The 57,671-nt window shown below is 51.1% G+C and carries 46 protein-coding genes and 2 riboswitches (1 of these 48 cut by a window edge); of the genes, 22 read left to right on the top strand and 24 right to left on the bottom strand.

Going from position 1 to position 57,671, the window contains the following annotated elements; all coding sequences use genetic code 11:
* The 3 genes from ACO0LN_RS18180 to ACO0LN_RS18170 form a co-directional block, all read right to left on the bottom strand.
* Nucleotides 1-2,928, bottom strand: partial view of a DUF4347 domain-containing protein gene (locus ACO0LN_RS18180; protein WP_422976171.1) — the beginning only. It extends 3,438 nt beyond the left edge of the window; only the first 2,928 of its 6,366 coding nucleotides appear in the window; its start codon is at nt 2,926-2,928; the stop codon falls past the left edge of the window.
* Nucleotides 2,929-3,323: 395 nt separating this feature from the next.
* Nucleotides 3,324-3,884 carry a porin family protein gene (locus ACO0LN_RS18175; protein WP_162042003.1) on the bottom strand — a complete coding sequence of 187 codons (561 nt, stop codon included), beginning with the start codon at nt 3,882-3,884 and terminating at the stop codon, nt 3,324-3,326.
* 196 nt (nt 3,885-4,080) lie between these two features.
* Nucleotides 4,081-5,205: an ABC transporter substrate-binding protein gene (locus ACO0LN_RS18170; protein WP_422976169.1), complete on the bottom strand. Its 1,125-nt coding sequence runs from the start codon at nt 5,203-5,205 to the stop codon at nt 4,081-4,083.
* Nucleotides 5,206-5,339: 134 nt separating this feature from the next.
* On the opposite strand from ACO0LN_RS18170, the gene mobB reads away from it, so the two are divergent.
* The 3 genes from mobB to ACO0LN_RS18155 all read left to right on the top strand — a co-directional run bounded on the left by mobB (nt 5,340) and on the right by ACO0LN_RS18155 (nt 6,814).
* Nucleotides 5,340-5,906, top strand: a complete 567-nt coding sequence (mobB, locus tag ACO0LN_RS18165; protein ID WP_422976167.1) for a molybdopterin-guanine dinucleotide biosynthesis protein B — start codon at nt 5,340-5,342, stop codon at nt 5,904-5,906.
* Nucleotides 5,907-5,969: 63 nt separating this feature from the next.
* Entirely contained in the window at nt 5,970-6,170 is a 201-nt protein-coding gene (locus ACO0LN_RS18160) for a YjfB family protein (protein WP_162059510.1), read from the top strand.
* A 197-nt stretch (nt 6,171-6,367) separates the two neighbouring features.
* Nucleotides 6,368-6,814, top strand: a complete 447-nt coding sequence (locus tag ACO0LN_RS18155) for a hemerythrin domain-containing protein (RefSeq protein ID WP_422976165.1) — start codon at nt 6,368-6,370, stop codon at nt 6,812-6,814.
* On the opposite strand, the gene ACO0LN_RS18150 is transcribed toward ACO0LN_RS18155, so the two are convergent.
* Together ACO0LN_RS18150 and ACO0LN_RS18145 are read right to left on the bottom strand one after the other, a co-directional pair.
* Nucleotides 6,802-7,020 carry an RNA-binding S4 domain-containing protein gene (locus ACO0LN_RS18150; RefSeq protein WP_422950582.1) on the bottom strand — a complete coding sequence of 73 codons (219 nt, stop codon included), beginning with the start codon at nt 7,018-7,020 and terminating at the stop codon, nt 6,802-6,804. The two genes, ACO0LN_RS18155 and ACO0LN_RS18150, sit on opposite strands and share 13 nt — an antisense overlap.
* Before the next feature lie 36 nt (nt 7,021-7,056).
* Entirely contained in the window at nt 7,057-7,338 is a 282-nt protein-coding gene (locus tag ACO0LN_RS18145; RefSeq protein WP_422976163.1) for a hypothetical protein, read from the bottom strand.
* A 234-nt stretch (nt 7,339-7,572) separates the two neighbouring features.
* Between ACO0LN_RS18145 and ACO0LN_RS18140 the strand changes: the two genes are divergently transcribed.
* The 8 genes from ACO0LN_RS18140 (at nt 7,573) to ACO0LN_RS18105 (ending at nt 17,196) form a co-directional block, all read left to right on the top strand.
* A complete protein-coding gene (locus tag ACO0LN_RS18140; protein ID WP_422950580.1) occupies nt 7,573-7,827 on the top strand; it encodes a DUF2282 domain-containing protein in 255 nt (84 codons plus the stop codon).
* A gap of 56 nt (nt 7,828-7,883) precedes the next feature.
* Nucleotides 7,884-8,813, top strand: a complete 930-nt coding sequence (locus ACO0LN_RS18135) for a DUF692 domain-containing protein (protein ID WP_422976161.1) — start codon at nt 7,884-7,886, stop codon at nt 8,811-8,813.
* Complete coding sequence (locus tag ACO0LN_RS18130; RefSeq protein ID WP_422976159.1) at nt 8,813-9,634, top strand: putative DNA-binding domain-containing protein; 822 nt, start codon at nt 8,813-8,815, stop codon at nt 9,632-9,634. Before ACO0LN_RS18135 ends, ACO0LN_RS18130 begins: the two co-directional genes overlap by 1 nt.
* Before the next feature lie 52 nt (nt 9,635-9,686).
* Nucleotides 9,687-10,166, top strand: a complete 480-nt coding sequence (locus tag ACO0LN_RS18125; protein ID WP_422976157.1) for a DoxX family protein — start codon at nt 9,687-9,689, stop codon at nt 10,164-10,166.
* 187 nt (nt 10,167-10,353) lie between these two features.
* Nucleotides 10,354-11,535 (top strand): efflux RND transporter periplasmic adaptor subunit, encoded by a 1,182-nt coding sequence (locus tag ACO0LN_RS18120; protein WP_422976155.1) that lies wholly within the window; start codon nt 10,354-10,356, stop codon nt 11,533-11,535.
* Between the two features lie 3 nt (nt 11,536-11,538).
* On the top strand, nt 11,539-14,667 hold the full coding sequence (locus ACO0LN_RS18115) for an efflux RND transporter permease subunit (RefSeq protein ID WP_422976153.1): 3,129 nt from the start codon (nt 11,539-11,541) through the stop codon (nt 14,665-14,667).
* Nucleotides 14,668-14,980: 313 nt separating this feature from the next.
* A complete protein-coding gene (locus tag ACO0LN_RS18110; protein WP_422976151.1) occupies nt 14,981-16,507 on the top strand; it encodes an alpha/beta hydrolase in 1,527 nt (508 codons plus the stop codon).
* Nucleotides 16,508-16,521: 14 nt separating this feature from the next.
* Nucleotides 16,522-17,196: an OmpW/AlkL family protein gene (locus ACO0LN_RS18105; protein WP_162059500.1), complete on the top strand. Its 675-nt coding sequence runs from the start codon at nt 16,522-16,524 to the stop codon at nt 17,194-17,196.
* A gap of 170 nt (nt 17,197-17,366) precedes the next feature.
* On the opposite strand, the gene ACO0LN_RS18100 is transcribed toward ACO0LN_RS18105, so the two are convergent.
* Nucleotides 17,367-18,923: a transglycosylase SLT domain-containing protein gene (locus tag ACO0LN_RS18100; protein ID WP_422976148.1), complete on the bottom strand. Its 1,557-nt coding sequence runs from the start codon at nt 18,921-18,923 to the stop codon at nt 17,367-17,369.
* A gap of 367 nt (nt 18,924-19,290) precedes the next feature.
* Between ACO0LN_RS18100 and ACO0LN_RS18095 the strand changes: the two genes are divergently transcribed.
* The gene (locus ACO0LN_RS18095; RefSeq protein WP_422976146.1) at nt 19,291-20,955 is read left to right on the top strand and encodes an amidohydrolase; all 1,665 of its coding nucleotides are present in this window, start codon (nt 19,291-19,293) and stop codon (nt 20,953-20,955) included.
* Nucleotides 20,956-20,984: 29 nt separating this feature from the next.
* On the opposite strand, the gene ACO0LN_RS18090 is transcribed toward ACO0LN_RS18095, so the two are convergent.
* Complete coding sequence (locus ACO0LN_RS18090; RefSeq protein ID WP_422976144.1) at nt 20,985-22,205, bottom strand: MFS transporter; 1,221 nt, start codon at nt 22,203-22,205, stop codon at nt 20,985-20,987.
* A gap of 112 nt (nt 22,206-22,317) precedes the next feature.
* On the opposite strand from ACO0LN_RS18090, the gene ACO0LN_RS18085 reads away from it, so the two are divergent.
* Nucleotides 22,318-22,893: a TetR/AcrR family transcriptional regulator gene (locus ACO0LN_RS18085; protein WP_422976142.1), complete on the top strand. Its 576-nt coding sequence runs from the start codon at nt 22,318-22,320 to the stop codon at nt 22,891-22,893.
* A gap of 58 nt (nt 22,894-22,951) precedes the next feature.
* On the opposite strand, the gene ACO0LN_RS18080 is transcribed toward ACO0LN_RS18085, so the two are convergent.
* Nucleotides 22,952-24,775, bottom strand: a complete 1,824-nt coding sequence (locus tag ACO0LN_RS18080) for an ABC transporter transmembrane domain-containing protein (protein ID WP_422976140.1) — start codon at nt 24,773-24,775, stop codon at nt 22,952-22,954.
* Nucleotides 24,776-24,976: 201 nt separating this feature from the next.
* Here ACO0LN_RS18080 and ACO0LN_RS18075 point away from each other — a divergent pair, with 201 nt between their 5' ends.
* Together ACO0LN_RS18075 and ACO0LN_RS18070 are read left to right on the top strand one after the other, a co-directional pair.
* Complete coding sequence (locus ACO0LN_RS18075; RefSeq protein WP_422976138.1) at nt 24,977-27,382, top strand: penicillin acylase family protein; 2,406 nt, start codon at nt 24,977-24,979, stop codon at nt 27,380-27,382.
* Nucleotides 27,383-27,445: 63 nt separating this feature from the next.
* Nucleotides 27,446-27,718 carry a hypothetical protein gene (locus ACO0LN_RS18070; RefSeq protein WP_422976136.1) on the top strand — a complete coding sequence of 91 codons (273 nt, stop codon included), beginning with the start codon at nt 27,446-27,448 and terminating at the stop codon, nt 27,716-27,718.
* Nucleotides 27,719-28,070: 352 nt separating this feature from the next.
* Here ACO0LN_RS18070 and ACO0LN_RS18065 read toward each other — a convergent pair whose 3' ends face one another.
* On the bottom strand, nt 28,071-29,441 hold the full coding sequence (locus tag ACO0LN_RS18065; RefSeq protein ID WP_422976133.1) for a pectate lyase family protein: 1,371 nt from the start codon (nt 29,439-29,441) through the stop codon (nt 28,071-28,073).
* A 447-nt stretch (nt 29,442-29,888) separates the two neighbouring features.
* Nucleotides 29,889-29,977: riboswitch (glycine riboswitch) on the top strand.
* Nucleotides 29,978-29,988: 11 nt separating this feature from the next.
* Nucleotides 29,989-30,111, top strand: a riboswitch (glycine riboswitch).
* 80 nt (nt 30,112-30,191) lie between these two features.
* On the opposite strand from ACO0LN_RS18065, the gene gcvT reads away from it, so the two are divergent.
* The 3 genes from gcvT (at nt 30,192) to gcvP (ending at nt 34,778) form a co-directional block, all read left to right on the top strand.
* Entirely contained in the window at nt 30,192-31,322 is a 1,131-nt protein-coding gene (gene gcvT, locus ACO0LN_RS18060; RefSeq protein WP_422976186.1) for a glycine cleavage system aminomethyltransferase GcvT, read from the top strand.
* A 69-nt stretch (nt 31,323-31,391) separates the two neighbouring features.
* The gene (gcvH, locus tag ACO0LN_RS18055) at nt 31,392-31,769 is read left to right on the top strand and encodes a glycine cleavage system protein GcvH (protein ID WP_162059492.1); all 378 of its coding nucleotides are present in this window, start codon (nt 31,392-31,394) and stop codon (nt 31,767-31,769) included.
* Between the two features lie 120 nt (nt 31,770-31,889).
* Entirely contained in the window at nt 31,890-34,778 is a 2,889-nt protein-coding gene (gene gcvP, locus ACO0LN_RS18050) for an aminomethyl-transferring glycine dehydrogenase (RefSeq protein ID WP_422976131.1), read from the top strand.
* Between the two features lie 68 nt (nt 34,779-34,846).
* Here gcvP and ACO0LN_RS18045 read toward each other — a convergent pair whose 3' ends face one another.
* The 3 genes from ACO0LN_RS18045 to ACO0LN_RS18035 all read right to left on the bottom strand — a co-directional run bounded on the left by ACO0LN_RS18045 (nt 34,847) and on the right by ACO0LN_RS18035 (nt 38,002).
* Nucleotides 34,847-35,092, bottom strand: coding sequence for an Imm32 family immunity protein (locus tag ACO0LN_RS18045; protein ID WP_422976129.1), 246 nt, complete (start codon nt 35,090-35,092; stop codon nt 34,847-34,849).
* 62 nt (nt 35,093-35,154) lie between these two features.
* Nucleotides 35,155-37,278, bottom strand: a complete 2,124-nt coding sequence (locus tag ACO0LN_RS18040; RefSeq protein ID WP_422976127.1) for an EAL domain-containing protein — start codon at nt 37,276-37,278, stop codon at nt 35,155-35,157.
* A gap of 379 nt (nt 37,279-37,657) precedes the next feature.
* The gene (locus ACO0LN_RS18035; RefSeq protein WP_422976125.1) at nt 37,658-38,002 is read right to left on the bottom strand and encodes a cache domain-containing protein; all 345 of its coding nucleotides are present in this window, start codon (nt 38,000-38,002) and stop codon (nt 37,658-37,660) included.
* Between the two features lie 310 nt (nt 38,003-38,312).
* Here ACO0LN_RS18035 and ACO0LN_RS18030 point away from each other — a divergent pair, with 310 nt between their 5' ends.
* Both ACO0LN_RS18030 and ACO0LN_RS18025 read left to right on the top strand, forming a co-directional pair.
* Nucleotides 38,313-38,648, top strand: coding sequence for an energy transducer TonB (locus ACO0LN_RS18030; protein ID WP_162041974.1), 336 nt, complete (start codon nt 38,313-38,315; stop codon nt 38,646-38,648).
* Nucleotides 38,649-38,831: 183 nt separating this feature from the next.
* Nucleotides 38,832-40,418: a hypothetical protein gene (locus ACO0LN_RS18025; protein WP_422976122.1), complete on the top strand. Its 1,587-nt coding sequence runs from the start codon at nt 38,832-38,834 to the stop codon at nt 40,416-40,418.
* An 11-nt stretch (nt 40,419-40,429) separates the two neighbouring features.
* Here ACO0LN_RS18025 and ACO0LN_RS18020 read toward each other — a convergent pair whose 3' ends face one another.
* The 4 genes from ACO0LN_RS18020 to ACO0LN_RS18005 all read right to left on the bottom strand — a co-directional run bounded on the left by ACO0LN_RS18020 (nt 40,430) and on the right by ACO0LN_RS18005 (nt 47,499).
* Complete coding sequence (locus ACO0LN_RS18020) at nt 40,430-42,037, bottom strand: methyl-accepting chemotaxis protein (RefSeq protein ID WP_422976120.1); 1,608 nt, start codon at nt 42,035-42,037, stop codon at nt 40,430-40,432.
* Between the two features lie 313 nt (nt 42,038-42,350).
* Entirely contained in the window at nt 42,351-43,520 is a 1,170-nt protein-coding gene (locus ACO0LN_RS18015) for a cyanophycinase (protein WP_422976118.1), read from the bottom strand.
* 218 nt (nt 43,521-43,738) lie between these two features.
* Nucleotides 43,739-46,453 (bottom strand): TonB-dependent receptor, encoded by a 2,715-nt coding sequence (locus ACO0LN_RS18010; protein ID WP_422976116.1) that lies wholly within the window; start codon nt 46,451-46,453, stop codon nt 43,739-43,741.
* A 92-nt stretch (nt 46,454-46,545) separates the two neighbouring features.
* Nucleotides 46,546-47,499 (bottom strand): MurR/RpiR family transcriptional regulator, encoded by a 954-nt coding sequence (locus tag ACO0LN_RS18005; protein WP_422976114.1) that lies wholly within the window; start codon nt 47,497-47,499, stop codon nt 46,546-46,548.
* Between the two features lie 302 nt (nt 47,500-47,801).
* Here ACO0LN_RS18005 and ACO0LN_RS18000 point away from each other — a divergent pair, with 302 nt between their 5' ends.
* Both ACO0LN_RS18000 and ACO0LN_RS17995 read left to right on the top strand, forming a co-directional pair.
* Nucleotides 47,802-48,920 (top strand): succinylglutamate desuccinylase/aspartoacylase family protein, encoded by a 1,119-nt coding sequence (locus ACO0LN_RS18000; protein WP_422976112.1) that lies wholly within the window; start codon nt 47,802-47,804, stop codon nt 48,918-48,920.
* Nucleotides 48,921-48,933: 13 nt separating this feature from the next.
* Nucleotides 48,934-50,325, top strand: coding sequence for a YfcC family protein (locus ACO0LN_RS17995; protein WP_422976110.1), 1,392 nt, complete (start codon nt 48,934-48,936; stop codon nt 50,323-50,325).
* A gap of 15 nt (nt 50,326-50,340) precedes the next feature.
* Here ACO0LN_RS17995 and phnE read toward each other — a convergent pair whose 3' ends face one another.
* From phnE to prpR, 8 genes are all read right to left on the bottom strand, one after another.
* Nucleotides 50,341-51,144, bottom strand: a complete 804-nt coding sequence (phnE, locus tag ACO0LN_RS17990) for a phosphonate ABC transporter, permease protein PhnE (RefSeq protein ID WP_422976108.1) — start codon at nt 51,142-51,144, stop codon at nt 50,341-50,343.
* Nucleotides 51,141-51,980, bottom strand: a complete 840-nt coding sequence (locus ACO0LN_RS17985) for a PhnE/PtxC family ABC transporter permease (RefSeq protein ID WP_422976106.1) — start codon at nt 51,978-51,980, stop codon at nt 51,141-51,143. The genes phnE and ACO0LN_RS17985 overlap by 4 nt, the downstream gene beginning before the upstream one ends.
* A gap of 5 nt (nt 51,981-51,985) precedes the next feature.
* Nucleotides 51,986-52,852: a phosphonate ABC transporter ATP-binding protein gene (locus ACO0LN_RS17980; protein WP_422976104.1), complete on the bottom strand. Its 867-nt coding sequence runs from the start codon at nt 52,850-52,852 to the stop codon at nt 51,986-51,988.
* Nucleotides 52,852-53,685, bottom strand: coding sequence for a putative selenate ABC transporter substrate-binding protein (locus ACO0LN_RS17975; protein WP_422976184.1), 834 nt, complete (start codon nt 53,683-53,685; stop codon nt 52,852-52,854). The genes ACO0LN_RS17980 and ACO0LN_RS17975 overlap by 1 nt, the downstream gene beginning before the upstream one ends.
* A 122-nt stretch (nt 53,686-53,807) precedes the next feature.
* Nucleotides 53,808-54,830 (bottom strand): diguanylate cyclase, encoded by a 1,023-nt coding sequence (locus ACO0LN_RS17970; RefSeq protein ID WP_422976102.1) that lies wholly within the window; start codon nt 54,828-54,830, stop codon nt 53,808-53,810.
* A complete protein-coding gene (locus tag ACO0LN_RS17965) occupies nt 54,831-55,442 on the bottom strand; it encodes a chemotaxis protein CheC (protein WP_162059479.1) in 612 nt (203 codons plus the stop codon). It lies immediately after the preceding gene.
* Entirely contained in the window at nt 55,439-55,804 is a 366-nt protein-coding gene (locus ACO0LN_RS17960; protein ID WP_422976100.1) for a response regulator transcription factor, read from the bottom strand. Before ACO0LN_RS17960 ends, ACO0LN_RS17965 begins: the two co-directional genes overlap by 4 nt.
* Nucleotides 55,805-55,920: 116 nt before the next feature.
* Nucleotides 55,921-57,546, bottom strand: a complete 1,626-nt coding sequence (prpR, locus tag ACO0LN_RS17955; RefSeq protein ID WP_422976098.1) for a propionate catabolism operon regulatory protein PrpR — start codon at nt 57,544-57,546, stop codon at nt 55,921-55,923.
* Between the last annotated feature and the right edge of the window lie 125 nt (nt 57,547-57,671).

Raw genomic sequence — 57,671 nt, 5'->3', positions numbered from 1 at the left:
AATACTGCTACCCGGACTGATGCCATTGGTATCAAGGTTGCCGCTGGCAACCGTATAACGGAATACAAGTGCGGAAGTGCCACTTCCACTCACATAAGTAGCCGCTACAGTACCACCGGTATCGAGCGTTACTGGAATAGTTGGTGTTCCTGTAACGTTGACGACTTCATTAAAATTAACCGTAAAATTCAGGCCTTGTCCTGGCACATAAGTGGCGTTGGCGGGAACCGTGACAGTACTGACCGCAGGGGCAATGCCATCAACATTGACTGCGGCTGTGCTGGCTACTCCGTTCAAGTTAAGAGCGGCATTATTGCCTGCACCATCTTTGATGGTACCGCCATTGAGGGTGACGCTGCTGCCGACAGAAATACCGTTGCTGTCCTGATTCCCATCAACGATGGTATAGCCAAATAGAAGTGAGCTGCTGCCGCTGCCACTGATATAAGTAGCTGCAACGTTGCCACCAGTGTCCAACGTGACTGGAAGGCTGGGCGTGCCAGTCACTATCACTGCTTCATTAAAGTTGACGGTGAAGTTCAGATTTTGTGCTGTCGCATAGGTGGCATTTGCCGGGACACTGACCGTGCTGACAGCAGGTATTCCCGTGTCAAAAGTCAGGGCAGGGCTGTTGCCAGCACCACCGCTGTTGCCTGCCGCGTCAGTGTAGCTGCCAGACGCAACGGTGATACTGGCTGAGCCGGCGTTGGTTGCCGGATCTGGTGTGAATGTCGCAGTACGTGTCGTACCTGAACCATTAAGACTACCTAAGCTACCGCCTGCAACCGAAATGTCAACCGCAGTAAAACCAGTTGGAACTTCGCTGAAGGCGAAGCTAATCGTCGCCGTTTCGCCGGCTTTGAGTGTGCTGACGTTGCTGCTGATGATAAGCGTTGGCGCCTTGGTGTCGACAACGAAGTTGCTGCTGCTGGTAATACCTACACCCGGTGTATGAGTCGAATTATAGGTACCAGGCAAATTAACTGAAATGACATTGCTGGCGCTTTCAAAATTGGTATTCGGTGTAAAAGTTGCTGTGAAAGTGATGTTGTCGGCGGTTTGCAAGCCTGACAGTATGCCGTTGGCAATATAGATATCGGCGGTTCCAAAGTCAGATACGGCTTCGGAGAATGTAAATGTCACATCTTGCGTATCACCAGCCTTCAAGGTGGGTTTGGACAAAGCTATATTCACAGTCGCGGGGGTACTATAGGCGGTAATCGTGCCCAAACTGGCATCAATGCTGTTGCCGTTGGTGCCTGCAATATTGCCAGTTCCAGAAGCGGTGCCGCCAAAGCCACCAGCACCTTTGTTTCCAGTACTTAAACTGGCGACTGATGCTGTATCCATCAATAGGGTGCCGGTTGACCAGATACCACCTATGCCGTTTCCGCCAGCACCACCGTTGCCGTGATTTGTATAGTTGGAAGCTGCGCCGCCACCGCCACCACCTCCGGCAGCAAGGTTATTGGTGATGACGCTACTTGTTATCCTTAATGTCCCGCTGTTAAAGATACCGCCAACCGCATTGCCGCCGGTACCTCCAACATAAATGCCGCCACTTCCGCCACCGCCACCACCAATAGAGATCGCGCCGTTGCTGGCCGACGCTCCCGCACCTCCCAATGTATAGGATGAACCGAGAAACTGCACGTGCGCGCCTCCGCCCGCACCGCCCGTGGTACTGCCGCCGTACCCTCCACGTTGCCCGCCAGATGTGCCAGAACCGTTACCACCATGACCAGCACTTGGTGCTGTGGGTGCTTCGCCAATCCGGTCCATTCCGCCAATGCCACCCAAGCCAGCGCCGTAGCCACCTCCGCCACCGCCGCCGCCACCTTTGGGGTAACCGCCACCTGTGCCACCACCGCCTGACGCTTTGTTGGCAGTGATCGTACTGTTGCTGATGGTTAAAGTACCAGCATTGCGTATCCCGCCGCCAGCACCATCAAGACCAGCTCTGCCAGGCCCCTCCAGATTACCTGTGTTGTCCCCACCATTTCCAGCAGCCAGTCCATTGGTAATGACCAGGTTTTCCAGGCTTGCTGTCGCTCCGGCTACCACATCAATGACGCGAGTTAAATTTCCGCCGCTGATGGTGACCACGCCACCTGCATTGTTTTTGCTTCCTATGATGGTCAGCGTATGGCCGGAATCAGCCGCGATGCTGATGGTGTTGTTGCTGGCATTGAAAAGAATGTCACCCGTCAATGTCAGGGTATCGTCTCTGCCATTGGAATTTGCCGTTGCCATGGCTGCTTGCAGGCTGGCCAGGTCAGAAGCTGAAAGCGTAGCTGCGAGATGGTTCCAGTCCGTCAATTGCTGGATGTCAAGTGCACCCTTGGTTTCGATTTTGCCAGTCGAAATTTCCAGCTGCCAGTCACCGCTTTGTGTTGCAGTACCTGTGTCATTAGTAGATGCCGCGACATCTGCTCCTGTCATGCTTGCGAGGTCGTTGATAAATCTTGATCCTGCCGGGCCAGCTCCTATGTTGCAGCCATATAACATCAGATCGCCACCGGGCTTCAGGGATGCACCTATGGCTTGCAATTGTCCTTGATAGGCTGCCAAATCACCATCATGCAAGACTGCGCTACCCAGAAGCATCACGCCATTATCACCATGGGAGATGATGGAAATGGAATCCAGGTTGCTGCAATTTTTGAGTGCATCGGCAACCTGCTGCACGCCATCCTGGTCCTTATCCAGCACCACCACTGTGATGCCAGGTTTTACTGCGTCCACGATCTGCTGGAAATCGGGCAGGCGGCTGTCAATGAATACCATGGCCTTTTGCTCTGGTATCTGTGCAGAGAGCTGGTGCAGATTCAGTGCTGATGCAGTGGTGGGGGAGGTCAGAAGTTCACTGTTGACAGATTTTGCTTCTTGTTTTGCTTCTTGTGAAGCAGCAGAGCCATACAGAGTCATAACAAACAATTTTCAGGATTGAGGGCGCATGCAGGCTCAGCAGTGATGCAGTGACAATGAAGGTCTTCATGCACGTCATGAAGCGACCAGGGAGACTGACAATCCTGACAATCGGGCAAGCAAATAGCTGATTGTAAATACTGACCGTAAGGACTTCGTAAGAGACGTAAGCAAACTTGCTCGGCAGGATTTGAAAACTGTGAGGATAAGGTGGCGGAGGGGGGGGGCTGCTAGAGGCGAAAGTCTGGGGCTTGGGGGGGGGGACTTGCTTTGTCAGCAGCAAACGATGAATTTGCTGCTGACAATATGGCGCAAAATTAACTGAGTTCTTGTTTCACTAAATCAATACTGCGCCTTGACAACTTTTGTCAGATATTGCGGTATCAAGCGCTATATCAGAACGATGCCTGAACACCAATGTTGAAGTTGGTGATGTTGCCGTCGCCGCCAACAAAATCAACTTTACGGCTGGCGATTTCAGCGCGTGCAGCGATGTTAGGTGTGAATGCATATGTTGCACCAATGCCTACCATCACTTGTGTGGAATTTTTGCTGGTAGAGCCACGCAGGTTATTGAATGCAGCAGTTGCTTCGCCTTTGGAATAAGCCAGACCCAGTTTTGTGAACAGGCCCCAGTTATTGCCAACTTGCGCGCGGTATGTACCTGCCAGGTCGATGCCAGTTGCTTTCATTTCTGCAGCAACACCATAGACATTCGCTTTAACTGTGCCCAGATTGTAATAGCTGCCTTCTACACCCCAGTTAGGAGTGATGTTGTAGCCACCCAGGATATTGAAGGATGTGTCATTGGTTTTGCAGCTGGATGTGCCAGCGCAATCCATGTTCCAGCGAGCCTGGCCAACAGTGGCGCCAGCATAAAACTGCGCATTGGCAGTTGTACCGATAAACAAACCGGAAATTGCCAGAGCGGCAGCGATAATTTTTTTATTAAACATGATGTACCTGATTGATTTTTTTGAATAGCGCAAACTTGATTCATGCATTTACCGGATAAGTAAATTTAAAATTCTCATGTTGCGGTGCAGCACTCTATTCTAAAATCACAAGAATGTCAAAAAACGTTATTTGTTTTTGTTCATGCATGTCGTTTTTTGTATGAATGCACTATTGGCAATGTAAGGTGTTTGCTACTTAAAACAGCAGCCCCCCGCCTTTCCTGAAGAGTGCCATATCAACATAGTTGGACATGCGGTGTGTACTCTCTGATGGGGTCAGGGTGACGCCACCGAGATCGATGACGTTTTTTTGTGTTGCCAGCGCCTGCAGGCCATCACGCCCGCCTTTTCCTGCCTGTATTGCTTTAACCAGGGTCTTGGCGACCATGAAGCCTTCAAATGTCAGGGCAGACAGATCTTCATCCCTGAATTTTTTCATCATATTGCTATGATCTATCTGTATCAGCGACTTTTTGCTCAAGGGATTGGGTACCACCTGGGAAAATACTGTCCATTCCAGCGCCTTGGGGCCTGCCACTTCTGCCAGGGTATCAAGATTGATGAGTGACATGCCGGCAACAAAGGTGCGGGGAGCCTGTTTTCTGAATTCTTTCAGGAAGATGCCCGTGCCAAGGGTATCGGCAATAGCAATCACGATGCCAGGATTGCTGCGTGCCAGTACGGCAGATTCTCTTTCCATGTCCGCGGCAGACGCACCTATGCGTACCAGGCCGCTCATCAGCATATTGCGTTTGCGCAACTCGGTAACAACATATTGGTACATGTCCTGGTTCAGGGCGTTTTCCTGATAAGCGATACCTACACTTTTGATGCCCAGTTTATCGAAGTAAGAGAAGATATATTGCATCTCTTGCTCAGGGCTGGGCCGCCAGAACAGGACGCGGGAGTTGTAAGTCTTGACTGATGCCACCAGCGGAGCAAACAGGGTCTGGCCACTTTGTGAAAATCTGGCGTTTGCCAGCACTGCATCGGTGACGGCAGCGCCTATGCCACCCAGCAGATAATCTGCCTTGTCTTTTTCCAGCAAATCGCTGACTGCCTGTGCCGACACTGCAGGGTTGCCCTGATCGTCACGTACCAGGTACTTGATGCGTTTGCCACCTATGCCACCACTGACATTGATACTGTCAAAGTAAGTCGTGATACCTGCCACATAGTCGCGGCCAATGCTACCATTCGGTCCGGACAAGTCTATTGCCTGACCAACGACGATGACATTGCCTTGCGCCTGTACATTCATGGCGAACAGCAAGCATAGCAGGGTGAAGCAAAAGGACCATAGTCTGAAGGGAAGACGCATACTGATAACCTGTAAAATATTGCAATGTAACAATTGTTACATTCAAATATGACTATGGAATGACGAGGCGGGTATAGAGCTCATACTCCTAAGTTATTTGCATATAATGAATTTGAAAAAAGTCTGGAGGCAGTGTGGCTGGTGGTGAAAAGAATGATGTGGCTGGTGTGGCTGAAACAGGGCAAATACTGGGTGTAATAGGGTGGTCAGGCAGCGGTAAAACAAGTTTGCTGGAACATCTGGTCAGTGAGTTGACGGCGGCAGGGCATAAGATCAATGTCGTGAAGCATAGTCATCATGATGTCACGATAGAGCCGCCACAAAAGGATAGCTCGCGCTTGCGCATGGCGGGCGCGCAGGATGTCTTGCTGGCTTCCCCGTACCGCTATGTGATTGCCCATGAGCTGAGGCAAGAAGCTGAGCCATCGCTGGATGAGTTGTTGAGCCGTTTGTCGCCAGCGGACTTGACGCTGGTCGAGGGTTATAAATGGGAGACCATGCCCAAGATTGAGGTTTACCGCCCATCCCTGGGCAAGCCGGCTATTTATCCCGAGGACGTACATGTAGCCCTGGTAGCATCCGATGTTGCCGCACCGGCAGATTTGCGGCCTGGCTTGCAATGGCTGGATTTAAACCAGCAGCAACTGGTGCTGGACTGGGTGCTTGCTGCGATGCAAAACAATAATTTAAAAAAAACCTGAAGTACCCCTAAAGACTTTGCTCAAGCCGCCGTTATCAATTGTAGATGGATAAGGAGAACTGTCATGGACGTAACCGGTATTGCCAGAGTGGCAACGACACTGGCGGATGTAGGTACTAGCCAGGCAGTAAGTATTGCTGTTTTGAAAAAGGCACAGGATATTACTGCTGAAAGCGCGACTGCGCTTATAGAGGCTATTCCAGATAATAAATCTGTCGCCAATCTGCCACCTAATCTGGGCAGGAATATCAATACGACAGCTTGATTGCTGTTTTTGTTAATAGATATTCAAACAGATGTCCAAAAAGCGCGCTGATAGCGCGCTTTTTGTTTGTGACTCCTGAAATGTTTCCTGGTGATTGTCTTGGTGACCACCCCTGGCCACCTGTGGCCTGATCTGACGCAAGCACATTATTTGCTGATCAGCGATAATCTCGCCATCTCTTTCTATCTGGATCTGGTATGGAACAAAATTCTTGGGGCTGGTCTGACCGCCTCAGCCTCAGTTATGAACCTATGGATGATACCCATAAGGAGTTCGTCGAACTATGTGCGGCTTTGTCTGAAGATAATCCGGCCACTTTCGTCGCCAGGCTGGATGCCCTGATCGTGCATTCCGTTGCGCATTTTGAGCAAGAGAACCAGTGGATGGCCGAAACGGCATTCCCGCCTGCAGGTTGTCACAGGCAAGAACATGATGCAGTACTTGAAGTGATGCAAGAGGTGCGGCGCAGGGTAGAGCTGGGCGAGACCGATCTGGCTACGCGACTGGCAGAAGAATTGCCTTTATGGTTCGAGCATCATGTCGATACCATGGACAATATGCTGGCGCGTTTCATGGCAAGCAATCCTGAAAAGATTGCCGATACTGCTATCGATACAGCTGCTGCCCAGGTTCAACCTGCCTGAACCCGTATTTCTATATCACCAAGACTGACAAGCTGGCCCGCACGGATTTTGGCGGTCTTGCGCAATTCCTGCTCACCATCAACACTAACATCTCCGCTGGCAACGATAGCCTTGCCAGCGCCACCGCTTTCGCACAGACCAACCAGTTTCAATAACTGGTTCAGTTCTACATATTCGCCTTCCAGGCTAAAACTCAGGCTTTGCATATAAATTCCTCTATCCTGCAATAAAAGGGACGCAGCTTACACTATTTTGCCAGACGCAAGGCGTGCATCTGCTTTCTCCAGCCACATTCTCAGTTGGGCAATCAGGTCTGTCTGACTGAAAGAACAGCTTTCTTCTGTAAACAGGCTGCCAGACTCCAGCCTGCTCAACAGGTTTTCCATGACTTCGGCAAATTGTGGTGGCAGGGCGACTAATAAATCAGTCTGGCTACGCCAGATTTTGCAAAAACCACTGATATTGATCTCATTACGAGATAAATTTTCGATACTTTGTCGCAATTCTTGGATGAAGTTAGGCATATAGAAACTTTTAGCTTGAAAAAAAGTCATAAGCTAGTAGGATAATCTCATCGCCGCCTGAATCCAAATGAAAATGTGCTGCGTAGAAGATAGTGCAGATAGCGTGACTGAAAATATTTTACGAAATTGTGTAAGTTTGCTTTATCTGCGCCGACTATAGGCTGTAGTTTTAAATTTTCCCATGTGGGATGTTGTGCTTAATTAAGTTCTTGAATCAATTTACAGGAGATGAACATGAGTAATAAAACAATGGTTGCAGTCGCACTGGCAGGTTTGTTGGGTTCCAGCATGGCAATGGCAGCAGAGCCAGCCAAAACAGAAAAATGCTTTGGCATTGCCAAGGCTGGTCAAAATGATTGCGCTACCAAGTCGGGTTCTCATTCTTGCGCTGGTCAATCCAAAAAAGACAATGACGCATCTGAATGGAAAAAAGTGCCAGCAGGTTCTTGCGAAAAAATGGGCGGCAAGCTGGAAGCTCCTAAGTCTTAAGTCTCAAGTTTTAAATTTGTTATTTTGATGGGCCGTTTTATCGTGGCTGATTTCTTTTGACTGATACGGCTCGCATAAACAATGAACCCACGCCCGCCCTGCAAGGGGTAGGTGTGGGTTTGCGCACTCAGCACTACCGTGATTTTCTGAATACACCTGCAACGGCATTGGTACCTGCACCCGCCCCCGCTGACTGGCTGGAGGTGCATTCAGAAAATTATTTTGGTGATGGTGGCTATGATTTGCATGTACTGCAAACTTTGCGCCAGGATTACCCCTTAAGCCTGCACGGTGTTGGCATGGGGCTGGGGTCAGCCCAGGGTTATTCTGATGTGCATATCTCACGCTTGCAGCGTTTGATAGAACGCACGGAACCTGCACTGGTTTCTGAGCACCTTTGCTGGGGAGCCATCGCTGGCAGGCATTTGAATGATCTTTTGCCTTTGCCACTGATGCACAGCGCCCTCGACCTGGTATGCCAGCGAGTTGATGACTTGCAGTCGCGTTTGCAAAGACAGGTCTTGATAGAAAATGTCTCGACGTATTTGCGCTTTGCCCAGGATGATATGTCAGAAGCAGAGTTCCTGGCTGCGCTGGTCAGCCGTACCGGCTGTGGCATTTTGCTCGACATTAATAATCTGTATGTGAACCAACACAATCATGGTGAAGATGCGTTGCATGCCTTGCGCATCATGGCAGGTTTGCCAGTTGGTGCGATAGGTGAAATCCATCTGGCAGGGCACTTGCAAACCGATATCTGCCTGGTCGATGATCATGGCAGCCAGGTTGCTGATCCGGTGTGGTTATTGTTTAAGCAGGCAACGCAGATGCTGCCTGCAGGCATACCCGTATTAATAGAGTGGGATACAGCAATCCCTGATCTGCCTGTGCTTTTGGGCGAGGCGCATAAAGCCAGGCAAATTCTGGCAACAACGCCAAGGCCAACGTCAACGCCGGCGCCATCGCAAGAGATAGCGGCAGCCTGATGCGTACGCAGATTGATGCCGCTATGGACGCGCTTTCGCTTACCGAGATTCAGTCGCAATTTGCCCAGGCATTATTGCAACCATCCTTTGCAACGCAGACCGCTGCCTTATTTAATGCTCACCCCCATCAGGATGACAGGCTGGCCTTGTACCGCGGCAACCTGACTGCCATCTGGACGGCGGCATTGAAAAACGCTTTTCCCGTCCTGTATCAATTGGTGGGTGATGATTACTTTGAACAGCTGGTGCGTGCGTTTGGCCGTGCCTTTCCTTCAGAATCGGGTGACCTGAATCAGTTTGGCGCAAAGCTTGCTGCATTCCTGCAAACCACACCTGATGCCGCAGATTACCCTTATTTTTCTGATGTCGCCGCGCTGGAGTGGCAGATACATGCTGCATATTATGCTGCTGATGCAGAAGCTCTCAGCCTGACAAACCTGTTACAGGCAGTGGCTGCATCGGGGCAAGATGTGCAGGCTGTGTGGCTGTTGTTTCATCCTGCTGTCAGTCTATATACTGCTGAACTGGATAGTGTGACTATCTGGTTTGCTCATCAGGTACATGCCGACGCGGGGTTCCCGGAAAATATCAGGCAGGCTTGTTATGGACTTGTCAGCAGACCCCATTGGTCGGTTGAATTGCAGGGAATCAGCAAGGCCAGCTTTTTAGCGTTGACTGCTTTGCAGCAGGGCAGCAACCTCGGCACTGCGTTGGAAATTGCACTTGATACAGACGGTGAATTTGATATCAATGCCCAATTACAATCCTGGTTTGCCAATGGATTATTTGCCAATTTCAAATTCCCTGAAAATCAGCTGTAAGGAATTCATCAGCAGACAGACTAAGTTGCAGGAGACTAATTGGAGAATTTCTATGTATAACACCCTGCAATACTTTCATCGCCTGAGCACTCGTTTTGATGACAAGCTCAATGTATGGGGCGGCTCAGTCCTCTGTCTGGCACTCCGGCTATATGTGGGCTGGCAATTTTTTAAAGCAGGTCAGTTGAAAATAACTGACTGGCAATCTACCCTGTCCTTGTTCCGTGAAGAATACATGGTGCCCATCATACCGCCCGAACTGGCTGCCTGGATGGGGGCGGGTGGGGAGTTGGTTCTGCCTGTCTTGCTGCTACTAGGTATTTTTTCCCGTCCGGCAGCACTGGCTTTGTTTGCCGTTAATCTAATGGCAGTGATTTCCTACCCGCAGTTATTTGAACTGGAATGTCCAGCGGCAATCAACTCGCACTTTTATTGGGGAATCTTATTACTGGTACTGGTCAGCTTTGGGCCCGGCAAGTTGTCTTTGGATGCCTGGCTGGATAAAGGCAAGACCGCGAATACTGCAAGTTAAGTTTGTAAATCACGCCACGAAATCAGAGCCCACTAAGCCGGGCTCTTTTTTTGGGTCAATTTTGCACTATTTTTTGTACTATTATTGGATGAACTTATCCTCTATGTATTAGTCAAATCGCTAAACAAAGTCTGGCCTGCCTGGCGGCAGAGCGGATATAGCGCAAATACACTGGAATATCTTCATCATGCAAAACAAATTTCGCTTTCGTAATGCCCAGGGTCAGATTCAATGGCGCACTCCCGTCGTGACCGTTGTTGCACTGGCAATTTGCAGTGGTCTCTGGATGTTTTATTCCAGCAAAATGACTGCGCAAGCCAGTACCAATGAAAAAAAACAGGCCGACAAGGAAGTCGTCTATGAACTGGCTGCTGCAGATATCGCCAGTGCAGAACTCAAGGAATTGTCAGCACAACTGCCCATCTCGGGTTCGCTGGTGCCTGATAGCCAGGTCACCGTGCGTGCCAAGGTTATTGCTGAAGTTGCCGATGCTTCCCTGCAAGAGGGCATGGCAGTACAAAAAGGCCAGATCATTGCCCGCTTTACCGCTGCCGACTTGCATGCGCGCCTGACCACGCAAGAAGCTGCAGTTGATGAAGCCCAGGCCAGATTGGCGCTAGCGCAAAAAAACCGCCTGTCCAACGAGACTTTGTTGAAACAAAACTATATTTCACAAAATGCCTACGACACCACCCACAATGGGCTGGAGCTGGCACAGGCCAGCCTGAAGTCGGCATTGTCGCAAAAACAGGTGGCGCAACTGGCACTGGCAGACACGCAAGTACGTTCGCCGCTGGATGGTTACATCAGCAAGCGCCACGTGCAGGCAGGTGAAAAAGTATCGCCAGATACTGCCCTGTACAGCATCGTCAATCTCCGCCACATGACGCTGGAAGCGCAAGTACCCGCAAGTGAAATCCCGCGGGTCAGGACAGGGCAAAAAGTCGCGTTCCAGGTCGATGGTTTTGGCAAGCGCGAATTCGTCGGCAAAGTAGCGCGCATCAACCCATCGACAGAAACAGGCTCACGTTCCATGATGGTATACATCGCCGTCGATAATGCAGATGCAGCATTGCGGGGCGGCATGTTCGCCAAGGGTAGCCTGGTGCTGGAAAAATCAGCAACGGCCACGACCGTGCCGCTGACTGCCGTGCGCCAGGTGAATGGTGCTGATGTCGTCTATCAGATCATTAATGATCAGGTGAAAATGCAAACTGTCAAACTGGGTTTGCGCAGTGAAGACGAAGGCAAGGTACAAATTGTGCAGGGGCTCGATGCCGGTGCAGTGCTGATTTCTTCCCGTCTTGATGGCGTCAAATCCGGTAGCAAGGTGAAGATGCCCAAGCCTACTCCAGCATCAAAGGTCTGAGCCATGTGGATGACCAAAGTCAGTATACAAAACCCGGTGTTTGCCACCATGGTCATGATAGGCCTGATGGTGCTCGGTATTTTTTCATACCGGGGCCTGGGCCTGGAAAACATGCCCAATGTTGAGTCACCCGGTGTCTGGATGGAAGTGCTTTACCCGGGCGCTTCGCCAGAGATCGTTGAAAATGACATCACCAAACCGGTAGAAAATGTCGTCAATACCATCAGCGGCGTCAAGCGCATCATGGCTAGTTCCTATGAGGGCAGGGCTGGCATCTGGATAGAGTTCCAGTTGTCCGTCAATGGCGACAAGGTCTTGCAGGAAGTGCGCGACAAAGTGGCGCAGATACGCCCTGGCTTCCCGCGTGATGTGAAAGACCCTTTCATCGTCAAGGGCGGTGATGGTAATGGCCGCCCGGTTGTGCAAATGGCGATCAGTTCTGGTGAGCGCAGCTTGCGTGATCTGTCGAATATGACAGACCAGATCATCGTCAAGAAATTGCAAAGCGTGCCAGGTGTGGGCAGGGTCGATGTGCGTGGTGCTGTGGTGCGCCAGGTGCAGGTCAAGCTTTTGCCTGACCGCATGGCAGCTAACCATATCGGCGTCAATGAAGTATTGGCTGCGATACAGAGCACCAATCAAAACATGCCGGCAGGTTTGATTACCCGTGGTTCGCAAGATCAACTGGTCAGGCTGGAAGCCAAGATTGCGGACACCCGCGGCTTCAATAAAGTCATCGTTGCCCGCCGTGCCGGTGCGCCTGTCTATCTGGAACAGATTGCAGAAGTGCAGGATGGTGAAAAGGAAGAATATTCCATCTCACGTGTGAATGGACAAAGATCAGTTGCGGTCGCGATCAGCCGCATACAGGATGCCAATATTGTTGAGGTAGGCGACGGCATCATGGAAGCGATTGCTGATCTTAAAACGCGCCTGCCCAAAGACGTGCAAATGACCATCAGTGAAAACAATGCTGACTTTGTCAGGCACTCCCTCGACGGCGTCAAAGAAACCATACTCGAAGGTGCAGGCCTGACAGTGCTGATCGTTTTCCTGTTTCTGCATTCCTGGCGCAGTACCATCATCACCGGCCTGACTTTACCTATTTCGGTGATTGCGACTTTCATTGCACTCAAGGCTTTTGGTTTTACCCTGAATTTTTTGACCATGATGGCACTGTCACTCTGCATAGGTTTGCTGATTGATGATGCCATCGTTGTGCGGGAAAATATAGTCCGGCACCTGGGCATGGGCAAGGGACACAAGCAGGCAGCAGAAGATGGCACCAATGAAATTGGCCTGGCGGTCATGGCGACTACCTTTGCCATCGTCGCCGTGTTCGTGCCCGTGGCTTTCATGCAGGGCATGATAGGCAAATTCTTTTTCCAGTTCGGCATTACCGTGACCGTGGCCGTGCTGGTATCGCTGTTCGTCAGTTTTACGCTAGACCCCATGTTGTCATCGGTATGGCGCGATCCTGAGCAAGACCGCTTCAAACGTCTGCCCTGGCTGGCCAAATTCATGAATGCCATAGAGCATGGCATAGAAAAGCTGCACGTCATTTATGGCAAGTTACTGCAACTGGTTTTGCGCAAACGTAAAACCACCTTGTTGCTGGCGACTTCTTTATTTGCTGGCAGTTTTTTCCTGGTGCCCATGATAGGTACTGAATTCGTACCTGAAGCAGATGAAGGCCAGATCACCATCAACCTGAAAACTCCGGTAGGTTCCAGCCTGCAATATACCGACGATAAAACTCACCAGGTTGAGGCTGTTCTGAAGGAGATGAAAGACATCCAGACCATCAACACCTCGGTCGGTATTGAGAATGAAAGAAATACTGCACAAATCAATATGAAGCTCAGTGAAAAGCGCATCAGCCATCGCAAATCACAAAAGCAGATGGAGATGCAAATACGTGAGCGCTTGAAAAGCATACCGGGTATAGAAATGGCAGTAGGTTTCGACAAGCCTATCTATGTTGCGATACTCGGCCCCGATGCAGACAAGTTGCAGGACGTTATTGATAGTGTCATGAAAAAAATGGCGGGTATCAAAGGTATCGCCGATCTGGAGAGCAGCCTGACAGGCGCTAACCCTACTGTTCTGGTCAAGGTCAATAATGAGCTGGCAAACGACCTGGGCTTGTCAGTACAGCAGATAGGCGCTGCGCTGCGCCCCTTTGTCGCGGGCGATACCCTGGGTCAATGGCTGGCACCGGATGGTCAAAATTATGAAATCAATGTGCAATTGCCGAAATCAGGCAGGCAAAAAATTTCTGACCTTGGCGACCTGTCACTTGCGAGTAGCAAGATTGATGCGAACGGCAAACCTATGATGGTGCCTTTGCGCCAGGTCGTGCAATTTATTCCCAGCACCAGCCCGCGCGTTATCAAGCGTCAGGACTTGCAGCGCCGTGCAGCGATCTATGCCAACGTCGAAGGCCGCCCAGCCGGTGACGTAGGGGCTGAAGTGCAAAAACTGGTGAAGACCATAGAACTGCCACCAGGCTACCGCTTTGATATTGGTGGGCAGACCAGGGAAATGCAGGAATCCTTCCAGGCTGCCGTGGCAGCACTCGGTATAGCAGTGATCTTTATTTACCTGATTCTGGCTTCGCAATTCGGCAGCTTCCTGCAACCATTGGCGATCATGACTGCCTTGCCGTTTTCATTGATCGGTGTACTGCTGGCTTTGCTGATTACTGGCAGTACCCTGAATATTTTCTCCATCATCGGCTTCATCATGCTCATGGGCCTGGTGACCAAGAATGCGATCCTGCTGGTTGATTTTATCAATCAGGCGCAAAAGCAGGGCATGAGCCAGTTTGATGCAGTGCTGGCTGCCGGACAGGTGCGCTTGCGTCCCATCATGATGACAACGCTGGCGATGATATTTGGTATGCTGCCCATGGCCATGGGGATTAGCGATGGTGCAGAAACCCAGGCACCAATGGGCCGGGCAGTGATAGGCGGCATCATTACATCGACGCTGCTGACTTTGCTTGTCGTGCCTATCGCCTATACTTATCTGGATAATCTGGGCAAAAAGGCGAAAGCTTATTTTGCTCATCGTGAACCAGCGCGTGAACCATCACCAGTAACCGCAGCTGTGCCCGTGGTGCAGGATTAAAGCGAAAAAATTCTATCTTGAAGCAGGTATTTGCGTATCGAAAAAGGTATACTTGCCGCCCGTAAAAAGAGAAGCCTGCGAGGTCTCTTTTTCATTGATTTTTTAAGAGTGTTGTATTTGCCCCTTATGGAAAATCTTTGGGGCAAGTTCAGGCTAAATTTTTAAGAGTGTTTACTCTAGATGTGAAATTTTCGCTATTCACCAAATTGCGTAAATGACATACTGTTTGCTAAGTTTTAGAACGCTCGTTCCATTTTATGTGGTACTGGTTAAATCTACTGACTTGCAAAAAAATACTTAACAGGAGACAACAATGCGTCAAACTCACATTGCACTGGGTCTGCTTTCTGCTGCCGTTTTAACGGCTTGCGGTGGCGGCGGTAGTGCTGGTCCAGTCATCGATAACACACCTGCCCGCGGCACTCTGGTCGCCAATCCACCTGTACTGGTGCCTATTCCTCAGGCAAGTGGTCCGGCATTGACCAAGCTTGATCCGGTCGTTTTCAAAGCTTCCCTGGATGCTGCCAAACCAGGTTTGACACAGATCACAGGCGCTCCCAAGTGCGAAATCAGCACTTACTACATGAAATACACCACAGTCGGCGGCGCTAATGAAGCGACTGACGCAACTGGCGCCATCATGGTTCCATCTGGCAGCGATCCGGCATGTACCGGCCCACGTCCGGTCATCCTGTATGCCCATGGCACGACAGTGGAAAAATCCTTCAACATGGCCAACCTGCGTGACAACTCGGAAGCCATCCTGATGGCCGCCATGTATGCAGCGCAAGGCTTCATCGTGGTTGCACCTAACTATGCAGGCTACGATACTTCTGCACTGACTTATCATCCTTACCTGAATGCTGAACAGCAAGCCAATGACATGGTCGATTCCCTGCGTGCTGCACGCAAGGCTTTCGCGACTATCGGCGCGCAGGATTCTGGCAAGCTGGTCATCAGTGGTTATTCACAAGGCGGTCACGTTGCCATGGCAACGCAACGCGCGATGCAAACAACCTATGCTTCCGAATTCAAGGTAAGCGCATTGGCTGGTATGTCCGGTCCTTATGCGATGTCCTTGCTGGGTGATGCCACTTTTGCTGGCAGCCCGAACGCAGGTGGCACGGTATTCATCCCGCTGATCACAACCAGCTGGCAAAAATCCTACGGTGGTTTGTATTCCAGCCCGAACGAAGTCTATGAAGACAAATATGCAACAGGCATAGAAACACTGTTGCCAGGCGCATTGACCTTCAATGATCTGTTCACGACTGCTAAATTGCCAGCGTATGCGATGTTTGCCAAAGACTCTTTGCCAGGTCCATCATCTCCAGCATTTGCAGCCTTCTTTGGTGACGGTAACCTGGTGAAAACCAGCTATCGCAATACCTATCTGGCTGATGCACAGAAAAATCCTTGCAACGTCAATCCTGCAGATCCTTTGAACTGTACTCCTGCCAATTCTTTCCGTAAGGCTGGCGTGAAAAACGACTTGCGTAACTATGTACCTAACGTACCAGTCATGCTGTGCGGTGGTAACGGCGATCCTACCGTGTTCTTCGCAAGTACACAGGCAACAGCAGGCTTCTTCCAGGCTAAAGGCTTGCCAGCAGCAGCGTTGACAGTATTGGACGTCGATTCTTCCCCAACCAGCGCAGCTGATCCATTTGCTGCAGCTAAAGTTGGTTTTGCCCAAAGCAAGCAGGCAGCAATCAATGCTGCGATTGCTGCCAAGGTAGATCCAACGACAGCGGTTGCCAGCCAGTACCACGGTACTCTGGTGCCACCGTTCTGTAACGCTGCATCACGCGCGTTCTTCCAACAAGTTTTGGCTAAATAAGAAAGGACGACTCCATGAAAAAAATTCATTTCGCCGTCAGTGCACTGTTTGGTCTGGCTTGCGTTTCTTCTGCTCATGCTTATGAAAATTCTGTGCGAGCAGGTGTTCTCAATGTTCAGGTTCATTCTGAATCGCCGGACTTTACCAGCAATGGCCCGGCATTCTTAACACCACAGCCAGCAGGCCTGGTCGTTCAGAATGCAACTACGGTCGTATTTGGTTACACCCGCCGTATCAATGATCATCTGGATTTTGATTTCGTTGCCGGTATCCCGCCTGAGCATGAAGTGACAGGACGTGGTACGTTGGCACCTTATGGTGTGATTTCCAAGGTCAAACAACGCGCACCTACTTTTTTTCTCAATTACAATTTTGGCGCACCGACTGATGCATTCCGTCCGTTCGTTGGTCTTGGTTTGAATTACACACAGTTCTTTGATGCTAAATCAACTGCTGTAGGTAATATCGCTACTGGCGGGCCAACAAAAATTGATTTGAAAGATTCCGTTGGTTTGGCGGGGCAGGTAGGTGTCAATTACCATTTCAACGACCGCTGGTTTGTCAGTGCTTCTATTGCAGCTGCCAAAGTCAAATCCGACATGACAGCAACGACAGGTAGTATCGAGCGCAAAACAACAATCGATTTCCGCCCAGTTGTATTCGGTGTAGCTCTGGGTTATAGCTTCTAAGCGAAACGTCAAAAACTAGAAAAGGGTTCCAATGTAAATTGGAACCCTTTTTTATTTACTGCGTCGGCTTAAACATCATCGCTTAAAGCCTGAGCGATTTAGTTGCGCAAACCTGGCCTGCAAGATACTGTCTGCGCGACCTGGTCACGGTGACCCAGCTTGCACACCTATCAGCTATGTTTTTTCTTGCTCAGCTTCAGATTGGCAAGCAAAGTCTTGCCATGACGTGCAGGTGCTGCTGTGTGGTGGGTGACTTTAGGTGTTGGTGCAGCGCGGCGGCTGCCTGCGGCTGCCAGCATATTGGTCTGGTTGACCTGGGTGACAATAGGGGTCTGTATATGCAGGGTCTGGCCGTGGGCCACATTTTCACGTTTCAGGTGATTCCAGGTCTTCAGTTCTGCGACGCTGACGCGGAAGCGTTTGGCGATTGCAGCCAGGTTATCGTGCTTGCTGACCTTGTAACTGACCTGGCGGGTAGAAGTTTTTTCTATGACCAGTTGCGCTTTTTCAGCAATTTCCAGGGAGATATCATTGTCTGGCGCCTTGGCCGACTTTGGTACCAGCAAGGTCGAGCCCGCCTTGACCATCATTTTTGCAGGAATGAAATTCACTTCGCGCACTACCTCAGGCTTGAGCCCGAGTTTGCTTGCCAGCGCTTCTACTCGCTCGGTTTTTTGTACAGTGTGGGCAGACCAGCTGGACAAAGGACCTTGCCACTTGTTCAGATTTTCTTTGAACAGGGCAGCATTATCCGTAGGCAGCAAAATTTTTGTGCCTGTGCCGCCGGTAATAACAGGGCGGCTGAATTGTGGGTTCAATGCGGTAAATTCATCGAGTGGCAGCTCTGCCAGTTGGGCAGCTACGCGCACGTCGATATCGCGGGTTTTTTCAACCGAGACAAAGTAGGGCTGATTATCCAGTTTGGGCAGCGCCAGATTGAATTGCTCAGGATGGCCAATGATGTTTTTAACTGCCTGCAGTTTTGGCAGGTAATTTTTAGTCTCATTTGGCATATGCACCGACAGACTCTGGAAGTCTATCGGCAAGCCTTGCGCCTGTTGTTTCTTGATGGCGCGTTGCACCGAGCCTTCGCCCCAGTTATAGGCCGCCAGCGCCAGTTGCCAGTCGCCGAACATGCCATACAGTTTTTCCAGGTAATTCAGGGCGGCATCGGTAGAGTCGATGACACCGCGCCTGTCATCCTTGAACATGGTCTGCTTCAGGTTGAAGTCGCGGCCTGTCGCTGCCATAAACTGCCACATGCCGGTTGCTTTGGCAGTGGAAATGGCTTGAGGATTAAACGCGGATTCTATGAAGGGCAGCAGGGCCAGTTCAGTGGGCATGCCACGTTTTTCCAGCTCTTCGACCACATGATACAGATAGCGTGAACCACGCTGAACAGTACGCAAGATATATTCAGTACGAGTGCCATACCAGGCTAGTTGATTGGTGACCAACTGGTTTTCAAGATCAGGGATGGCGTAACCGGCGCGTACCCGTTCCCATAAATCTGCGGCCTTGTCATCTATGGGAATGACGGCTGCATCAGGAGGCAATTCCTGCGGAATGACTGGATTGGTGGCGGCTTGTACTGCGTTGGTAGTTTCTGGTGCTGATACCAGCGAGAAAACCGGAGGGATTGCGTCTGCAAGACATATTTGTGGTGCCAGGCCAGCTAGTAGAGCGGCGGTCAATATGCTTGGAGAGTGTAGTCGGAATCGTTTCATAGGCAATGAATTGTCTAATCGACCATAGTCGACGTGGATTGCAGAATCGTGTGAGTGTACGCAAGTGCAGTTTGCAGCGTCAAGAAAAATGTCAGTTGAATGACAAGTTTTACATCTGTTACATGGGGTCGCCTTCAGATTTTACTTTTTCCTCAGTGGAAAATCTGTAAATACCATCTAATGTCGCTTTACATGAAGTTATATATCTCCAATTCCGTCTTTTATCGTAATTTTACTGGCGCTGATTTCCTGTTTTAATTTATTTGACAAGGAAATATAGGGAGGGCATTAAGACACTTGTTGCCAAAGAATATTGAAATACAATACACATCCTCATCGATGTATCTATTTAGTCTGGACGTGGCCCATGCAAAGCACATTGAAACCCTTGATATTGGCAATCGCCACCATGAGCGCAGGTCTGGCAACTGCCGACACGATTATCGATAACGTCCGGGGCTACACTCTGAATCAAGAGGGAAAGCTGCAGCACTTTGAGTCGCTGGCTTTTGATTATGCAGGCAAAGTAATTGGAATTGGTAGGACTAAAGAGCTGGTCACCAGATTGCCCAAGGCCAGACATGTCGATGGTGGAGGTAAAACCTTGTTGCCTGGCATGATAGATGCACATGGTCATGTATTGAGTCTGGGGGCAAGTCAGATGCAACTCAGTTTGCGCGCTACTGCCAATCTGGCAGAAGCGCAAAAGGCTATTGCTGATTATGCAAGTCGCTTTCCTTTGAACCAGTGGATCATGGGTGGCGAGTGGAATCAGGCAAACTGGAAGCTGGGCCGTTTTCCCACTGCGCAAGAGATAGATGCAGTCGTCAAAGACCGCCCGGTCTGGTTGTCGCGGGTAGATGGTCATGCTGGTTGGGCCAATAGCAAAGCCTTGCAACTGGCCGGTATTACAGAAAATACCCCTGACCCTGCCGGAGGCAAGATAGAAAAAGATGCCCAGGGCAAGCCTACCGGCATACTCGTCGATGCGGCCATGCGCCTGGTTGATAAGGTGGTACCGCCTGCGTCGAATGCCGAGCAAAGAGCTGCCCTGGACCTGGCCTTGCAGGAACTGGCCAAGGTCGGCGTCACCAGTGTGCATGATGCTGGTGTTTCAGAATCTGCCGACAAATTATTCCGAGAATATGCAGATCAGGGCAAATTGACGACGCGTATCTATGGCATGGTGCGTGGCACCGATAGTTTTTTCGACAAAGTGTCGCAACAAGGTCCTTTGCTGACATATGGGCGTGACTTTTACTCTCTGCGTGCGGTAAAGCTGTTTGCTGATGGCGCACTCGGCAGCCGTGGCGCGGCCTTGATGGCACCATATTCAGATGCGCCACATACACATGGACTGCTGTTCAAGACTTCCGATGAGATGTACGCCATGATAGAAAAAGCCGCAAACAAGGGCTATCAGGTGAATGTGCATGCGATAGGCGATGCCAGCAACCGCCAGATACTGGATGGCTTTGCCCGCTTGCCAGCATCAGCATCCAGCAACTTACGCCACCGCATAGAGCATGCGCAAGTCGTGGCTCTGGATGATATTCCACGCTTCAAACAACTTGGTATCTTGCCCTCCATGCAGCCTACTCATGCGACATCAGACATGAATATGGCCGAGGACAGAGTAGGGGCTGAGCGCATCAAGGGTGCTTATGCGTGGCGCAGTTTCTTGCAGCAGGGTTCACGCATAGCCTGTGGTTCGGACTTCCCGATAGAGTCCCCCAATCCATTCTGGGGTGTGCATGCAGCCGTCACCCGTCAGGATATGACGGGCAAGCCTGCGCAAGGCTGGTATGCCAAGCAAGCCATGACGGTGCAGGAAGCCTTGCGCTGCTTCACTATTGATGCCGCCTATGCAGCACATCAGGAAAATACGCTTGGCACACTGGAAGCAGGCAAGTGGGCAGACTTCATCCTCATAGACCAGGATATGCTGAATATGCCCGCCACCGATATTTACAAGATCAAGGTCTTGCAAACCTGGGTGGCTGGCAAGCAGGTTTATTCAGCCATTCAATAAAGCCTGCTTTCATGATGATGCAGTGCGGTTCAGGCCGCCTGCAGTTGCAATTGTTTTTCCTGTATGGGCAAGTGCACCAGGGCAGCAGCGATTGCCAGGGCGATATCGATATACCAGAGCAAATTGAAGTTGCCATTTGCCTCCAGTACCTTGCCACCCAGCCAGACACCCAGGAATCCACCGATCTGATGTGTCAGCATGACGATGCCAAACAGGCTGGCCATATTTGCCGGGCCAAACAACTTCGCTACCAGGCCGGCAGTCGGTGGTACCGTCGATAAGAACGTCAGCCCCATAACAGCGGCAAATATCAATACGACAGTACCGTTTTTAGGTGCTAGCAAAAACAGGATGATCGCAATGGCACGTGTCGCATACAGCAAGGACAGCAGCGATTTCATACGCCACTTGCCAACTGCCCAGCCCATGGAAATGCTGCCTATGATATTGAACAGGCCCAGCATGGCCAGCGCCCAGCCGCCAAACTCTGCAGGCAAACCACACAGGCTGATTACGCCCGGCAAATGGGTGGCAAGAAAAGCCACGTGGAAGCCGCAGACAAAAAAGCCTGCTGCCAGCATCAGGTAGCTGGGATTTTTCAGGGCGATGGAGATTGCTTTGGACGTGCTGACAGGTGCTTGTCCGGTACTGGCAGCTTGTACTGGTTTGCCGCGCAACAGATAGGCAGCGGGCAAGGCCAGCAAGACTATCAAGCCCATGATCTGCATGGCATTATTCCAGCCATACAAACCCATCAGCGTGATGGCGATTGGTGCCATCAAAAACTGACCAAAAGAGCCGCCAGCATTCACGATGCCAGTAGCAATGCCACGCCTTTCTGCCGGGATCATGCGTGTGGCAGTCGCCATCAGCACCGCTGGCCCGGCCATGCCAGCACCACCAGCCGCCAGCATGCCTATGGCAAAGATCAGGCCTGCCGTTGTCGTCATCAGCGGCGTGATGAAAGTGCCCACGGCCACCAGAATGATACCTGCGCACAAGACGCGGCCAGCACCCATTTTGTCGGCAAAGGCCCCCGCAAATGGCTGTGTCAGGCCCCACCACAATTGCCCAAAGGCGAAAGCCAGGCTGATATTGCCTGCGCCCAGGCCAGTGGCAGTATTCATGGGACTTAAAAACAGCCCCATGCTTTGCCGCGCCCCCATGGTCAGGGCAAAAGTGCCAGCGGTACCCAATAGCACTAGCCAGATAGCTGGATATTTGTGCAATAGATTGTTCCTGATATCCATATCGTTTTCCGTGAATGAAAGGCCTTGCTTAATTTAAATGATGATCATCATGATTGTATATATTACGTTTATAATCTATGATGTCAAGAGAAATTATTAATGGAGTAGTGCCATGAAAGTCAGCAGAGAGCAGGCAAATGAAAATCGCCAACGCATTTTGGATGTGGCTTCACAGCTATTCCGCGAGCGTGGCTATGACGGTGTCAGCGTGGTCGATCTGATGAAGGGTGCAGGTTTGACCCATGGTGGCTTTTATGGAAACTTTTCTTCCAAAGAAGACTTGATTGCACAAACCTGCGCACTGAGTCTGGGGCGTTCGGCAGAACGCTGGAAGAAGTGGCAGACAGAATCCCCGGATACTGCCCTGTCACGCATCGCCAATGATTATCTGTCTCCTGCGCACAGGGACAAGCCAGGAGGGGGTTGTGCCCTCGCGGCTCTCGGGTCAGATATGGCCAGGCAAAACGACACTGTACGCAAAGTTGCCGACAAAGGCGCGCAGGACTTGATGGCGGTGCTGACGGATTTGCTGCCTGGCGGAACGAAAGAGAAAAGAGAGGCCAAGGCAATGCAGGCTTTGGCCAGTATGGTGGGCGCGGTAGTGTTGGCGCGTGTCGCAGAAGATGAGGGATTTTCTCAGCGTATTTTGCAGGCAGTTGCTGCTGGCCTGGAACAAACATCTGCCTAACCAATATAATCTACAGGGGAGGGCTGTTGCAAAGCCATGCAACAGCCTGCGAGGGGTTTTAGTCTTCGTTTCTGTGCAGATCAAACTGCAATGCTGCCAGTTTTGCATAAACCCCACCTTGCTCCACTAGCGAAGAATGAGTGCCGGTTTCCACAATGCGGCCATGCTCCATGACGATAATACGGTTGGCACGCTGTACTGTGGCCAGCCTGTGCGCAATGATCAGGGTAGTGCGCCCCTGCATGGCCACTTCCAGCGCGCCTTGTACCAGGCGTTCTGACTCTGCATCGAGTGCGCTCGTTGCTTCATCCAGCAACAGCAATGGCGGGTTTTTCAGCAGGGCACGGGCAATGGCTATTCTTTGCTTTTGTCCGCCGGACAGGCGTACACCACGCTCGCCGAGGAAGGATTGATAGCCTTCTGGCAGTCTTTCTATAAACTCATGCGCGGCTGCCATTTTCGCTGCCGCTATCACTTCTGCATCGCTGGCATCGGCGCGGCCGTAGCGTATGTTTTCCATGGCATTGGCTGAGAAGATGACGGTATCTTGCGGCACCACGCCTATCGCGCCACGCAGTTCATGCAAATTCAGTTCGCGGATATTGATGCCGTCCAGTGTGATCCTGCCTTGTTGCGGATCATAAAAACGTAACAACATCTGGAACAGCGTCGTCTTGCCTGCGCCGGAAGAGCCAACGATGGCGACAGTTTCGCCAGGTTGTATGTCCAGGTTCAGATTTAGCAGGGCTGCGGTGTTGGGGCGTGAAGGGTAATGAAATTCCAGTCCCTGCAATGAAAGCGCTGCTCCTCTGGGGTCATGCTCGGCACGGGTAGGCAACTTTAGTGCTTTTACTGGATTTTGTATCGGTGATTTGACCTCGATCAATTCCAGCAGGCGCTCGGTTGCACCTGCTGCACGCTGGGCATCGCCCATGACTTCAGACAAAGCACCAACAGCACCCGCTACGATGGATGCATACAAAATAAACTGACCCAGCTCACCACCACTCATGCGGCCTTGCATGACGGCATGGGCACCCAGCCACAATACAAACACGATGGCACCAAAGATCAGCAGGATAGCCATGACAGTCAGTAGCGAGCGGGCACGTATGCGGCGCATGGCAGTTTTAAATGCGCCTTCCACTGTGCCAGAGAAACGCTGGGCTTCTATATGTTCATGGGTGAATGCCTGCACAGTTGGCATTGCATTCAAGATTTCACCAGCGATTGCTGATGCATCTGCAATCCGGTCTTGGGAGTCACGCGACAGCGTGCGTACACGACGACCAAACAGGATAATGGGCAAGACCACCACCGCCAGCATGACAATGATGATGGATGACAGTTTAGGGCTGGTGATAAACAGCATCACCAGGCCGCCAAGGAAGAGCAGGAAGTTACGCAAAGCCATGGAGATACTGGTGCCCACCACGGTTTGTATCAGCGTGGTATCGGTAGTCAGGCGCGACAGCACTTCACCGGTTTGCGTGGTTTCAAAAAACTCCGGGCTTTGCGTTACCACATGCGAATACACCGCATTGCGTATATCTGCCGTCACTCGTTCACCCAGCCACGACACCATGTAAAACCTGGCAGCCGTCGCGATGCCCAGCACACAGGCCACCCCAAACAGGGCAATAAAGGTCAGATCCACATGCTTGATATTGTGGTCGCCGCCACCAAAACCCAGGTCTATCATCTGGCGAAAAGCATAAGGTATTGCCAATGTAGCACCGGCTGCCACCAGTAAGGCAATACCGGCTAATACAAACTGCATCTTGTATGGTGTTAGAAAAGGTAGCAAGCCTTTAAGGGTTTGGAAACTGCTACGCTGGGAAATATCAGCAGTGGAGGTGGCTGTTGGTGGGGAAGTGGTCATGCGCAGTCCAGAATAGTGGGCAAGCGTGGGCTAAGCAAATAGCAAAACGTATAGATGATGATAGGTGAGCCAAAATCAATAGTCTATGAGGCTCTTTTTCTGATGATAAATTATTGATAATATTGACGGCAACTCGCTCTCAGCGTGATTCTCGCGACTGAGTGTAGAATCTGATCACTATGCCACATTGAAAGCGAACGAATGAAACGCCTGCTGAAATGGAGTCTGCTTGTATTGCTTGGCCTGCTGTTGATCACTATCACCGCAGCCGCTGTCCATCTGTATGGCAAGCGCGTGCAACGCTCGGGCAATCAGGTGCTCACGGGTTTGCAAGCCGAAGTGACGGTGCAATATGACGAGCGCGGTGTCCCACATATAGAAGCGAAGAACGAAGCAGATTTATATCGTGCACTGGGTTATGTGCATGCGCAGGACAGGCTGTTTCAAATGGAAATGGTGCGCCGCCTTGCTAAAGGTGAACTGGCAGAAATTCTTGGTCCCAAACTGCTGGATACTGACCGTCTGTTCCGCACCCTGGGTTTGCGCAAACATGCGACTGATTATGCGGCCAGACTCGACAAAAACTCCCCCGCAGTCAAAGTACTGAATGCCTATCTCGATGGCATTAACCAATATCAGGCTACCCACGCAGCACCTCTGGAATTTGAATTGCTGGGCATACCCAAGCGGCCATTCACTGCTGAAGATACAGTTGCTGTATCTGGTTACATGGCCTACAGCTTTGCAGCGGCTTTCCGTTCTGAACCAGTATTAACACAGATACGTGACAAGCTGGGTGCAGATTATTTGCGTATATTCGATTTTTCCTGGCATCCCGAAGGCGTCATCAAGCCCCTGCAATTGAGCGCGACAGACTGGGACAGGATGAACCGCATCGCAACGACGAGCCAGCAAGTCATGGAAGAATTTGGCTTGCCACAGTTCGAGGGCAGCAATGCCTGGGTAGTCGCTGGAAAAAATACTGCGAGTGGCAAACCCCTGCTCGCAGGTGATCCGCACATCGCTTACTCGGCACCGGCAGTCTGGTATGAAGCCCATCTCAAAATGCCAGGCTTTGAATTATATGGTCACCACCAGGCGCTCAATCCCTTTGCTTTACTCGGCCATAACCAGAACTTTGGCTGGACGCTGACCATGTTCCAGAACGATGATGTTGACTTCATTGCAGAAAAAATCAATCCACAAAATCCCAATCAAATCTGGGTCAAGGGGCAATGGGTGGATATGCAAAGCCGCGAAGAAATTATCAAGGTCAAAGGAGCTGATACAATAAAATTGCTATTACGGACGTCTCCTCATGGCCCCATCATCAGCGACGCCTTTCGTCAGGCCTGGGGTGACGATATGACTGCCAAACCCATTGCCATGTGGTGGGCATTTCTGGAAACTGAAAACCCCGTGCTTGATGCATTTTATGAATTGAACCGTGCTGGCACCAAAGACATTGCAGCCCATGCTGCCAGCAATATTCATGCACCGGGTTTGAATGTAGTGTGGGCGAATGCGCAAGGCGATATCGCCTGGTGGGCAGCGGGGAAGCTGGTCAAGCGGCCCACGGACGTTAATCCGGCCTTTATCCTTGATGGCAGTAAGGCAGAAGCTGACAAGCCTGGCTTTACTGATTTTGCCGATAACCCGCATGAAGTAAATCCTGCCCGTGGCTTTATCGTCTCCGCTAACCAGCAACCTTTGCCAACAGCTGATTTTGCCATCCCCGGTTATTACAACTTGAACGAACGCGCACGCAGACTGGAAGCCTTGCTTTTGCAACCAGGAGTCAAGTGGAATACCAAAAACAGCCAGGCGCTGCAGCTTGATAACAAAACAGCTTATGCCGCGCAGATTTTGCCATCCATATTGCCGATTTTGCGCAAACAAGTAAGCGATGCAGATGGTAAGCGACTGCTGGAGCAACTGGAAAAATGGGATGGCAGTTACCACGCGAATAGCATAGCGCCGACCATCTTCAGCCAATTGCTGTACCAGATCATCTATGCGGCAATGGCTGATGAGGTGGGTGAAATCCAGTTCAAGAATCTCTTGCGTACCCGCGCCCTCGATGATGCCTTGCCACGCCTGCTGGCAGACGCGAATTCTCCGTGGTGGGATAATCGTTCAACAGCATCTGTAGAAACTCGCGACGATATCCTGGCACTTGCATGGCGCGACAGCATTGCACATTTACAAAAAACCTTTGGCGCAGATAGCAAGCAATGGACCTGGGCCAAGGCACACACCCTGACACACAAACATCCGCTTTCTCAACAAAAACCGCTGGACAAGATATTCAACATCGGTCCGTTTGAAGTTGCTGGCGGGCGTGAAGTGCCGAATAACCTGGCTGCAGCAATAGGACCTGCACCATGGGATGTGGTATATGGCCCATCGACACGGCGCCTGATCGATTTTGCCGATGCATCAAAAGCTTTAGGTATCAACCCGGTAGGGCAGAGCGGGGTGTTGTTTGATGCGCATTACAATGATCAGGCCAAAGGCTTTGCGGCTGGCGTTTATGTGCCGCAGTATTTGAGTGATAAGGATGTTGCTGCTCACGCTACTGGTACTCTGACATTAAGAGCGAAATAATTAAGGAAATCGAAAACCTCAACAATACTATTTGAAATGTTTTTTTGACGGTTTTTAAGAATAATGAGTAATCGTACTTTTGCCTGTCTTGACTGTAAGAAGTTGCAGCGCAAGCATCAGAATATCCCGGCCTTTTTTTGTCCGCATTGTGGCAAGGAGAGCATTCGTGTGCATTGGAAACTGCGTGTGCCTTCTCCCAGGAAAATCAAGAAATGGAATTCATTCTGGAGCCGCTATCTTTCAGAATTGAGGCAGTTGAAAGAATTTTATGCCGGGCGAGGTGCTGCTACGCTTTATCTTTCTTTACTGAATCAGGAGCATCGTCGTAATGATTAGAACTCATTTCATAAATATGAATGAGATGCGTTTGCCTCATAACACGGACCGGTAACACGTTTGTGGTTGTCAATTGTGGCACTATTTTCAATAAATCCAATGTTGTCTGATACGTGTTATGAGGCAAACCCTTCGGGAACTGACGATTTGGGCGCATTGCTGCGTTGCGTCCTTTGCTAAGGCATGAGCCTTAGCTGCAGGCCACGCCTTGCACTGCATCCCAAATCGCCTTGTTCGCACTCATCCCTATTTATGAAATGAGTTCTAGACAAAAAACTGGACGGCATGATTGCCGCCCAGTAAGTGCCGACTCAAGCAGAATTAATCAGACTTAATCAAGATATAGCCAGATTTATTTGCAACTCAATTTTGCCAGAGAAGTGCCAGCCCCTGCGACTGCAGGCAGTTTTTGCTTGAGGCAGGCAGGTGCATCTGGTGTATAGCTATACGGTATGCCAACTGGTAAATGCGATGTCGTTACCCAGTCTGTGGCATCACGGCTGGGCTTGGAATCACTCGCTACCCAATTGATGCCATAAGTGTTGAAGTCGGCAGGCGTCTTGATATTATTGTTGCGCAATTCCCAATAACCAAGCACATCACTGTCGCGTGAGGTGACGGGGTTTTGTGAATTTTCGAAGTAATTGCTTTCGATCAGGGAATAGCCCTGCATGCGCACATTGATGCCTGAGGTTTTGATGTCGCTATACAGATTATTATAAATATGGGTATAACCACCACGCTGCAGAGGCAGGCGTGATCCTACGTTTTTATAATAATTGTGATGGAAGGTGATGTAGCGGTCACTTGCATCGCTGTCGCTGGAACCGATCAGGCCTACTTTGTGATGATCATGGATGTAGTTATAAGAGTAGGTGATGTGATGCGCACCTGCCTTGTTATCGACCAGGCCATCAAACTCCAGGTCGCCCGCACCCGGGCATTCGGCAAGTGAGCTGAACAGGGTGTTATGGTCTATCCAGACATAGCCAGGAAATTTGCCGCTCTGGCCCTCAATGCCTATGGCATCAATAGAGCCAGGCAGCAAGCCTATGGTCATGTTGCGGATAATGACATTGGTCGCGCCACCTTTGACCGCGATGCCAAAATTAGCCGCCGAGCCGTTGCTGCCTTCTATCGTGATATTGCCCTTATTCTTGATTTCGACTATCGCGCCTTTGGCTTTTTTCCATTGTGTGCAGGCGTCAGGAATAGTGCGGAAATCAAAAGTGCCGTTATAGCGTATCAACAGGCCACCAGTGCCATTGTAGGCATCAATTGCGGCCTGCATTTGTGCCGCAGTAGTGACTGTTACTGCAGCAACTGTACCGCCTCCAGTGACCAGCCCGGCAAAGCCGCCACTGTGTCCGGCTGGCGCGGTTCCTGTGCCTGAACCTGAGCCAGAGCCATCATTTGAGCCACTGCCGCCACCCGTATCTGGCGTGCCAACTGGACCCACGGCACATTTTTCTTTGGTGTCGGCAGTTGCTGCCACGCCAAAGGTGGCTGCTGTACAACTGACATTACCCGACAGGGATTTGATGACCCATTTATCTTTCAATCCAAATGATACCTGCAGCGCTTTGTCACCTACTTTGCAGGTGCCGCCTTCATCGGCGCATTTAGAAAAGCCCGAGGGCCAGTCTGCTGCAAAAACATTGCCTGCGCTGCCAGATGCCGCAATGATAGCAAAGGCGATCAATTTCAATTTCTTGTTATTCATTTTCCCTCCGGGTTTTTGTTTCGCTGGTTAAAAAAATTCGCTTACCAAAACATCCGCGCAACTGATCTCTTTTAAATCAAGAAATCCGATTGGCTTTCAATTTGGTGAAGCGAATATTTGCACTATAGAAATAAAATGCGAACCTAGAGTAACAAGGGATGCTGATCATTCTCGTGATTGTTTCCTCTCAAAACAATAGTTACAAATTAATACAGGGATGAGCGTCAAAACGAATAGTGGTCTGGTTGAATGCGGTTTTGTTTGTCAGGCTGTCATAGCAAGTTTCGCGTAAGTTTCACATAATTTTTATAAGTGGTTTTATGACTCGCAAACTTGCTATATTTGTCGCCACTTGCCGTTTTAGTCATTTTTTAACTATTCCATAGGCTTTTATGTAAATATTTCCACACTCAACTACCCAAGCTCTTGCAAGCCTTATATAATCGCGTTACTTGATCGGGAGAGCGTGACGAAAGTTGCCGCCGAAGGGGCTAATACCCAAAAAACTCTCAGGCACAAAGGACCGATCAACGGGGTAGTTAAAAGTTGCCCCAACTCTGGAGAGCGGTAGCGGTTCAGCAAGTCGCCGGACTACCCACCGAAGGTGCGCGCGGGCAGCAAACATACATGGCTCCCGTAATCTCTCAGGTACCAGGACAGAGGGGTATGCGATTTCAGCGCATGCGGCGTTTATTCGCCGGCGTGCGTTTGTTCGTCCCTTCAATCTGGCAATCTGGTAATGAGGCACTCATGACGCAAGCAGCGACATCACTCAAGGCAACTCCCCTCAATGCAGCCCATCGTGCGGCTGGTGCAAAAATGGTTGATTTTGGCGGTTGGGACATGCCTGTCAACTATGGTTCCCAAATCGAAGAACATCATGCAGTGCGCACAGATTGCGGCATGTTTGATGTATCCCATATGTGTGTCGTTGATCTGCAGGGCGAGAATGTCCGCAGCTTCCTGCGTGGCCTGGTGGCCAATAATGTCGATAAATTGCAGGTCGCGGGCAAGGCCCTGTATTCCTGCATGTTGAAGCCTGAAGGCACGGTCATCGACGACCTCATCATTTATTTCTTCAACGAAAACTGGTTCCGCCTGGTTGTCAATGCTGGCACGGCAGAAAAAGACATTGCCTGGATGAATGCCCGCAATGCAGAAACCAATAGCGGCCTGACCATTACCCAGCGCCGCGATGGCGCGAATGCTTTTGCCCTGGTAGCAGTACAAGGCCCAAATGCCCGTGCCAAAGCGTGGGAAGTCTTGCCAGAAACCAAGGCAGCCAGTGCAGACATCAAACCCTTCAACGCAGTCATCGTTGCCGACACTTCCTTTGGTGAAGTCATGGTGGCACGCACTGGTTATACCGGTGAAGACGGTTTTGAAATTGCCGTATCTGCTGATCGCGTAACCGATTTCTGGAATGCCCTGGTCGCTGCCGGTGTCAAACCTGCTGGCCTCGGTGCGCGTGACACCCTGCGTCTGGAAGCTGGCATGAATCTGTATGGCCAGGATATGGATGAAACAGTCAACCCGCTCGACGCTGGCCTGGCCTGGACTATCGACCTGGTCAGCGAGCGTGATTTCGTCGGCAAGCAAGCGCTGCAAACACAAGGCCAGAGTGCCCAGTTCCTGGGCCTGATCCTGCGTGAAAAAGGCGGCATCCTGCGCGCCCATCAAAAAGTCGTTTGCGCGCAAGGCGAAGGTGAGATCACCAGCGGTACTTTCAGCCCGACGATGCAACAGGCAATTGCGCTGGCACGTTTGCCTATGGGCGTGTCTGTAGGCGATACTGTGCATGTTGTTATCCGTGACAAGCAATTGGCGGCGTCTGTAGTCAAACTGCCTTTCGTCCGTAACGGCAAAATCCTGGCTGCATAATTATATTAGCAAGCTGTCCTGCTTATTAAAGACCATCATTTAAAACAATTTACTTATCTGGAGCCCATCATGAACGTACCAGCAGACCTGAAATACACGACATCCCACGAATGGGTACGCACTGAAGCAGACGGCACTATCACTGTCGGCATTACTGAGTTCGCTCAAGATGCTTTGGGCGATATCGTTTTCGTTGACTTGCCTAAAATTGGCACAGCACTTGAAGCTGGCAAGGATTGCGCAGTGGTTGAATCTGTCAAGGCAGCGGGCGATATCTATGCACCAGTGACTGGTGAAGTTGTCGCCATCAATGAAGAACTGGCAGATGCACCAGAGTCCATCAATGCTGATGCTTTTTCTGCATGGCTGTTCAAACTGAAACCAGCAAATATTGCTGATGTCGATGCTTTGTTGACTGCCGAAGCTTACGCCAAGAACATCGCTTGATGATGTAATTAAAAGAGGTGGCCTTGTTGCTGCCTCTTTTAATATGGATTTGCCTGAATGCGGTTTGCCCCGCATAGCTACACCTGATATTCCACGTTACTCTTCTGTACCCCATATACCATGACCCGTCCTTCACTGACCCAACTGGAAGCGCACGACGCTTTCATCGCTCGCCATATCGGCCCTTCTGAAGCAGAACAAGCCGCCATGCTGAAAACCCTGGGCTATGCTGACCGCACAGCCCTGATTGATGCCATCGTCCCGGCCAATATCCGCCGTCACGATGTGCTGCCACTGGCGCAATTCACAGAAGCCAAGTCCGAACAGGAAGCACTGGCAACCTTGAAGGCATTGGCGTCAAAAAACCGTGTACTGAAGTCTTTGATCGGTCAGGGTTATTACAACACGCATACGCCAGGCGTGATCCTGCGCAATATCTTTGAAAACCCTGCCTGGTACACGGCTTACACACCATACCAGCCAGAGATTTCCCAGGGCCGCCTGGAAGCCATCCTGAACTTCCAGCAAGTCATCACTGACCTGACTGGCATGGACATCGCCAATGCATCGATGCTGGATGAAGGCACGGCTGCGGCTGAAGCCATGACGCTGATACAGCGCGTAGGCAAATCCAAATCCAATGTGTTTTATGTCGCTGCCGATGTCTTGCCACAAACCCGCGAAATCATAGAAACCCGCGCCAAGCCGCTGGGCATAGAAGTACGTACCTGCGCTGGCAATGAAGCTCTGGACAATGATTGCTTCGGCGTCTTGTTGCAATACCCAGGCGTTGACGGTTCCATCGTCGATTACCGCGAATACGCGGCAGCCTTGCATGCCAAGGGGGCGATGGTTATCGCTGCTGCTGATTTGCTGGCACTGACACTGATCGCTTCCCCAGGCGAGTGGGGTGCTGACGTTGTTGTTGGTAACAGCCAGCGTTTTGGCGTACCGCTGGGTTTTGGTGGCCCGCACGCAGGTTATATGGGTACACGCGATGCATTCAAACGCAGCATGCCAGGTCGTCTGGTTGGTGTGACGATTGATGCGCAAGGTAACAAGGCTTATCGCCTGGCCCTGCAAACACGTGAACAGCATATCCGCCGCGAAAAAGCCACATCGAATATCTGTACCGCCCAGGTGTTGCTGGCAGTGATTGCTTCCATGTATGCTGTTTATCACGGCCCTGCAGGCTTGCGTCAAATCGCCTTGCGCGTACACCGTCTGACTGGTGTTCTGGCTGGCGGCCTCAAGCAACAAGGTCTGACTATCGCGAACACCACTTATTTTGACACTCTGACAGTCAATGTCGCCAATGCGGCGGCATGCCATCAGGCTGCTGAAGCTGCTGGCTACAACCTGCGCCAGATCAGCGCAACACAGGTCGGCGTTTCTCTGGATGAAACAGTGACACGTGCCGATGTTGAAGCCCTGTGGGCGATTTTTGCCAAGGCAAGCGGCGTAACTACAGCGCCAGATTTTGCAGCGATAGAAGCTGGTGTCAATGATGCCTACCCGGCAGCGCTGACACGTGGCACAACTTACCTGACGCACCCAACCTTCAACCGCTATCACGCAGAACATGAAATGCTGCGTTACCTGCGCAGCCTGGCTGACAAGGATCTGGCGCTGGACCGCACCATGATACCGCTGGGTTCATGCACGATGAAGTTGAACGCCACCAGTGAAATGATCCCCGTGACCTGGCCAGAGTTTTCCAACATCCATCCTTTCGCGCCAAATGACCAGACTGTCGGTTACCGCGAAATGATAGACCAGCTCGAAGCCATGCTGTGCGCAGCAACTGGCTACGATGCCGTATCCCTGCAACCAAACGCTGGTTCACAAGGTGAATACGCAGGCTTGCTGGTGATTCAGGCTTACCACGCGTCCCGTGGTGAAGCACACCGCAATATCTGCCTGATCCCATCTTCTGCACACGGTACCAACCCGGCATCCGCCAGCATGGTGGGCATGGACGTGGTTGTAGTTGCCTGCGACGAAAACGGTAATGTTGATCTTGCAGACCTGCAAGCCAAGGCAGAAAAACACAGTGCCAACCTGGTGGCTGCGATGGTGACTTATCCGTCCACGCATGGTGTGTTTGAAGAAGGTATACAGCAATTGTGCGAAATCGTGCATAGCCACGGTGGCCAGGTCTATGTTGACGGCGCGAACATGAATGCACTGGTTGGCGTTGCGGCACCTGGTAAATTTGGTGGCGACGTCAGCCATCTGAACCTGCACAAGACTTTCTGTATCCCTCACGGTGGTGGCGGCCCAGGCGTAGGCCCGGTTGCAGTTGGTGCCCATCTGGCGAAGTTCTTGCCTAACCAGAAATCGACAGGTTATGTCCGTGGTGAAGACGGTATTTCTGCCGTTAGCGCTGCACCATTTGGTTCTGCCAGCATCTTGCCTATTTCATGGATGTATATCGCCATGATGGGCTCAGAAGGCTTGAAGGCAGCGACAGAAACAGCGATTTTGGCTGCGAACTACATCGCCAAACGCCTGGCCCCGCATTACCCTGTACTGTATAGCGGTCATGATGGCCTGGTGGCGCATGAGTGCATCCTGGATCTGCGCCCATTGACAGATGCGACTGGCATCAGCAATGAAGACGTTGCCAAGCGCCTTATCGACTTTGGTTTCCATGCACCGACCATGAGCTTCCCTGTGCCTGGCACCTTGATGATAGAACCGACAGAAAGCGAATCGCAAGCTGAACTCGATCGCTTCATCGATGCCATGATCAGTATCCGTGAAGAAATCGCTAAGGTAGCCAGTGGTGAGTTTGATGCCAAGGACAATCCGCTGAAACATGCACCACATACAGCGGAAGTACTGATTGCCAATGAGTGGTCACATGCTTACAGTCGCGAAGTGGCTGCTTACCCTGTGGCATCCCTGCGCAAGAATAAATACTTTGCGCCGGTTGGCCGCGCGGACAATGTCTACGGTGACCGCAATCTGTTCTGCTCTTGCATCCCAGTCAGCGATTACGAATAAGGCCTTGCTTGCTGTGCTATAAATGAAAACGGACATGCTTGCATGTCCGTTTTTTTGCTTATTGCAGTTCAGTTCTGAGAATTTGGTTTGTACAATACGAAGTGTGGTGAACCTTCAAAACTCTTTTCTGCATCTGACAGATGTCTGTGGTCCCAATTTGAGTTTTCACGTTCCATGTCATCAGCGGCAGAACTTATAAAGCTTGCTATCTTGCGTAGTTCTTGCGCTGAGGCTACCAGCGTGATTTCTGCCAGCTCATCAGGAACTATGTCTTCTGGTGTCAGTTCTGTATTTTTATATCCATAAATTTTCAATGCGTGCTCCTGACAATTGCTGATATTTATATAATCAACTATATATCAGAATTATGCACGCTTCAATTCGGCATCAACACGGGAATAGGGGCGTACGCAGTAATCCCGAGACGCAGCATTTTTGCGAATTGCTCCGCCGCCAATGGCCGGCTGAAAATATAACCTTGACCTTCTTCGCAATGCTGGGCTTTCAAGAATGACAGTTGACCCTTTTTCTCTATCCCTTCTGCAATCACTTTTTGCTTCAGGCTGTTTCCCATAGCGATGACAGCGCTGACAATGATGCCGTTGCTGCCCGCTTTGGCAGCACCTATTTCATGCACAAAGGACTGATCGATTTTCAAGACATCAATCGGGAATTGATTCAGGTAACTCAGGCTGGAATAGCCTGTGCCAAAATCATCGATGGCCAGTTGTATGCCCATTTCTTTCAATTGCTGGAGTATGGCGATGCTGCTTTCTGCATTGCGCATCAGGACACTTTCAGTGATTTCCAGTTGCAGGCAGCTTGGGGAGAGGCCGGTTTCCTGCAGGATGGTCCGTACAGCATCAACAAAATCCTGACGTCGGAATTCAACAGCTGAAATATTCACGGCAATTTCGGCGATCGTTAATCCGGCATCCTGCCATTTCTTTGTTTGCGCACAAGCTTCACGCAAGACCCAGCGGCCTAGTGGGATGATGACGCCGCAGTCTTCTGCAATGCCAATAAACCGTATTGGCGGCACCATACCCCATTGAGGATGATCCCAGCGCAGCAAGGCTTCGGCACCAGTGATAGCACCACTTTCCAGATTGATCTTTGGTTGGTAATGCAGGGAAAATTCATTGCGTATCATTGCCAGTCGCAAATTGGCTTCTATGACTTGTCGCTCAACGGCACGCACATTCATTTCTGGCTTGAAGAACTGGAAGTTGTTGCGTCCTTTTTCCTTGGCCTGGTACATCGCCGTATCAGCGTTTTTAATCAATGTATCTGCATCTGCACCGTCGGTCGGATAAGAACTGATGCCTATGCTGGTGGTGACATACAACTCATGACCATTGATGCTGTGTGGCGTCGCCAGCGACTTCAATAATTTTTCAGCAGTGAAGGCGGCATTTTCTGCAGACTTGTCATCTGTCACGAGTATGACGAATTCATCGCCACCCTGGCGGCTGACCGTGTCAGAACTGCGCACGCAGGCACACAAGCGTTCGGTCACTGATTTCAACAGCATGTCGCCCAAGGCATGACCCAAAGAGTCATTGATGTGCTTGAAATTATCCAGATCAAGGAAAAGCACAGCCAAATGTGTCTCGCGCCGTTTTGCCAGGCCAATGGCCTGTGCGATGCGGTCATTCAGCAGGGCGCGGTTAGGCAAATTGGTGAGAAAATCATGCTGTGCGAGATGGGACATTTTGACTGCCATTGCCTGGGTCGCCGTGATATCGCGAAATACCATAACGGCACCGGCGAGATTGCCATACGCATCATGGATGGGGGTAGTAGAGTCTTCAATCGCTACTTCACTGCCATCCCGCCTGAGTAGTATGGTGCCTGGAGTCAGTGTCGTAGCTGTGTCCTGTTGCAGCACCTGCATGACAGGGTTGGCCTTGACCTGCCTGTTTTCACTTTGTATGAGTGGCATGACCGTGCTGATAGTTTTTCCTTGGGCTTCTTCGCGCTTCCACAAAGTGATATGTTCAGCGGCAACATTGAGATAATCGATATTGCCAGCCATGTCTGTACCTATGACCGCGTCACTGATGGAATTGAGCGTGATTTCTGCGCGCGCTTTTTCCAGGTAGGCCGCATCTTCAACTACTTTGCGTTGAATGATATTACGCAGTGATTGCGGCACCAGATAACTGGAAAAATGACCTCGGGTCAGGAAACCCTGTGCCCCCAATTCTACGGCTTCTAATGCCAGTGCATGGTCTGTGTCACAGATCGTGAGTATGGGAATTTTGGGGACTATTGAAAATAGATGCTGAAAACTGGCTATGCCTTTACTGTCTGGCAGGAAGCAGTCAAGGAGTATGATATCAATTGACTTGGTTTTGTCTTGCAGATGTTCCACAGCGCTGGATAGGCTATCTGCAAATACGGTTTCATAATAGCCATCACGGGCCTTAAGTAAAGCATCCTGAAGCGCAAGTGCATCGGCAATCACAGGTGTAATAACGAGAATTCTCTTGGCCATGAGCTGGCTCCTTGTAAACTTTGCAAAATGAAGGCAGCCAAAGACTGCCGTGGCGGAGTCGCCAGCCGGTTTGCTATAAATCCCTTGCCCATACAAGAACGTCTCTTGTCATGATGCCTGGACAGAAATTACTTGATGAAAACTTATACGTCTGTACGATGCCGTACAAAGTGTTTGGAAAGGTATTATTTCAACGGTTCTATTTTTTTGCGGGCGCAAAAAAAAGCATCGACAAAATCGATGCCTTGTTGTCTGGCAATAGATGAAAAAAGCTACTTTCCTTTGTAGATTCCTGCTTCAAGTATCACATCATTATTGCGGAAAATATAGGTGGTCTTGTTTTCTATCTGCTTGCTGACCGGATTATTGTAGCGGTAATCTACCCAGCCTTACCCTTGTTCTTGGCCAGAGCAATAATCTCTTTGCGATAGTATTTGCCATCAGCATCTGGCAAATCCAGCATGTTCTTGCCTATCAATTTGGGATTGATAGGGTGAGCAATGACGATGCCGTCAAGACCGCGTACATACAGGTAAATCGAGCCATTGATGAAGTCGGGATTTTTATTATTGATTTCCTGTATCAGTGCATCCTTGCCATTTTTCTGCATATAGGCCAGGCCCTTTTCGACCATGGCGATGGCATCGGCGGGATTGTCGTCGGCCATGACATATTGCCAATGGGCTGCCAGTAGCAATGCCAGCATTAATTTTAGGATTTTCATGCCTTGTCTCCTTAAAACTTTCTATTTTTTATCATCAGCTTCTTTGGCAGCAAGATGTCTGATTTAAGACTAGTGGAGATAGGGCATAAAAGCAAAGCCGCTATGCGTGGAAGCAACAATTCTTAACGAGTATTGTCATAGCGCAAAGGGAATGATTCCAGATAATAGGCGGGCACAATCTTTAACATTCCAGCTATGAATTTCCTCAGGAAAATATTGCGCTGCGGAAAAAATGTGCAGTAAAATACGCACCTGTTTCCATGTGGCAATACCAAACTTTTCCCTGAATTCTGTTCCTCACTTTACTCCCATGAAAAAATTACTTCTCGCTACCGCCATCCTTGTTTCCTCTTTCTCCGCATTTGCCAGTGAAGTTGCTCCTGCTGTCGATAAGCAAACTTGCGAAAAACCGGTTTATCCAAAATCGGCCCTGATGAATGAAGAAACCGGCACCGTCGTATTGTCCGTTCTGATTGGCCCTGACGGCGCGGTAGTTGATTCCAAAGTAGAGAAATCCAGTGGTTCCAAGGCTTTGGACAAGGCAACACAGAAAATTTATTCTTCCTGCAAATTCAAACCAGGTGCTAAAGATGGCAAGCCACAACAAGCCTGGACCAAGCTGGAATATGTCTGGAGCCTTTCCTGATCAGGCATGCTGCTTGCTGATCATCTGGCAAAACAAGAGAGATGCCCTGGCATCTCTTTTTTTATGTGCGAAGCAATATGAATTTTCCTGATTTTTCATATTTGTTTGCTAAAGAAATAATGAACATTGTCGATAATCAATTGAAGATTAAGCAAGGATTTATTTCAAGGACGTAAGCAAGCCATGTCAACTATCTCTACCAGTTTGAATACGGTGGTAAGCCCCGGCGTTGGTCAGGCACAGATTCAGACGCAGAATGTGAACCCTCAGCTTGCGCCTGCCTCATCAGCCCTTGCATCAACATCAGTAACCTCACCTGCAAGTTCTTATCAAGTCAATCTACGCTCCTCTGCTAGTGGTACGGCGGGACAGACTTATAATCAGGCCGGTGTTGTATCTGCATCTACAACTGTGGCTCCTACGGCATGGTGGGAAAATAAGGGCGATGATCATTTCAGTTATCTTCTTGAACAAAATGCCGTTTCAGCGACGACCACAGCAGGGCGTTTCAATGGTCTTGCTACCGGCCTCATAGAACGCCTGCATACGACTGGTGCTGACGTTAAGCAGGCATATATCACAACCTCCGTGGATGCAGATGCAGGTAGCAAGGCTGTGGCTGAAGCAGGGCAGGTCAGTTTGAATGATTTGCGTGACCGTCCTGATCAAAGCCTGGGACTTAGCGTCAAACTCGCTTCCGGGCAGAAGGTTAGCCTGTCTATCAAGAGCAATGCCGGTGGGCTCAGCGTAGAGGCCAGCAGTGATACAGAGTTGAGCGAGACTGACAGCAAGGCGCTTGAGAAGCTTGCGGCCGGTCTGGAGGCTGCGGCACAAAGTTATTTTGGCGACCAGAAGATCAATCTCAATGCCTTGTCTGGCTTTGATACTTCCGTCGTCAGTTCGCTGGAATTGAATATCAAGTCAGGTGACAGGCAAGTCGATTTCAGGATAGATCAGTCACATCATCAGCTAAAACTGACCTCACCCAGTGGCGTGATCGATATTGATGTCAAGCACGACAATGCAGGTCTGAGGGGAAATGCGACTCAAAGGGAGCAGGCTATCCAGCAATTCCTGGGGCAAATCGATAGTGCTGCCAAGCGTGGTCATGCAGATGAAGGCCTCATAGCGCAGTACAAGGAAGCATTTTCTGCCGTGCAAAAAATCAATACCACAGATGATACTGACAATCTTTCAGCACTGGCACCTGCCAAGGCCCCATCGTTCTGGGATGCCGGCGCGGGCTCCCTGCTAACTGGACTGGCAGATTTTGACGCAAAGATTACAGGTGAGACAACTACGCCAAATCCTTTGCGTTTGCAGGAAAACGATTATTTCAATTTCCAGACCAGCCAGAAGACGACACAGGAAGGCCAGTTGTCGAGTGGAAAAATCAGCCAGAAGCTGGAATCCAGCCTTAGCGCAGCTTTCCACCTTGAATTGAAGTCTGGCAAAAAACCGGAGCTAGGCGAGAGCAAGAACTCGCAGAATTATCGCTACTTCAAGGTAGATGATCATGAGAGCAGCAAGCTCGAATTAGGATTTGAAAAAAATCAATTGAATAGTGCGCGACTGGAAAAAAGCCATGACCGCAATCTGAGCATCTCCAGTTATGAATTCGGTAAGCTCATTGATAGCACAACTGTGCCGGATAAACAGACAACCGTGATTGATTTCTCAGCCAATGCGACCCGCGACAATACGGCAACTGAGCAGGCTTTGCAGCGCCAGCGCATCATTACCGGATTGAGCGGGAAAATCTTTCTTTAAGTGATAGTTCCCTAGCGCAAGCGGCGTGGCTGATTCACCTGGTCAGTTGGCGCTGGACGCACGCTGGCACGGCTGATCTGTGGCGAATTACCAGCCTGTTGCTGCACCTTGAAAATATTGACCACCTGTGCCAGTGCTGCAGCCTGTTCATTCATCGCCTGGGCAGCAGCAGATGCCTGTTCTACCAGAGCGGCATTTTGCTGCGTCATATTATCCATATCCACAATCGCATGATTGACCTGTTCTATGCCCGAGCTCTGCTCTTGGCTGGCCGACGCAATCTCGGCGACGATATCAGTCACGCGCCTGACACTGGCGACTACTTCATCCATGGTAGAACCGGCGATGGCAACCAGCTTGCCACCTTCTTCTACTTTTTCTGCAGAGCTGTCTATCAATGTTTTGATTTCTTTGGCGGCAGAGGCCGAGCGTTGCGCCAGGTTGCGCACTTCACTGGCAACCACGGCAAAGCCACGACCCTGTTCACCGGCACGTGCAGCTTCTACTGCAGCATTCAATGCCAGGATATTGGTCTGGAAGGCGATGCCGTCAATAACGCTGATGATATCGACGATTTTTTTCGATGATTCATTGATGGAACCCATGGTCGCCACCACCTGGCCCACCACGCTGCCACCCTGGGTTGCGACTTCAGATGCCGAGATCGCCAGTTGATTTGCCTGTCTGGCATTGTCGGCATTTTGTTTGACCGTAGAAGTCAGTTCTTCCATGGTGGATGAAGTTTCTTCCAGTGCCCCTGCTTGTTGCTCGGTACGGTTAGACAAATCCAGGTTGCCTGAGGCAATTTCACCAGATGCCGTGGCGATGGATTCTGAGCCTGTGCGCACTTCACTGACGACAGAGGCCAGCTTGTCGCGCATGGTCTTGATCGCAAACAGCAGGCTGGACTGGTCATGGCCCTTGACTTGTATATCGGCAGTCAGGTCACCTTCGGCAATATGGCCTACTACCTCGGCCGCATAAGCGGGTTCGCCGCCCAGTTGACCGAGAATCGTGCGTGTCATGTGCCAGGCAAGGGCACCTACCATGGCCATCATGAGAGAGCCCAGGCCGAGCAGGATGCCGGCCTGCTGCCAGAAGGCTTCATTGATATCGTCTAGATAAGTACCGGTACCCACCAGCCACTCCCACGGAGCGAAGCGCATGACGGCATAGATTTTCTCAACCTGGCCTTGAACGCCAGGCCGGGTGCCCAATGCCTGCACTATGCCTATCTTGCTTTTTCCAAGTGAGGCACGGTAGCGGTCTCCAGATTCCTTCATATCCTTTTGCGGTACACCTATGCGGTCTGCCTTGGGGTGCACGAGCAACAAATCATCGTTGTAGCCGCGTACGAAGAAATACATTTCATCTTTATGAAAACTGGAAATCGCCAGCTTGGCCTGTTTTTGCGCATCTTCACGTGAGAGCTTGCCTGATTGTTCCAGTGCATAGGCCTTTGCTATGGCGGCATGGGCCATTTCCACCATGTTGGAAATTTGCTCAGTGCGCTCCCTGGTCATGGTCTGGCGCAGGGAATATAGCGAAATGGCAGAAATAACGGAGATGCCAAACAGGGTGATGGCGCACAGCAAGATGATGCGGGTGCTGAGTTTCATGGTGTGGTCTCACTGGTTTGCTGCAGTATGCCGTGATGCCAGGCGGAAGCAAGAGAGAAAAACGGGTATCACCTCGGGCTCCCACCTGCATCTGGGACAGGTCTGCATAGTTTATTAATTGGCGATCACGCAATGTGTCCCGCAAGGTGCAGGGGGTAAGCGTTATCTGGATTGTAAGTGAAGCCAAGATGCCTGAGAGGAAGAATTTGCAAACAAACGACAAATCAGGGCATAGATCTTGTGCTAAAGGGGGGAGGCAGGGTGGCGTCAAGGCCATCCACCCTGCTTGCTGGAGCCTGCTGTCAGGCTTGCTTTATTTGTAAAGTGGCAGGTTCATGCTGACTGGCCTTATGTCCAGACGCAAGTTGTGCACTGTATAACTTTCCGCACCAGAGGCATTCGAATAATAGCCCTGACTGTCCGCCACTTTGCTGAAGCTGAATTCAAAACCCAGCTCAGGCTGTGTATCCATGCCAAAAGCCAGGCCGATGGCACGCTCCTGTTTGCCATCAATCAAATGAAACATGAGGTCGGTGACTACGGTATTGGCCAGGATATCAGGATAAAAACGCTGGTCTGTATTGTAAGCCTGGGCAGGATTGAGCTTGTTTTGCAGCTTGTCTGCCGTTGGCGTCAGCGTCCTGGTGTACAAATTAAAGCGGTCACCCCGGTCCAGATAGCTGATGCGGGCATTGCTGATATTAAAATTCTTTTGTGCGCCATCGGTCGATGCCTGGCTAAGGTCAAACAGGATCGCGCCTTTATAGCCGATGACTTCAACTTCACCTCGATTACTGACCACCATGGCTGTATTTTCATCAACACCGAGGCCCAGCTTGTAATTTTTTTTCAGCATGACAGGCAGCATACGGGCAAAGCGGCCACGGATGATCAGGTGCTGATCTATGAATACATCCGGGCCGATGAAACCCAGGCCAGCCGCAATCTCTTTGCCATCAGTGACACCAAGCTTGAGGGTAGGCAGCACAGGCTTGGCATCATAAAACATCGTGGTACTCATGATGGCGGCACCGGCACTGCTGCCGGCGATAACACCGCCACGTTGATATAGTGCCCAGATAGCTTCCAGCATTGCAGTCTTGCTGCCATCTGCCTTGACCAGCGCCTGCACGATGCGACCCTGGTCGCCGCCGGTGAAAAATACACCACTGGCATTGTTGAGTTTGCCGAGCCAGGCTGGGTCGTTGACGATGTCTTGTGGCTTGAATTGCGCGTGCTTCACCGACAGTGGAACCAAAAAAGCCTGGGCGCCATGCTGGTTCAGGGATTCCACCGCAAATCCCCCTGATTTTTCCGGGCTGCCTGCCGCCGCCGGGATGACGGCAATCCTGGCACCCTTGCCACCAGCCTGTTGCACGATACGCTGCCAGACCACGGCATTATCGACCCGCAAGGCACCCCCTATGATGACGAGTGAACCTTTCGATTGTTGCTGGGTGTTGTCTTCTGCGTGAGCATTCATGGGCAATTGCCAGATTAAAAGAGTTAGCCAACTTAGCAAACTACGCAATAGCCAACTGGAATTTTTCAGAGAAACTGTCATTATTTTCATCCTGATTTTTTGACATTGTAAGTGATTCAATTCATCGCTATGCGTATGCGTTTAAAAAAAGGGACAACACCAAGTGTTGTCCCTAATATCCACGCAGGCGCTGCTTTGGAAGTGATTATTGATATAGCTTATTTAAAAGAGTAGTTGCCAGATATGTAGAGGAAGCGGCCACGTGGGTCGGTATAGCTGGGGTCATAACCAGCGATGAAGCTATATACCTGGTTGGAACGTGGCGGATTCGTATCCAGCAGGTTCTTGATGCCTGCACGCAAGCTGAATGCCTTGCTGAATTTATAGCTGCCACTCAAATCCCACAAGACATAGGCGGGCACGTCACGGGTGCTGCCATCGGCCAGGGCATTCTGATCGTGATAACCCTGGTAGTAAGTCTGTTGCAGTGTCGCGCCCCATGGGCCACGGTCAAAGTCAAATGTCAGGGTATGTCTCCAGCGTTGTACTACCTGGGTGTCGGTGTAGATACCTACGCCATTCACTTCCGGGCTGGCAGCCGTGTTACGAGTCTTGTAGTCGATGACATAAGTACCGTTCAGGCTGATATTGAATTTGCCCAAGCTATTTTCTGGCAGCTTCCAGTTGACATTGACATCGACGCCTGAGGTTTTCAACGAGCCTATATTTTTCACACGGCCATCGACTGACAGAATAGGGCCCGGGATGCCTGGCAGGCTGGGATCAGCCGCACCACGAATCGCGTAGCCTGGGTTGGACTTGGGGTCGCTGAAGTAAGCCCCTTCGTTGGCCAGCAGGGTGTCAGATTTTTCTATACGCCAGTAATCGAGGGAGGCAGTCAGGCTGCGGCCGGGTTCAACGACGATACCGGCAGAAAACTGCTTCGATGTCTCAGGCTTCAGATTGGCGGTGCCGCCCTTGATCAGGTCAGGCTGTATGCCGCAATAATCCGGGTTCTTGGTATTGTCGATATTGCCGGTCTTGATACAGCCAAGCGGGTCATTGTAGATACCGCTGGTCTGTCCTGTGCGTGCTGGTTCATTGATGTCAGCCAGGCTGGGGGCACGGAAACCGGCACTGTAGGAGCCGCGTACCACGACTTCCTTGGCAGGTGTCCAGCGCAAACCAAATTTTGGATTGGTGGTGCTACCTACATCGTTATAGCTGTCATGGCGCACGGCAGCCTGGGCTTCGAGATTGCTGAGTATGGGCAAATTCAATTCGGCAAACAGGGCCTTGACGGTGCGGCTGCCACCATAGGCAGATGCAGCACCGTCGCCGCGTATCTCACCAGCAGCCAGCAGGGCAGACGGGGTGAACTCCAGTTTTTCACGACGGTATTCTGCCCCTATTGCCAGACCAGCATTGCCGCCTGCCATGGCAAATAATTCACGTGAAGCCTTGATGTCAAACGCATCGGTAGTTGCCCTGGACTGGCGGGCGGCATCGCTGATCTTTGCTGCGTTCAACAGACTCGTACCTTCAGTTCCTGAAGGGCCGAAGGGATTGATCTTGCCTGTCAAAAAGGCGCTGTCAAAAGCCGATGTCCTGACATAACCATCGACATATTTGTCATCAACCTTGCTGACACTGTGATTCAGGGCGGTATCATAATCCCAGCCTGCAAGTGTGCCCTTCGCACCAACTATCAGGCGTTGCGCAACTGCATTCACTTCATTAGTGCGCGGACTAGCAGCACTGAGGCGCAAGCCTACGCGCAAAGGTGTTTTATTGGTCGTGATCAGGTCATTCGGATAGTAAATTCCAGTGACCGGGTAATTGAGGTTGGTGACCGTCAGTGGGCTGATGCGGTAAGTGGTTTTGGTGTCGCTGTGGAGTACTTCAGCAAACAGGGTATTGTCGGCATCAATAGCAAACTGGGCACGACCTAGCAGTGACGCGCGCTTTGATTCAGGGAAAATCTCGGTGTCGTGCATGTAATCATACAGACAGGCTTTGCTGCCGACAAAGCTGTCTGCTGCAAATACCGTGGCAGGTGGGTTGCAAGTTGGGGCGCTAGGGTTCAGACGAGAACCGGTTGCACCGCCGCTGGCCGTGGTGCGGCGTACATTCGCCGGGAAAGTGTTGGAGCTGCCCACATCAAGATTGATGTCAGGCTGATAGGCAGAGCCTATCCATGAACGTTGGGTAGAGCGCAGGCTACCGGTGTTCTGGAAATTCGCCACACCCATGAGGTTGTACCTGTCCTGAGTCAGGCTGCCTATCCCGCCAGACAGGCTGATGATTTTTTTATCCGCACCACCATGCTGGGTATTGCCCGCATAGGCAGATATTTCTGCTCCCTGATAATCAGGCCGGGTAATGAAGTTGATGACACCACCAATCGCATCTGCACCATAGATGGCTGATGCACCGTCTTTCAAGACTTCCACGCGCTGTATGGCGGCGGAAGGGATGGAATTCAAATCCACGCCAGATGAAGTGCCGGGTGAAGCGAAGTTGGCGAGGCGGCGGCCATTCAGCAAGATCAGGGTAGATGAGACACCTATGCCACGCAGGTTGGCACCATTGAAGCCACGTTGCGTACCACCGTTGTCGCTAAAGCTGGCACCATCGGTCAAACCCGCAGTGCTGGCCGACACTTTGCTCAATAATTCTGCCGCCGTGGTGACGCCTGACTTTTCTATCGATTCGCGGCTGATGATTTGCACGGGCAGGGCAGTTTCTGCATCAATGCGCTTGATTGACGAGCCGGTAATTTCTACTCGCTGCGGTTTGTTGGGATCATTCTCAGTCTGCGCCCATGCGCTTTGCGTACTCATGCCCAGCATCGTCATGACGCTCAATGCCGACCAGGTTGCGACAGCCAATTTCTTGGGTATGGGCTGACATGCTTGTTTTTTCGTTGCCATTGCCTTCTTCTCCTCAGGTTTTACAGAAATTTAAAAAAAGCATCCCCCTCAGGCACTCCGGGGAGTGACTGTGATTCGCTAATTTTGTTTATTTACTTCTTGGGTTTATTGCTATCCGGCTGTGTGTATTTGACGTTGTTGTCAGCGCTATGCAGATAGGCTGATATGGCTTCGGTCAGGCGCATGGCCTTTTCCACGTTCTTTTTATTCGATACCATCATGCTGCTGACCAGGGCTTCGATGACAGCGATCGCGGCACTGGAACTGCTGGGCAAGACACCGTGGGTGCTTGGTGCCAGCAGCAGATAATTACCCAGTTGAGCAATCGGCGAGGCTGGCGAATCGGTGATCGTGACTATGCAGGCACCATGGTCGCGTACAAACTGCGTGAGCTTGATGACGTCCAGCGCATAGCGTGGGAAAGAGATGACGATGAGTACATCCTTGTCAGTAATATTCGCGAGATGACCAGCCGCGACTTCAGTACCGCCATACCCCACCACTTCCACCACATGCGAGCAAAAGGGTTGCAAATGCAGGGCCAGCATGCCGGCCAGATGGGCGCTGAGACCAAAGCCCATGACATACACGGTTTTAGCTTTGGCGATGTGGCTGACTACCTCGTTCAGATCTGATTCAGACATGCCCTGGCTGGCAGCATCGATATTGGCAGCAGCAAACTGCATGCTGGTATGGGCAGGCGAAGGCGCATTCTTTTTTGCTTCTATAGTATTGCGCAGTTTTTCTACCGGCTGGAATACGGCCTGCACCACTTCTGCAATCTGGTTACGCAGCCCCGCATAATTATTAAAGCCCATGTCACGCGCAAAGCGGCTGATGGTAGCGGTTGATACATCACATTGTTCTGCCATGTCTTCTATGCCGAGCGCCGTCACCTTGACCTGATTACGCAAGAGGAAATTGGCAATGCGTTTATAGGATGCTGAGCCTTCCTGCAAGACCAGCATCAATGACTCACCCAGCGTGGATTTGGCAAAGACCATTTCCGGGGAGGCAGATTCAACAGGGGGATTTAATTTTTTCATGTGCCGTATTCGGTAAAGCATTCAGTAAAACATTGAGTAAAACTTTTTTCGATGAATGAACTGTAGCCCTGTTTAAAAATATTTTCAATACTATTTGTCGTTTTATTTTCATAAATGTAGAATATGTAAAAAATCGTTCATTAATCGCAGTGAGGACGGGTTCAGGCAGTGTTGTATTTTTCTCCTTGCAAAAGCTGCTATTGAAAAAATGCTGTGGAAGCATGAACAATATGTGCCACAAGATAAATACTGTATGAGTCAGTTTTTGGTCTTACCATCACCAACAAAAGAAAAGAGTTTTTATGCAAATACAAAGCCATGCCTTGCCAGATATCAGTAGCGGGACAGTGCGGGAGTTGCGGAGTTTTCATTACGGCACGCCAGGCCAGGGCCGGAAAGTGTATATACAGTCGTCCTTGCACGCAGATGAAATACCCGGCATGCTGGTGAATCACTATTTGCGCGAGATGCTGGAGCAGTATGAAAAAATTTCTGCGATTGCGGCTGAAATCGTACTGGTGCCGGTGGCCAACCCTATAGGTCTGGCACAGGATATAGAGGGCACGGCTTTTGGCCGCTTTGATCTGGCGACTGGTGTCAATTTCAACCGTGGCTATCGCCACCTGACATCACATCTTTTACCTCTGCTGGAAGGAAAGCTGGGTGCGGATGAAAAAGAAAATGTAAAGCTGATACGCGAGCAGGCACAGGCAGTACTACAGGCATGGCAGCCAGAAACTGCAACAGAACAGCAAAAGAAAATCCTGCAAACCCTGGCAGTGGATGCCGACATCGTGCTGGATCTGCATTGCGATAACCAGGCTGTCATGCACTTATATACGGGTACTCCATTGGCGCAAGATTGCATGCCACTGGCCGCCTACCTCGGGGCGCAGGCAGTGCTGGTGTCGGTATTGTCGGGGGATGATCCTTTTGATGAATCTTGCTCACGCCACTGGTGGGAGCTTGCACAACATTTCGGTACGGCGACGCCTGTTCCAAATGCCTGCCTGTCCATCACGGTGGAATTGCGTGGAGAAACCGAGGTCAGTCATGAGCTGGCGCAGGCAGACGCCACGGCCATCATCAATTTTCTCAGACACGCGGGTTACCTGCGTGGAAAAGCGCCAACCTTACCTCGGGCCTTATGCCAGCCTACACCGCTGGAAGGTGTAGAGCCTTTGCGTGCCCCACATGCAGGCATCCTGGTGTTTACCAGAGAGACAGGCGATTACGTCAAGGCAGGTGAGAAAGTGGCCGACATTGTTGATCCAATCAGCGCGAAGCTAACGCCAGTGCTGGCAACTGTATCCGGCATTTTATTTGCCCGCGTGGCCAGACGTTATGCGACGCACGGCATGCGCATCGCCAAGATTGCTGGTCCCGTTGCCTATCGCAGCGGTAATTTACTGTCCTTGTGACCAGGAGCGCATCATGCTGAAAAAACTCAGATTACCGAATACCTTTGTTCTGCTGTTTTCCTTGCTGTCACTGATCGCGCTGGCTACCTGGCTGGTACCCGGTGGTAAATATGATACCCATGTGGTGAATGGCAAGACGCTGATAGATCCTGCCAGCTTTCACTATGTCACCAGCAATCCGCAAGGTGCTGTGGCCCTGATGATGGCGCCGATCAAGGGCTTTGTTGAAGCGGCATTGATCATCGGCTTTGTACTCATCGTTGGTGGTGCTTTCGCGGTCTTGCAAAAAACCGAAGCAATTGATGCCATGATCAAATCCGTGGCTCGTGCGCACACGCATTCCCATCTGGTCAGGGCTGGCATCATTCCCTTGTTCGTGACCCTGTTTTCGCTAGGCGGGGCGACCTTTGGCATGGCAGAAGAAGCCATACCCTTCGTCATGATCTTTATCCCGCTGGCGCTGGCACTTGGCTATGACTCGGTGATCGGCGTATCAATACCCTTCGTTGGCTCGCAAGTCGGGTTTGCAGCGGCGTTCCTGAATCCTTTTAATGTTGGTATTGCCCAGGGGATTGCGGGTGTATCGCTGTTTTCTGGCATAGGTTTCCGGCTTGTTGCGTGGTTGCTGGCGACAGTCGTGACTATTGTTTTTCTCAGCTGGTATGCAGCACGTATCAAGAAAAATCCACAATTAAGCCCAACCTTTGTTCTTGATGAAGAAAAACGCAAGAATCTCAGGATCGATGAATTCACCAGTTTTGCCGGCATGACAGCTACTCACAAGGCGGTGCTATGCATGTTTCTGCTGACTCTCATTACCATGGTCGTGGGAGTCGTTAAATACAGCTGGTATATAGAAGAGATTGCTGCCCTGTTCCTGGTCATGGCCATCCTGGTAGGCATAGTCGGCAAACTCAATGCTGACAGTTTTGTCGAAGCCTTTATGCAAGGCGCGAAAGACCTGGTGACCACTGCACTGGTGATAGCCCTGGCACGTGGCACCATGATACTGGCGCGGGACGCGAATATTATCGACACCATGTTGAACTTCCTCATGCCCTTCGTACAGTCCTCACATCCCATCTTTGCAGCTCACAAGATGTTTGTGATCCAGTCTGTCATCAATTTCTTTATCCATTCCGGCAGCGGGCAGGCGGCACTGACCATGCCCATCATGGCACCATTGGCTGACCTGGTCGGCGTGAGCAGGCAGACTGCGATACTGGCGTTTCAATTTGGTGAATTCACGACACCGATGATACCGACATCCGGCATTACTGTTGGCGTGCTGGCGCTGGCGCGCATACCCTGGGCAACCTGGGCCAAGTGGATGATACCCTTGCAGTTGCTGTACTTCGTCCTGGCACTGGGTTTGCTGGCTTTGTCTTGTGTGATCAGTTGGTAGTGCTAATGGGTAGTGTTAGTGCATCAACCAGCGCCGCACCGCGAAGCTCAATGCATCCACCAAGGCAACCAGTATCAGCATGGCGACGATGACCGAGGCGGCGGTCTGCATCTGGAATAGTGATAGATGGTACTTCAACATCTGTCCCAGGCCACCAGCACCGACGACACCCAAGATGGCGGCAGCGCGGATATTGTTTTCCCAGCGGTACAGGGTGTAAGACAGCATTTGCGGCAGGCTTTGTGGCAGCGTCGCATACAGAAAGGCATTGATGGCAGATGCACCGTTCAGGCGCAATGTGGATTCTGCGTGCGGCGCAGCGTTTTCCAATACTTCAGCAAACAGGCGGCCAAGTACGCCGGTAGTATGGGCGGCCAGCGCAATAGTACCTGCAAATGGGCCCAGGCCAGCGGCAATCAGCATGATGGACGCCCACACCAGTTCAGGTATGGCACGCGCTACATTTAAAAATAAGCGTGTGCTGCTTTTTGCAGTTTTGCCGAAGCGGCCGCTGGCTGGCAGGGCCAGTAACAGACCCAAAATGGCGGCAATCAGGGTGCCCAGTGCCGACATGGCCAGGGTTTCAAAAGAGGCCAGCGCGGTTTTTGTCAGCAGGGCAGGGCTGACATCAGGCGGCGCAAAGCCTAGCAGAAACTCCCAGGTTTTGCCTGCGGCATCGTCGCTGAACAGGGCGCGCCATTCGATGTTCAGGCTGGCAAAGCTGGCGATGACCAGCAAGATGATGCCAGCACTTAATACCAGCTTGAGCGGACTGAATAGTGCCGGTGCAACTGGCATCTTGTTATCAAGTGCACTCATGCCAGTGCCTTGCGGAATAATTTACTGGCCAGGTCTGCAAGACCCACCAGCAGTACGAACACGATGAGCATGGTGGATACTTCCGCGCCAGACAGCATTTTCATGGATTCATCCATGCGCTGACCCAGGCCACCAGCACCGACAAAACCCATGACGACAGAGCCGCGTATAGCGCATTCCCAACGATAGATGGTGTAGGAAATCAGTTCTGGGGCGGCATTTGGCAATGCACCATACAGAAATGCTGTCAGGCGGCTGCTGCCATTCCTGAGCAGGCTGTCGGTGGCGTGGGCATCACTGGCTTCCAGTATTTCGGCATAGACCTTGCCCAGCATGCCTGCATAAGTCAGGGCGATGGCAAATACGCCCGCAGTCGGCCCCAATCCGACCAGACGCACAAGCAGCAGGGCCCAGACCAGCTCAGGTACGCTGCGTAATAAAACCAGCTTCCAGCGGACGAGCTGACGCAACAGTCTGGCCATGCCATGCATGCGCCCGCTACCTATGCGTGAGATCGATAAATGCTCGTTGACGATCAGGGTCATGGGAATGGCCCCCAGCAGCGCCAGCGTAAGGCCTGCCGTGGCAATGGCGATGGTTTGCCAGCTTGCCTCCAGCGCGATGAGTAAAAATTCCGTGGAATGCGCTGGTGGAAAAAAGCCGGACAGGAAGCGCCATGCTGCGCCCAGGCTTTGTGCATCGATCAGTTGCCAGGGTTTGAATTCAGTGATTTGCAGCATGGGCCAGAGCAGCACCAGCATGCCCAAGCTGACGGTCACCCGCATGCGCCATGCGGGATCATGTTGTATCTCTGGATGGCTCGCCTGTTGTGTCATCGTGCTTAAAAACAGCGGGGAGCGTCAGAGAAATCAGCCTGATCCGGCGCTGTCATCTCCAAAGAATCTTGCCCGGGACTGCCCGTGTTCCGGTACAGGTCGGCGATCATCTGGTCATCGACCTTGTCGCTGTCGAACAGGATTTTACCGGCGCGCAAGCCTATGAGGCGCGGGAAGTGCTGGCGTGCCAGCTCCACCTGATGCAGGCTGCAGATCAGCGTCGCATTGCGTTGCTTTGCTTCCTGCTGCAGGGTACTCAGGGTTTGCAGCGCCAGCGTCGGGTCGAGCGCAGACAAGGGTTCATCAACCAGCAAGAGGCTGGCGTCGGACAAGAGCAGGCGTGCCAGCCCACAGCGCTGGCGCTCGCCGCCAGACAGTTTATCGACCCTGGCATAGAGCTTATGTTGCAGATCAAAGCGCTGCAAGGCTTGCCAGGCGGCAAGCGGGTCTGTGGGCTTGATCAGATTGCGCAATGCCTGTGCCAGTGTCCAGTGTGGCAGGCGACCAGCCAGTACCGCAGTCACGACGCGCTGGCGTGCCGGTAACGGCGGTGTTTGCGGTGCCAGAAACAGATGGCGGCGCAAGGCATGGCGCGCCGTGTGCGACAGGGCCCATACATCCTGCTCCATGAACTGGAATTGTCCACTGGCCGGTTGCTGGGCTGCAGCCAGGGTGTGCAGCAGCGTGGTTTTGCCTGCACCGGAGGGGCCGATGATGGCAATCTGTTCACCCTGGGCCACGGTCAGGTCAAGATTTTCCAGTATGTATGACTGTTGCCCTTGCACTGCTAGCGGTGCAGTATGTGCTGCACCGGGAAACGCCACACAGAGCTGCCGCAAGCGCAGCGCTGTTGCCGTCGTTGTTGCTGGCATTACTTCAGCAGGCCGGCATTATGTGCTGCCGCTTCTATGGCCTTGTAGTTGTCAGCCCTGGTGGGGATGAAACGGGTGGCACGTTGTAGCTCAAGTATTTCTTTGTCTTGCGGGTTGGCCGGATCAAGGTTCAGGAAGGCATCGCTGATCTTCTTGCGTAAGTCGGCAGGCATGTCGGCACGTACTGACCAGTTGTAGTCAAAGTAGCCTGGGGTAGTGTAGAACACATGCACCAGCTTGGTATCGACCTTGCCCTGCGCCAACAGTTTTTCCCAGACTGAGATATTCAGGGCGCCAGCATCTACCTTGCCACCAGATACGGCAGCGACAGTAGCATCATGGGCGCCGGAAAAAGCGATGCGTTTCATGTCTGTATCAGGGTTGATCTTCGCGGCCAGCAAATAAGACCTTGGCATCAAATGGCCGGAAGTGGATGACTCAGAACCAAAGGTGAAGGTCTTGCCCTTGAGGTCTTCCAGTTTGGTAATATTTTTATCGGTAGTAATGAAGACCGATTTGAATTTTTCATCTTCTTCACGTTGCACCAGCGGTATGACCTGGTCTTTGCTGCGTACCTTGGCTTGTACAAAAGTGAAGCCGCCAAACCAGACCATGTCCAGTTTCTTGTTGATCAGTCCTTCGACCGACGCGGCATAATCAGTGACGGGTATGAATTCTACCTTCATGCCCAGTTTCTTTTCCAGCATGGTACCCAGTGGTTTGAACTTGCGTTGTAATTCAGTTGGTGCTTCGTCAGGTATGGCGGATACACGCAAGACCTGTTGTGCTTGCGCCAGGCCCGTGAACGTCAATAAACCCAAGGCCACGATCATGCTGCGACGGGATACGGAAAAACATGAAACAGAATTCGTCATAATATGTCCTTATATGCTCTAAAACGCGTGGGGCAATCAATGGCAGGCCCGCATTAGTGGCCTGTATTCAATGGCAGTTGTTAATGACTGATAGATTTATGCAGGGTACCTGCGGGTGCTGTAGTTTGGGTATTGAATTGCTGCAGGGGTAGAAAATAGCTTTGATTGCGGCCAGCCTTTTTGGCTTCATAGAGTGCTGCGTCAGCGCACTTGAGTAAGGCATTGGCATCAACGTCTGGATGCTTGTGGTAATTGCTAAAGCCTATGCTGACGCTGATGCGCTGGCTGATGTGTGATTTGAAATGCGGTATGTTCAGATCCCAGACTGCGGTACGCAGTTTTTCTGCAAACTGCATGGCTATGTCCGGTGCCATGTTAGGAAGCATCAGGATGAATTCCTCACCGCCGAAACGTGCCAGCACATCAGTCGCCCTGAGTAATTGCTTGCGCAGGGCTGCGGCCACCTGTATCAAGGCTTTGTCACCTGCCACATGGCCATAGTTATCGTTGTATTCCTTGAAGTAATCTATATCGACCATGAAGACTGTCAGGGGAACATGATGGCGAACCGCATGGCCCATGGCCATCTTGTAGTGTTCATCAAAGAAACGGCGGTTATAGATGCCGGTCAGGCTATCGGTCGTGGCTTCACGCTTCAATACTTCAGAATGCGTGCGCAGGATTTTTTCGCGTTTGATCGAGGTCGTTGAATCACTGATCTGTATCAGGCACTGGCGAGCGCCGTCCTCTGCAGTGATCGGCGTGATGGTAACAGACTGGTCTATACGTTTTTTCTCAACTTCCTGTTCGCCACGCTGAAACAGGGGTAAAGGGGAACGGTGCAGGGCATTCGACAAGACGACAGGCAAGCCATAGCTCAGGGTGTTGGTAATTGCGCTTAATATGGCACGGCTGGGTAATTCTTCAAAGGCTTCAGATACATGTTTGCCCAAGGCCTGGCTGGCCGGGATGCCGCTATATCTCTCTACCCAGCCATTCCAGAGGAGTACTGTTTGGTCCGCATCAAGCACGATCAGCCCCAGGCTGATGGTATTCAATATCTCATCTACCCGGTAGGCAGAAGCAGGCATCAACTGCGCCATTTAAACAGCTCCCAGAAAGTGATCAAGCTGCGTCACCAAATCGGCCAGTGAAGTTGAACTCAGCAAGAAAATCAAATGTCCCTCGGAGTGACGGCTTTCTATCGCCAGGTCAATATGCAGCAGCAGGACATAGGGCTGTTGAGCATCATTGCTGACGCGACGGAAAATTTCCTCGGTACTGGCAACGGAGTAATCTGGCAATGAACAATTCAAAGGAATATTTAGCATATCCGCCATTGCTGACAAGCAGGCATTGAGGATAATATTGCCCAGTTCGCACATCGCTTCCTGTTCAAATTCGGCAAGGTCTTCGAGGCTGATTTGCGAGCCCATCATGTCGCGCACGATTTTGAGTGCATGTTCCTCAGTGAACAGCAGGATGGCGTCTGCTTCAAAAGAGCCGCTGAAAGTCTGGTGTACCGCACCAAAGCGATCACTCTGCAAACCCATGGAAGAAACATCTATTTCTGAGGACTTGCGAATTTCGACCGAGGGAACAGAAAGGCGAACTTCTTCACCGACAATATCGCTGAGGCTGGCAGCAGCCCTGCCAGCGCCGACATTGAAGACCTCGCTTAATGCATCGAGATGAAGTTCGGTGAGGGAATTCATTTGCCGCTCGCGAAATAATTGAGGACGATAGTGATGGACTTTTCAGTCACCGGCTTGGCGACAAAGATGGTGCCTATGGAGGTGGCCCTGTTTTGCATGGTGTCCTGCACATTCGCGGAAAAAATGGCGATGCGCACTTCGGGGTGTTGCTGCAAAATTTGCTCTGCAGCATCAGTACCCAACATGCCTGGCATATTGATGTCCATGGTGCAAAAGTCTGGTTTATTTTCTATGACCGACTTGATGGCGTCTTCACCAGTGCCAGCTTCAAAAAACTCCCAGTCCGGATGCACTGCTTTGACGTGCGCACGGATCACCATGCGGGAAACTTTACTATCGTCAACAATTAGTATTTTTTTCATAATATTTTTTATGCAAGATAAGTGCACTCAACGGTTGTGAGTAGCAGCGCAAATTCATTCTACCTTAGAGCGACACAAAATTCGCCCTCCAGATGATCAATTAATGTTTCAAATGATTACGCTTTTTGCTTCAAACGTCGCCACAAAGTCGTCCTGCTGATACCCAGATAGTCTGCCGCTGCTTCACGGTTGTGGCTGAATTTTTCCATGATCAGTTCCAGTGACTCTGTTGCAGCCAGATCGCCAATGTTGCCTGATCTGCCTGCCATATCTGTGGGGGGCTGTTGTATAGGCTGTTGTATATATAGTTCAGGCAAGATTTTTGCCACGAAAGCAGGTGTCAGTGCCTGCAGGGGCTCTGCCGCCAGGAACAGGGCCAGGCGCTCCATGAGATTGCGTAATTCTCTTACATTTCCTGGCCAGTCGTAGGTTTGCAGCAGACTGCCGCAAGTGGCTATTTCTGCATGCAGGTTGGCGTGTGGTCTGGCACCCATGGCAGCCAGTGCATGCTTGAGGCACCATACTGCGAGGGGCAGCAGGTCGTCAGGACGCTGACGCAAGGGAGGCAGGTGCAGGCGTAATACAGCAAGGCGGAAATACAGGTCAGCGCGAAACTTTCCTTCTTTTACCCGGCTTTCGAGGTCGCAATGGGTAGCGCTGATGATGCGCACATCTACGGGGATAGGACGCATGCTGCCTACGCGGTTGATTTCGCGCTCTTCCAGCACCCGCAACAGGCGGGTTTGCAAAGTCAGTGGCATTTCGCCTATCTCATCAAGGAATACCGTGCCTCTGTGGGCAATTTCAAACAAGCCGGCATGGCCACCACGCTTTGAGCCTGTGAACGCACCATCTTCATAGCCAAATAGTTCAGATTCCAGCAGACTTTCGGCAATTGCACCACAATTCACGGCGACGAAGGGCTGGCGTGCCCGCGTGCTTTCCCTGTGTAAGGCCTGAGCCGCCAATTCCTTGCCGGTGCCGGTTTCACCTTGTAACAACACTGTTGCCGGGGAGCGTGCGAACAGGGAGATGGATTTGCGGGTGGCTTGCATGATGGCGGAGTCACCCCGCAAATCATTCAGACCATGCTTGGCGCGCAGAGATTCAGCAGCAGGGTGATGCCGTCCTCTGGCGGATTCCAGTCGTGTCAAGCGTGCGATTTCCAGTGCATCATCAAAAGCCTGCCGTATCGATGTGGCGGAATACATGAAAATGCCGGTCAAGCCTGCTTCTTCAGCCAGGTCGGTAATCAGACCTGCGCCGACGATGACCTTGGTGCCGCCCGCCTTGAGTTCACTGATCTGGGCACGCGCATCTTCTTCTGTGACGTAGGTGCGCTGCTCCAGCGGGAAACCGAAGGTCGTCTTGAAATCTGCCAGCTCAGGCATGGTCTCCTGGTAATTGATGAGACCGATGGCGGGCGACACCTTGCGCGCCCTGGCCAGTGCCTGCATGACATCAAATCCGCTGGCCTTGGCGATAACGACAGGGACGGGCAGACGGTTTTTGAGGTAAGCCCCATTTGACCCAGCCGCGATAACGGCATCACACCTCTCGGTCTGCAGACGCTCTTTCAGATATTGGGCGGCCTCTTCAAAACCCATGTGTATGGGTTCTATGTCGGCGCTGACATCATATTCAACCATGATGTCGCGGAACATATCAAACAGGCGCGAGATGGAGACTGTCCAGATGACAGGTTTGTCGTGGGCGTCGCGTAGTGCAGGAGGCTGTTTCATGTATGTTTCAATTGATGTTTCAAAATTCAATTTGAAACGTCATTATGAAACAAATTTGCGACATTGAACAGGATTGAATTTGCTCGCTAGACGAATAAGTAGTTGATTTATATGCATATCAGCCT

The sequence above is a fragment of the Undibacterium sp. TC9W genome, assembly GCF_049339865.1.
In the GTDB taxonomy this organism is placed as follows: Bacteria; Pseudomonadota; Gammaproteobacteria; order Burkholderiales; family Burkholderiaceae_D; genus Undibacterium.
The sequence above is the reverse complement of the archived record's forward strand: the minus strand, read 5'-3'. Positions and strand labels throughout refer to the sequence as shown.

Excerpts from the sequence above, each read along its gene's own strand:
- ACO0LN_RS18175 (WP_162042003.1), bottom strand. The coding sequence starts at position 3,884 with ATGTTTAATAAAAAAATTATCGCTGCCGCTCTGGCAATTTCCGGTTTG.
- ACO0LN_RS18170 (WP_422976169.1), bottom strand. The coding sequence starts at position 5,205 with ATGCGTCTTCCCTTCAGACTATGGTCCTTTTGCTTCACCCTGCTATGC.
- ACO0LN_RS18160 (WP_162059510.1), top strand. The coding sequence starts at position 5,970 with ATGGACGTAACCGGTATTGCCAGAGTGGCAACGACACTGGCGGATGTA.
- ACO0LN_RS18155 (WP_422976165.1), top strand. The coding sequence starts at position 6,368 with ATGGAACAAAATTCTTGGGGCTGGTCTGACCGCCTCAGCCTCAGTTAT.
- ACO0LN_RS18150 (WP_422950582.1), bottom strand. The coding sequence starts at position 7,020 with ATGCAAAGCCTGAGTTTTAGCCTGGAAGGCGAATATGTAGAACTGAAC.
- ACO0LN_RS18145 (WP_422976163.1), bottom strand. The coding sequence starts at position 7,338 with ATGCCTAACTTCATCCAAGAATTGCGACAAAGTATCGAAAATTTATCT.
- ACO0LN_RS18140 (WP_422950580.1), top strand. The coding sequence starts at position 7,573 with ATGAGTAATAAAACAATGGTTGCAGTCGCACTGGCAGGTTTGTTGGGT.
- ACO0LN_RS18130 (WP_422976159.1), top strand. The coding sequence starts at position 8,813 with ATGCGTACGCAGATTGATGCCGCTATGGACGCGCTTTCGCTTACCGAG.
- ACO0LN_RS18125 (WP_422976157.1), top strand. The coding sequence starts at position 9,687 with ATGTATAACACCCTGCAATACTTTCATCGCCTGAGCACTCGTTTTGAT.
- ACO0LN_RS18120 (WP_422976155.1), top strand. The coding sequence starts at position 10,354 with ATGCAAAACAAATTTCGCTTTCGTAATGCCCAGGGTCAGATTCAATGG.
- ACO0LN_RS18115 (WP_422976153.1), top strand. The coding sequence starts at position 11,539 with ATGTGGATGACCAAAGTCAGTATACAAAACCCGGTGTTTGCCACCATG.
- ACO0LN_RS18110 (WP_422976151.1), top strand. The coding sequence starts at position 14,981 with ATGCGTCAAACTCACATTGCACTGGGTCTGCTTTCTGCTGCCGTTTTA.
- ACO0LN_RS18105 (WP_162059500.1), top strand. The coding sequence starts at position 16,522 with ATGAAAAAAATTCATTTCGCCGTCAGTGCACTGTTTGGTCTGGCTTGC.
- ACO0LN_RS18100 (WP_422976148.1), bottom strand. The coding sequence starts at position 18,923 with ATGAAACGATTCCGACTACACTCTCCAAGCATATTGACCGCCGCTCTA.
- ACO0LN_RS18095 (WP_422976146.1), top strand. The coding sequence starts at position 19,291 with ATGCAAAGCACATTGAAACCCTTGATATTGGCAATCGCCACCATGAGC.
- ACO0LN_RS18090 (WP_422976144.1), bottom strand. The coding sequence starts at position 22,205 with ATGGATATCAGGAACAATCTATTGCACAAATATCCAGCTATCTGGCTA.
- ACO0LN_RS18085 (WP_422976142.1), top strand. The coding sequence starts at position 22,318 with ATGAAAGTCAGCAGAGAGCAGGCAAATGAAAATCGCCAACGCATTTTG.
- ACO0LN_RS18080 (WP_422976140.1), bottom strand. The coding sequence starts at position 24,775 with ATGACCACTTCCCCACCAACAGCCACCTCCACTGCTGATATTTCCCAG.
- ACO0LN_RS18075 (WP_422976138.1), top strand. The coding sequence starts at position 24,977 with ATGAAACGCCTGCTGAAATGGAGTCTGCTTGTATTGCTTGGCCTGCTG.
- ACO0LN_RS18070 (WP_422976136.1), top strand. The coding sequence starts at position 27,446 with ATGAGTAATCGTACTTTTGCCTGTCTTGACTGTAAGAAGTTGCAGCGC.
- ACO0LN_RS18065 (WP_422976133.1), bottom strand. The coding sequence starts at position 29,441 with ATGAATAACAAGAAATTGAAATTGATCGCCTTTGCTATCATTGCGGCA.
- gcvT (WP_422976186.1), top strand. The coding sequence starts at position 30,192 with ATGACGCAAGCAGCGACATCACTCAAGGCAACTCCCCTCAATGCAGCC.
- gcvH (WP_162059492.1), top strand. The coding sequence starts at position 31,392 with ATGAACGTACCAGCAGACCTGAAATACACGACATCCCACGAATGGGTA.
- gcvP (WP_422976131.1), top strand. The coding sequence starts at position 31,890 with ATGACCCGTCCTTCACTGACCCAACTGGAAGCGCACGACGCTTTCATC.
- ACO0LN_RS18040 (WP_422976127.1), bottom strand. The coding sequence starts at position 37,278 with ATGGCCAAGAGAATTCTCGTTATTACACCTGTGATTGCCGATGCACTT.
- ACO0LN_RS18035 (WP_422976125.1), bottom strand. The coding sequence starts at position 38,002 with ATGAAAATCCTAAAATTAATGCTGGCATTGCTACTGGCAGCCCATTGG.
- ACO0LN_RS18030 (WP_162041974.1), top strand. The coding sequence starts at position 38,313 with ATGAAAAAATTACTTCTCGCTACCGCCATCCTTGTTTCCTCTTTCTCC.
- ACO0LN_RS18025 (WP_422976122.1), top strand. The coding sequence starts at position 38,832 with ATGTCAACTATCTCTACCAGTTTGAATACGGTGGTAAGCCCCGGCGTT.
- ACO0LN_RS18020 (WP_422976120.1), bottom strand. The coding sequence starts at position 42,037 with ATGAAACTCAGCACCCGCATCATCTTGCTGTGCGCCATCACCCTGTTT.
- ACO0LN_RS18015 (WP_422976118.1), bottom strand. The coding sequence starts at position 43,520 with ATGAATGCTCACGCAGAAGACAACACCCAGCAACAATCGAAAGGTTCA.
- ACO0LN_RS18010 (WP_422976116.1), bottom strand. The coding sequence starts at position 46,453 with ATGGCAACGAAAAAACAAGCATGTCAGCCCATACCCAAGAAATTGGCT.
- ACO0LN_RS18005 (WP_422976114.1), bottom strand. The coding sequence starts at position 47,499 with ATGAAAAAATTAAATCCCCCTGTTGAATCTGCCTCCCCGGAAATGGTC.
- ACO0LN_RS18000 (WP_422976112.1), top strand. The coding sequence starts at position 47,802 with ATGCAAATACAAAGCCATGCCTTGCCAGATATCAGTAGCGGGACAGTG.
- ACO0LN_RS17995 (WP_422976110.1), top strand. The coding sequence starts at position 48,934 with ATGCTGAAAAAACTCAGATTACCGAATACCTTTGTTCTGCTGTTTTCC.
- phnE (WP_422976108.1), bottom strand. The coding sequence starts at position 51,144 with ATGAGTGCACTTGATAACAAGATGCCAGTTGCACCGGCACTATTCAGT.
- ACO0LN_RS17985 (WP_422976106.1), bottom strand. The coding sequence starts at position 51,980 with ATGACACAACAGGCGAGCCATCCAGAGATACAACATGATCCCGCATGG.
- ACO0LN_RS17980 (WP_422976104.1), bottom strand. The coding sequence starts at position 52,852 with ATGCCAGCAACAACGACGGCAACAGCGCTGCGCTTGCGGCAGCTCTGT.
- ACO0LN_RS17975 (WP_422976184.1), bottom strand. The coding sequence starts at position 53,685 with ATGATCGTGGCCTTGGGTTTATTGACGTTCACGGGCCTGGCGCAAGCA.
- ACO0LN_RS17970 (WP_422976102.1), bottom strand. The coding sequence starts at position 54,830 with ATGGCGCAGTTGATGCCTGCTTCTGCCTACCGGGTAGATGAGATATTG.
- ACO0LN_RS17965 (WP_162059479.1), bottom strand. The coding sequence starts at position 55,442 with ATGAATTCCCTCACCGAACTTCATCTCGATGCATTAAGCGAGGTCTTC.
- ACO0LN_RS17960 (WP_422976100.1), bottom strand. The coding sequence starts at position 55,804 with ATGAAAAAAATACTAATTGTTGACGATAGTAAAGTTTCCCGCATGGTG.
- prpR (WP_422976098.1), bottom strand. The coding sequence starts at position 57,546 with ATGAAACAGCCTCCTGCACTACGCGACGCCCACGACAAACCTGTCATC.